At 67.4% G+C, this 57,183-nt stretch carries 54 protein-coding genes and 1 pseudogene (1 of these 55 only partly in view); 21 read left to right on the forward strand and 34 right to left on the reverse strand.

Annotated features, from left to right (window positions below):
• Window positions 1-48: 48 nt before the first annotated feature.
• From NV1_RS07980 to NV1_RS08015, 8 genes are read right to left on the reverse strand one after another with little or no spacing between them, the layout of a single operon-like run.
• Window positions 49-1,539, reverse strand: coding sequence for an aldehyde dehydrogenase family protein (locus tag NV1_RS07980; RefSeq protein ID WP_067887559.1), 1,491 nt, complete (start codon window positions 1,537-1,539; stop codon window positions 49-51).
• A gap of 27 nt (window positions 1,540-1,566) precedes the next feature.
• On the reverse strand, window positions 1,567-2,319 hold the full coding sequence (locus tag NV1_RS07985) for an SDR family NAD(P)-dependent oxidoreductase (protein ID WP_067887291.1): 753 nt from the start codon (window positions 2,317-2,319) through the stop codon (window positions 1,567-1,569).
• Entirely contained in the window at window positions 2,316-2,687 is a 372-nt protein-coding gene (locus NV1_RS46595; protein WP_067887294.1) for a TauD/TfdA dioxygenase family protein, read from the reverse strand. Before NV1_RS46595 ends, NV1_RS07985 begins: the two co-directional genes overlap by 4 nt.
• 8 nt (window positions 2,688-2,695) lie before the next feature.
• Entirely contained in the window at window positions 2,696-3,031 is a 336-nt protein-coding gene (locus tag NV1_RS07995) for a hypothetical protein (protein WP_067887296.1), read from the reverse strand.
• 13 nt (window positions 3,032-3,044) lie between these two features.
• Window positions 3,045-4,334: an aromatic ring-hydroxylating oxygenase subunit alpha gene (locus tag NV1_RS08000; protein ID WP_067887299.1), complete on the reverse strand. Its 1,290-nt coding sequence runs from the start codon at window positions 4,332-4,334 to the stop codon at window positions 3,045-3,047.
• 40 nt (window positions 4,335-4,374) lie between these two features.
• On the reverse strand, window positions 4,375-6,165 hold the full coding sequence (locus NV1_RS08005) for an LLM class flavin-dependent oxidoreductase (RefSeq protein ID WP_084525196.1): 1,791 nt from the start codon (window positions 6,163-6,165) through the stop codon (window positions 4,375-4,377).
• Between the two features lie 5 nt (window positions 6,166-6,170).
• Entirely contained in the window at window positions 6,171-6,929 is a 759-nt protein-coding gene (locus tag NV1_RS08010) for an SDR family NAD(P)-dependent oxidoreductase (protein ID WP_067887301.1), read from the reverse strand.
• Window positions 6,926-7,870, reverse strand: coding sequence for an HpcH/HpaI aldolase/citrate lyase family protein (locus NV1_RS08015; protein WP_067887304.1), 945 nt, complete (start codon window positions 7,868-7,870; stop codon window positions 6,926-6,928). The genes NV1_RS08010 and NV1_RS08015 overlap by 4 nt, the downstream gene beginning before the upstream one ends.
• 726 nt (window positions 7,871-8,596) lie before the next feature.
• Between NV1_RS08015 and NV1_RS08020 the strand changes: the two genes are divergently transcribed.
• Entirely contained in the window at window positions 8,597-9,229 is a 633-nt protein-coding gene (locus NV1_RS08020; protein WP_067887307.1) for a TetR/AcrR family transcriptional regulator, read from the forward strand.
• 46 nt (window positions 9,230-9,275) lie between these two features.
• Here NV1_RS08020 and NV1_RS08025 read toward each other — a convergent pair whose 3' ends face one another.
• Complete coding sequence (locus tag NV1_RS08025; RefSeq protein ID WP_067887310.1) at window positions 9,276-9,926, reverse strand: TetR/AcrR family transcriptional regulator; 651 nt, start codon at window positions 9,924-9,926, stop codon at window positions 9,276-9,278.
• Between the two features lie 207 nt (window positions 9,927-10,133).
• Between NV1_RS08025 and NV1_RS08030 the strand changes: the two genes are divergently transcribed.
• A complete protein-coding gene (locus NV1_RS08030) occupies window positions 10,134-10,517 on the forward strand; it encodes a carboxymuconolactone decarboxylase family protein (RefSeq protein ID WP_067887313.1) in 384 nt (127 codons plus the stop codon).
• 4 nt (window positions 10,518-10,521) lie between these two features.
• On the forward strand, window positions 10,522-11,427 hold the full coding sequence (locus NV1_RS08035) for an NAD(P)-dependent oxidoreductase (RefSeq protein ID WP_067887565.1): 906 nt from the start codon (window positions 10,522-10,524) through the stop codon (window positions 11,425-11,427).
• A 91-nt stretch (window positions 11,428-11,518) separates the two neighbouring features.
• Here NV1_RS08035 and NV1_RS08040 read toward each other — a convergent pair whose 3' ends face one another.
• Window positions 11,519-12,109 (reverse strand): TetR/AcrR family transcriptional regulator, encoded by a 591-nt coding sequence (locus tag NV1_RS08040; RefSeq protein WP_067887316.1) that lies wholly within the window; start codon window positions 12,107-12,109, stop codon window positions 11,519-11,521.
• Window positions 12,110-12,198: 89 nt separating this feature from the next.
• On the opposite strand from NV1_RS08040, the gene NV1_RS08045 reads away from it, so the two are divergent.
• Window positions 12,199-13,143, forward strand: coding sequence for an alpha/beta fold hydrolase (locus tag NV1_RS08045; protein ID WP_067887319.1), 945 nt, complete (start codon window positions 12,199-12,201; stop codon window positions 13,141-13,143).
• Between the two features lie 217 nt (window positions 13,144-13,360).
• Complete coding sequence (locus tag NV1_RS08050) at window positions 13,361-13,585, forward strand: hypothetical protein (RefSeq protein WP_157116694.1); 225 nt, start codon at window positions 13,361-13,363, stop codon at window positions 13,583-13,585.
• A gap of 569 nt (window positions 13,586-14,154) precedes the next feature.
• Here the strand turns inward: NV1_RS08050 and NV1_RS08055 are convergent.
• The 7 genes from NV1_RS08055 to NV1_RS08085 all read right to left on the reverse strand — a co-directional run bounded on the left by NV1_RS08055 (window position 14,155) and on the right by NV1_RS08085 (window position 22,698).
• Window positions 14,155-15,300, reverse strand: coding sequence for an acyl-CoA dehydrogenase family protein (locus NV1_RS08055; protein WP_067887325.1), 1,146 nt, complete (start codon window positions 15,298-15,300; stop codon window positions 14,155-14,157).
• 176 nt (window positions 15,301-15,476) lie between these two features.
• Window positions 15,477-16,346, reverse strand: a complete 870-nt coding sequence (locus tag NV1_RS08060) for a lysophospholipid acyltransferase family protein (RefSeq protein WP_245713609.1) — start codon at window positions 16,344-16,346, stop codon at window positions 15,477-15,479.
• Window positions 16,347-16,407: 61 nt separating this feature from the next.
• Window positions 16,408-18,063: a steroid-22-oyl-CoA synthetase gene (gene casI, locus NV1_RS08065; protein WP_067887327.1), complete on the reverse strand. Its 1,656-nt coding sequence runs from the start codon at window positions 18,061-18,063 to the stop codon at window positions 16,408-16,410.
• A gap of 88 nt (window positions 18,064-18,151) precedes the next feature.
• Window positions 18,152-19,672, reverse strand: a complete 1,521-nt coding sequence (gene hflX, locus NV1_RS08070) for a GTPase HflX (protein WP_067887329.1) — start codon at window positions 19,670-19,672, stop codon at window positions 18,152-18,154.
• Between the two features lie 102 nt (window positions 19,673-19,774).
• Window positions 19,775-20,668 carry a diaminopimelate epimerase gene (dapF, locus tag NV1_RS08075; protein ID WP_067887571.1) on the reverse strand — a complete coding sequence of 298 codons (894 nt, stop codon included), beginning with the start codon at window positions 20,666-20,668 and terminating at the stop codon, window positions 19,775-19,777.
• Window positions 20,669-20,902: 234 nt separating this feature from the next.
• Window positions 20,903-21,841 carry a tRNA (adenosine(37)-N6)-dimethylallyltransferase MiaA gene (gene miaA, locus NV1_RS08080; protein WP_157116696.1) on the reverse strand — a complete coding sequence of 313 codons (939 nt, stop codon included), beginning with the start codon at window positions 21,839-21,841 and terminating at the stop codon, window positions 20,903-20,905.
• The gene (locus tag NV1_RS08085) at window positions 21,838-22,698 is read right to left on the reverse strand and encodes a class III extradiol ring-cleavage dioxygenase family protein (protein ID WP_067887334.1); all 861 of its coding nucleotides are present in this window, start codon (window positions 22,696-22,698) and stop codon (window positions 21,838-21,840) included. Before NV1_RS08085 ends, miaA begins: the two co-directional genes overlap by 4 nt.
• 268 nt (window positions 22,699-22,966) lie before the next feature.
• On the opposite strand from NV1_RS08085, the gene NV1_RS08090 reads away from it, so the two are divergent.
• Window positions 22,967-24,478, forward strand: a complete 1,512-nt coding sequence (locus tag NV1_RS08090) for a DUF349 domain-containing protein (protein ID WP_084525190.1) — start codon at window positions 22,967-22,969, stop codon at window positions 24,476-24,478.
• 89 nt (window positions 24,479-24,567) lie between these two features.
• The gene (locus NV1_RS08095) at window positions 24,568-25,191 is read left to right on the forward strand and encodes a flavin reductase family protein (RefSeq protein WP_067887577.1); all 624 of its coding nucleotides are present in this window, start codon (window positions 24,568-24,570) and stop codon (window positions 25,189-25,191) included.
• Window positions 25,192-25,205: 14 nt separating this feature from the next.
• Here the strand turns inward: NV1_RS08095 and NV1_RS08100 are convergent, their stop codons facing one another.
• Window positions 25,206-25,799 carry an Rv2732c family membrane protein gene (locus NV1_RS08100; RefSeq protein ID WP_067887579.1) on the reverse strand — a complete coding sequence of 198 codons (594 nt, stop codon included), beginning with the start codon at window positions 25,797-25,799 and terminating at the stop codon, window positions 25,206-25,208.
• A gap of 360 nt (window positions 25,800-26,159) precedes the next feature.
• Complete coding sequence (gene miaB / locus NV1_RS08105) at window positions 26,160-27,710, reverse strand: tRNA (N6-isopentenyl adenosine(37)-C2)-methylthiotransferase MiaB (protein ID WP_067887581.1); 1,551 nt, start codon at window positions 27,708-27,710, stop codon at window positions 26,160-26,162.
• Between the two features lie 155 nt (window positions 27,711-27,865).
• Between miaB and NV1_RS08110 the strand changes: the two genes are divergently transcribed.
• From NV1_RS08110 to NV1_RS08120, 3 genes are all read left to right on the forward strand, one after another.
• Window positions 27,866-28,717 carry a glutamate ABC transporter substrate-binding protein gene (locus NV1_RS08110; protein WP_067887337.1) on the forward strand — a complete coding sequence of 284 codons (852 nt, stop codon included), beginning with the start codon at window positions 27,866-27,868 and terminating at the stop codon, window positions 28,715-28,717.
• A gap of 111 nt (window positions 28,718-28,828) precedes the next feature.
• Window positions 28,829-30,175, forward strand: coding sequence for a bifunctional o-acetylhomoserine/o-acetylserine sulfhydrylase (locus tag NV1_RS08115; RefSeq protein WP_067887340.1), 1,347 nt, complete (start codon window positions 28,829-28,831; stop codon window positions 30,173-30,175).
• Window positions 30,176-30,382: 207 nt separating this feature from the next.
• The gene (locus tag NV1_RS08120; RefSeq protein WP_067887343.1) at window positions 30,383-31,627 is read left to right on the forward strand and encodes a serine hydrolase; all 1,245 of its coding nucleotides are present in this window, start codon (window positions 30,383-30,385) and stop codon (window positions 31,625-31,627) included.
• A 14-nt stretch (window positions 31,628-31,641) separates the two neighbouring features.
• Here NV1_RS08120 and NV1_RS08125 read toward each other — a convergent pair whose 3' ends face one another.
• Window positions 31,642-32,547, reverse strand: a complete 906-nt coding sequence (locus tag NV1_RS08125; RefSeq protein ID WP_067887347.1) for a serine hydrolase — start codon at window positions 32,545-32,547, stop codon at window positions 31,642-31,644.
• Between the two features lie 301 nt (window positions 32,548-32,848).
• Window positions 32,849-33,757 carry a LysR family transcriptional regulator gene (locus NV1_RS08135; protein WP_218026939.1) on the reverse strand — a complete coding sequence of 303 codons (909 nt, stop codon included), beginning with the start codon at window positions 33,755-33,757 and terminating at the stop codon, window positions 32,849-32,851.
• A 136-nt stretch (window positions 33,758-33,893) separates the two neighbouring features.
• On the opposite strand from NV1_RS08135, the gene bla reads away from it, so the two are divergent.
• Entirely contained in the window at window positions 33,894-34,835 is a 942-nt protein-coding gene (gene bla / locus NV1_RS08140; RefSeq protein ID WP_084525191.1) for a class A beta-lactamase, read from the forward strand.
• Window positions 34,836-34,879: 44 nt separating this feature from the next.
• Window positions 34,880-35,851, forward strand: coding sequence for an MBL fold metallo-hydrolase (locus NV1_RS08145; protein WP_067887355.1), 972 nt, complete (start codon window positions 34,880-34,882; stop codon window positions 35,849-35,851).
• A 328-nt stretch (window positions 35,852-36,179) separates the two neighbouring features.
• Here the strand turns inward: NV1_RS08145 and NV1_RS08155 are convergent, their stop codons facing one another.
• The 10 genes and pseudogenes from NV1_RS08155 to NV1_RS08190 all read right to left on the reverse strand — a co-directional run bounded on the left by NV1_RS08155 (window position 36,180) and on the right by NV1_RS08190 (window position 45,611).
• A complete protein-coding gene (locus NV1_RS08155) occupies window positions 36,180-36,659 on the reverse strand; it encodes an OsmC family protein (RefSeq protein ID WP_084525192.1) in 480 nt (159 codons plus the stop codon).
• Window positions 36,660-36,816: 157 nt separating this feature from the next.
• The gene (locus NV1_RS43340; protein WP_157116698.1) at window positions 36,817-36,960 is read right to left on the reverse strand and encodes a hypothetical protein; all 144 of its coding nucleotides are present in this window, start codon (window positions 36,958-36,960) and stop codon (window positions 36,817-36,819) included.
• 34 nt (window positions 36,961-36,994) lie between these two features.
• Window positions 36,995-37,393, reverse strand: coding sequence for a regulatory protein RecX (locus NV1_RS46730; protein ID WP_373864598.1), 399 nt, complete (start codon window positions 37,391-37,393; stop codon window positions 36,995-36,997).
• Window positions 37,376-37,939 (reverse strand): annotated as a pseudogene (recX, locus tag NV1_RS46735) (recombination regulator RecX); the annotation flags it as partial. The pseudogene recX and the gene NV1_RS46730, both read right to left, overlap by 18 nt.
• A 627-nt stretch (window positions 37,940-38,566) precedes the next feature.
• Entirely contained in the window at window positions 38,567-39,610 is a 1,044-nt protein-coding gene (recA, locus tag NV1_RS08165; RefSeq protein WP_067668692.1) for a recombinase RecA, read from the reverse strand.
• A 160-nt stretch (window positions 39,611-39,770) separates the two neighbouring features.
• Window positions 39,771-40,829, reverse strand: a complete 1,059-nt coding sequence (locus NV1_RS08170) for an Lrp/AsnC family transcriptional regulator (protein ID WP_067887364.1) — start codon at window positions 40,827-40,829, stop codon at window positions 39,771-39,773.
• Complete coding sequence (locus NV1_RS08175; RefSeq protein ID WP_067887366.1) at window positions 40,826-41,737, reverse strand: SAM-dependent methyltransferase; 912 nt, start codon at window positions 41,735-41,737, stop codon at window positions 40,826-40,828. Before NV1_RS08175 ends, NV1_RS08170 begins: the two co-directional genes overlap by 4 nt.
• Window positions 41,738-42,049: 312 nt before the next feature.
• On the reverse strand, window positions 42,050-43,198 hold the full coding sequence (locus NV1_RS08180; protein ID WP_067887371.1) for an RNA-guided endonuclease InsQ/TnpB family protein: 1,149 nt from the start codon (window positions 43,196-43,198) through the stop codon (window positions 42,050-42,052).
• A gap of 221 nt (window positions 43,199-43,419) precedes the next feature.
• On the reverse strand, window positions 43,420-44,259 hold the full coding sequence (locus tag NV1_RS08185; RefSeq protein ID WP_067887374.1) for a mycofactocin-coupled SDR family oxidoreductase: 840 nt from the start codon (window positions 44,257-44,259) through the stop codon (window positions 43,420-43,422).
• Window positions 44,260-44,333: 74 nt separating this feature from the next.
• The gene (locus NV1_RS08190; protein WP_067887376.1) at window positions 44,334-45,611 is read right to left on the reverse strand and encodes a cytochrome P450; all 1,278 of its coding nucleotides are present in this window, start codon (window positions 45,609-45,611) and stop codon (window positions 44,334-44,336) included.
• Window positions 45,612-45,997: 386 nt separating this feature from the next.
• On the opposite strand from NV1_RS08190, the gene NV1_RS08195 reads away from it, so the two are divergent.
• Complete coding sequence (locus tag NV1_RS08195; RefSeq protein WP_067887379.1) at window positions 45,998-46,657, forward strand: TetR/AcrR family transcriptional regulator; 660 nt, start codon at window positions 45,998-46,000, stop codon at window positions 46,655-46,657.
• A 34-nt stretch (window positions 46,658-46,691) separates the two neighbouring features.
• On the opposite strand, the gene NV1_RS08200 is transcribed toward NV1_RS08195, so the two are convergent.
• On the reverse strand, window positions 46,692-47,768 hold the full coding sequence (locus NV1_RS08200; RefSeq protein ID WP_067887587.1) for an XdhC family protein: 1,077 nt from the start codon (window positions 47,766-47,768) through the stop codon (window positions 46,692-46,694).
• A 269-nt stretch (window positions 47,769-48,037) separates the two neighbouring features.
• Here NV1_RS08200 and NV1_RS08205 point away from each other — a divergent pair, with 269 nt between their 5' ends.
• Genes NV1_RS08205 through NV1_RS08225 form a run of 5 tightly spaced genes read left to right on the forward strand, consistent with a single transcriptional unit; the run spans window position 48,038 to window position 52,740 of the window.
• Complete coding sequence (locus NV1_RS08205; RefSeq protein ID WP_067887382.1) at window positions 48,038-50,380, forward strand: xanthine dehydrogenase family protein molybdopterin-binding subunit; 2,343 nt, start codon at window positions 48,038-48,040, stop codon at window positions 50,378-50,380.
• Window positions 50,377-51,252: an FAD binding domain-containing protein gene (locus NV1_RS08210; protein WP_067887386.1), complete on the forward strand. Its 876-nt coding sequence runs from the start codon at window positions 50,377-50,379 to the stop codon at window positions 51,250-51,252. Before NV1_RS08205 ends, NV1_RS08210 begins: the two co-directional genes overlap by 4 nt.
• Entirely contained in the window at window positions 51,245-51,748 is a 504-nt protein-coding gene (locus NV1_RS08215; RefSeq protein WP_067887389.1) for a (2Fe-2S)-binding protein, read from the forward strand. Before NV1_RS08210 ends, NV1_RS08215 begins: the two co-directional genes overlap by 8 nt.
• A gap of 19 nt (window positions 51,749-51,767) precedes the next feature.
• Window positions 51,768-52,466: an SRPBCC family protein gene (locus tag NV1_RS08220; protein ID WP_067887393.1), complete on the forward strand. Its 699-nt coding sequence runs from the start codon at window positions 51,768-51,770 to the stop codon at window positions 52,464-52,466.
• Between the two features lie 28 nt (window positions 52,467-52,494).
• Window positions 52,495-52,740 carry a hypothetical protein gene (locus tag NV1_RS08225; protein WP_157116700.1) on the forward strand — a complete coding sequence of 82 codons (246 nt, stop codon included), beginning with the start codon at window positions 52,495-52,497 and terminating at the stop codon, window positions 52,738-52,740.
• 63 nt (window positions 52,741-52,803) lie between these two features.
• On the opposite strand, the gene NV1_RS08230 is transcribed toward NV1_RS08225, so the two are convergent.
• Both NV1_RS08230 and NV1_RS08235 read right to left on the reverse strand, forming a co-directional pair.
• A complete protein-coding gene (locus NV1_RS08230) occupies window positions 52,804-53,310 on the reverse strand; it encodes a hypothetical protein (RefSeq protein WP_067887401.1) in 507 nt (168 codons plus the stop codon).
• Between the two features lie 35 nt (window positions 53,311-53,345).
• Window positions 53,346-53,954 (reverse strand): TetR/AcrR family transcriptional regulator, encoded by a 609-nt coding sequence (locus tag NV1_RS08235; RefSeq protein ID WP_067887403.1) that lies wholly within the window; start codon window positions 53,952-53,954, stop codon window positions 53,346-53,348.
• Between the two features lie 423 nt (window positions 53,955-54,377).
• On the opposite strand from NV1_RS08235, the gene NV1_RS08240 reads away from it, so the two are divergent.
• The 3 genes in view from NV1_RS08240 to NV1_RS08250 are tightly spaced (each overlapping or abutting the next) and all read left to right on the forward strand, a layout consistent with a single transcriptional unit that may run on beyond the window.
• Window positions 54,378-55,553, forward strand: a complete 1,176-nt coding sequence (locus NV1_RS08240; protein WP_067887406.1) for an amidohydrolase family protein — start codon at window positions 54,378-54,380, stop codon at window positions 55,551-55,553.
• Complete coding sequence (locus NV1_RS08245; RefSeq protein ID WP_067887409.1) at window positions 55,550-56,782, forward strand: M24 family metallopeptidase; 1,233 nt, start codon at window positions 55,550-55,552, stop codon at window positions 56,780-56,782. The genes NV1_RS08240 and NV1_RS08245 overlap by 4 nt, the downstream gene beginning before the upstream one ends.
• Window positions 56,772-57,183: the beginning of a M24 family metallopeptidase gene (locus tag NV1_RS08250; RefSeq protein WP_067887412.1), read on the forward strand. Its footprint extends 710 nt past the window's final position; the window shows 412 of its 1,122 coding nt (coding positions 1-412); the start codon lies at window positions 56,772-56,774; its stop codon lies off the right edge, out of view. Before NV1_RS08245 ends, NV1_RS08250 begins: the two co-directional genes overlap by 11 nt.

Genomic DNA, 57,183 nt, shown 5'->3' on the forward strand with positions numbered 1-57,183 from the left:
CACCACGATAGAACCACCGCCACCAGCGTGACAAGAGCGTTTCGGGCCTCAGCCGAGTACCGAGGCCAGGGTCTTGCGTTCGAGGAATTCCTCCAGACCGGCGACGCCCATCTCGCGGCCGATGCCGGACTGTTTGTATCCGCCGAAGGGTGCGTCGGGGAAGAAGTAGTTGCCGCCGTTGATGCTGAACGTGCCGGTGCGGACCCGGCGGGCCACCGCGAGGGCGCGATCGTGGTCTGCGCTGAATACCGCGCCGGACAGGCCGTAGGCGGAGTTGTTCGCGATCCGGACCGCGTCGTCGTCGCCGTCGTGCGCGATCACCGCCAGCACCGGGCCGAACACCTCCTCCTGGGCGATCTCGCTGTTCGGGTCGACGCCCGCAAGCAGCGTGGGCGTGTAGAAGTATCCCGGCCCGACCTTCTCACCGCCGGTCACCAGTTTCGCGCCCTCGGCCACCGCACGCTGGACCAGACCGTCGACCTTCTCACGCTGCGCCGCGCTGATCAACGGGCCCATATAGGTTTTGCGGTCGTTCGGGTCGCCGAAACGCACCCGGGCCATATTGGCCGCGACGAGCTCGACGATGGCATCGTGATCCGCACGCGGCACCAGCAGGCGCGTGGTGAGCGCGCAGGCCTGCCCGGCGTTGAGCGTCGCGGCGAACGCCGCGTACTGCCCGACGCCCTCGTAGTCGGCGTCGTCGAGTGCGATCGCGGCCGATTTACCGCCCAGCTCCAGGAATACCCGCTTGAGGCCGGTACCGGCCGCGGACATGATCGACCGACCCACCGAGGTCGACCCGGTGAAGGTGATCAGGTCCACATCGGGATGGATGGTCAGCGCCTCGCCGACCGAAACATCCTGTGCGGAAAGGATATTCACGACACCGGGTGGGATGTCGGTGTATTTCGCGATGATCTCGCCCAGGGCGAGGGTGATCAGCGGGGCGGCCGGGGCGGCCTTGAGCACCACCGTGCACCCGGCAGCCAGGGCGGGCGCCAGTTTCGCCAGCGCCAGCTGGTTCGGATAGTTGTACGCGACGATCGCCGACACCACGCCCGCGGCCTCTTTCTCCACCCACCGCCGGTGCTGCCGGCCGAGGTATTCGACCGGGCCCAGATCCTCGGTGAAGGAGTACGTCTTCAGCAGATCGGCGTAGTACCGCACGATCTTGATCGGATCCTCCAATTGCGCTGCGCGAGTAAGGGACAGCGTCGCACCGACCTCGGCGATGGTGAGTTCGCGGAGTTCCTCGACATGGTCGGTCAACGCCTGGTGCAGTTGTTCGAGGCACCGGATGCGCAGACCGGCATCGGTCGCCCAGACCCCGTGGTCGAATGCCTCGCGCGCCGCGGCGATCGCGAGGTGGGCGTCGTTCACCGTCGCGTCGGGGGCGTATCCCACCACGGCCTCGGTGGCCGGGTTGTACGACGGATAGGTCCGCACCGCGTCGACGAGCCGTCCGCCGATCAACAATCGCCGATCGGCCTTCGACTCGCTTCCGCTCGCGGCGGCTGCCGCTGATCGATCAGTGGTCATGATGATTGTCTCCAAAGATGTTGGTACTCAGGTATTTCGGCCACCGTTGACGCCCAGCACCTGTCCGGTGATGTATCCGGCGTCCTCCGAGACCAGGAATGCGCAGGCGGCGGCGATGTCCTCCGGCCTGCCGGCGCGGCGCACGGGTGTGAGTTCGGCGTGGTGATCCACCGTGCCGCCGAGCAGCCCGTGACTCTCCGAATCGCGCAGCATGGGAGTGTCCACGAAACCGGGCGGAATCGTGTTCACCGTGATTCCCGACGGCCCCAGTTCCAGCGCAAGGGATTTCGTGAATCCGATGACACCGGCCTTGGCCGCGACGTAATGGCTCATGAACTGCTGGCCGGAATGGGCGCTGGAGGAGGAGATGTTGATGATCCGCCCCCAACCGGCGGCCAGCATGTCCGGCACGACGGCCCGGCAGCAGTAGAACGTGCCGTCCAGATTCACCGCCAGGGTCCGATGCCAGATCTCGTCGGTGATGTGCAGGAATTTCTTGAAACCGGTCAGGCCCGCGTTGTTCACCAGGACCAGGACCGGTCCGAGTTCCGAACGCACCCGCTCGATCGCCGCGTCGACCTGATTGCGCGAGGAGATGTCGACCTCACCGAAGGCCGCGGCTCGATGCCCCGCCGCGTGAATCTCCTCGGCGACCCGCTTCGCGGCCGCACCGTTCAGATCCAGGATCGCGACCTGAAATCCGTTCTCGGCCAGCCGATGTGAGATGGCCCGACCGATTCCGGAACCGCCGCCGGTCACCACGGCCACCCGCCCGCTCATGCCACGGCCTCCCGTCCCGCCAGAGATGCGCGATGCATCAGGCGAGCCGACTCGGGCCCGTAGGGCAGCGCCCGATGCAGCATCCCGGTGTTGTCCCAGATGACCAGATCACCGACCCGCCAGGTGTGCCGCACCACGTACCGCGGCTGGGTCGACCACTCCAGCAGCCGATCCAGCAACGCACGTCCCTCGGCGGGCGAGCGACCCAGGTCGTCGGTCGCGTGTGCCTCCCGGAATACCGCGACGCCACGGCGTTCCAGGGCATCCAGCGTCTGCGCGGCGATCTCCTCGTCGAGCAGATCGCCGCCCGGCACGCCGGTGAATTCCACGCCGGTCGTGGGCGTGAGCTCGGAAACGGTGTGTCCCATGACCGGCCTCACACCGCGGGTTCGGAAACGGTGTCGAAGAACGAAGCGCCGGAATCGGGGATACGCGGCTGCTTGAACACGTTCACCGGATAGGAGACCATCACCAGCGAATACATCAGCCACAGCAGCCGGGTCTCGGCCTCGGGCAGTTCGTTCAGATCGAACGCGTCGAGATGCTCGATGGCCGCCTCGGCGTGTGGGGCGATGGCATCGTAGAACGCGTCGAGTTGTTCGATGGTGCTCGCGAGCCGGGTGTCGTACCGCTCCTGGCGAGTGGCCTTGGCCCAGGTCTGGACCCAGGGTTCGAGTTCACTGAATGCTTCGGGGAGAACCGCGGTCGTCATCGGATGCTCCTGCCTATTTCTTGTCGAGGGTCTGGTGAGCGGTCACGGTGTCCCGGATGACCTTGTGGAAGTTGCGGATCATCAATTCCTGATCCGACAGGTGGAATTGCCGGTTGGCGCCGGTCGCCAGCGCCGAATGCGTGGCCTCGACGGTGTTCGAGTCCTGCATCGCGAATTCGATGGTGGTCTGCGCGGTCATCTCCTGCGCCAGCCGTTCGGCGGCGTTGCGCGGCGGCGTGAAGTAGATGTCGAGCTCGTAGGTGTGCGAGTCGACCGCTTCGGGCCAGTACTGGTAGGTGATGTAGAAATTGCGGGCCCAGATCTGCACCGAGAAGTTCGGGAACAACCAGTAGGCGTCGTTACCCCAGGACTTGATCCGGCCGGGGTTCAGCACGTCCGGCAGCGGCCCGAGGTCGGCGATGTCGTCGGGGCCGAACAGCCCGGCCCGCAACAGCTTGTAGATCCAGCGCTGATCCCGCTTCGCCGGGCCGAGCTCGCCGGGGGCGCGCGGCGGCAGCGGCGGCGGGCCGGGCACCGAGTTCAGCATGTGCGAGGTGAACAGGTCGTAGTAGTACGCGTCCGGCGGCGGAACCAGCTTCTCCGCCTTCGACACGTCCGGATTGATGAACCGGCCGTGCACGTACGGCGGGTGGTACCACTCCAGAATCGTGTCGATCGACAACTTCCAGTTGCCCTTGACCCGGGTCTTGTAGGCGTAGCGCTGGGTCAGCTGGTCGAACGGGTAGCTCTCCACCTCGGTGAACTTCGGGCCGAGGAAGGTACGCAGCGGCTGGGCGTGCGGATCGAAATTCACGAAGATGAACCCGGCCCAGGTGTCGCAGTGCAACTCGGGCATGCCCAGGGCGCCCTTGTCCAGGTCGAAGAACTGGTCCTCGTTGGTGACGTGCGCGACCTTGCCGTCCAGGCCGTAGCGCCAGCCGTGGTATTTGCAGGTGAACACGCGGCACGAGCCCGCGGACTCCTGCGCCGGATGCTCCTGCCACACCACCTTGTTGCCGCGGTGCGCGCACACGTTGTGCAGCGCCTTGACGGTGCCGTCGGCCTGCCGCACGATCACGATCGAGCCGAGACCGGGCAATTCCCGGGTGAAGTAGCTACCGGTGCGTGGAAGTTGTTCCATCCGGCCGACTTTCAGCCACGACCGCTTGAACACCGCCTCCCGTTCGGCCCGGAAGAACTCCTCGGACACCGCGTCGTCGTAGTCGACCGGGCCGGTGCCCAGCTCCGGATATTCGGGCGTGAACTTGCCCCGCCCGGTGCTGAGTTTTTCCTGAATTGCCATGCCACACAACCTTTCTTAATTGTCGTGGTTCGGAAAAGGTTCAGATGACACCCGCATCGCGCAGGTGGGCGATCTCCTCGGCGGTGCGGTGTAGCAGGGCGCCGAGTACCTCGTCGGTGTCCGCGCCCAATTCGGGTCCGAGCCAACGGATCTCGCCCGGGGTCTCGGACAGTGTCGGCAAGACGTCCGGCACCGCCAGCGGTCCGATGCGCGATTCGCTCCGGGTGATCGTGCCGCGGTGGGCGAACTGCGGATCATCGAAGATGTCGGCGATCGAATTCAACGGCCCCGCGGGGACTTCGGAATTGCGGCAGCGTGCGAGCGCCTCGTCGCGGGACAGTGTGGCGACCCAGTTCGCCACCAGCGCGTTCACCTCGTCGCGGGCCACCAGACGAGCAGCCTTGCGGCCGAAGCGGTCCGGGTAGGCGAGGTCGGGGCGTCCCATCGCCGTGCACAACCGGGCGAACATCTCGTCGTTGGAACACGCGATGGCGATCCAGCGGTCGTCCGCGGTGCGATAGTGACTGTGCGGCACCACGTTCACGGTGTCCGCACCCATCCGCTCGCGGACGAAGCCGAATTGCTGATAGGCGGGCGCGATCTCGTCCAGCACCCGGAAGATCGACTCGTACAGCGCGAGATCGACGCACTGCCCCCGGCCGGTGGCTTCCCGAGCCCGCAGCGCCAGCAGCACGCCGATGACGCCGTAGAGGCCGGTCAGATAGTCGCCCAGAGAGGTCGAACCGGGTGTTACCGGTGTGCCGTCCGGCTCGCCGGCCAGCAGCGACAGTCCGGCAAAGGCGTGTGCGACCCGCGCGAATCCGGGTTGGCCGGCCAGCGGGCCGGATTGTCCGTAGGCCGACACCCGCAGCATGATCGCCCGGGGATTGAGCCGCCGGATGTCCTCGTAGCCCAGATTCCACCGCTCCATCACTCCGGGCCGGAAATTCTCGATCACCACATCCGCACCGATGATCAACTCCCGCAACAGTTCTCGCCCACGCGGATCGCCGAGATCCAGCGTCACCGACCGCTTGTTCCGGGCCTCGCTGAGCCACACCAGGGTGTCACCGCAGTTGGTCTCGGTGCCGAAGCGACGCAGATGGTCGCCCGTGCCGGGCCGTTCGACCTTGATGATCTCGGCCCCGAATTCACCCAGCACCGTGGCGCAGTACGGTCCGGCGATATAGGTGCCCAGATCCAGGACCCGGATCCCGTCGAGCGCGTGCATGATGCTGACGATGTCGGCTTCCCGCCCGGCCAGGGACAACACCCGTTTACGACCGCCGCCGATCATGATCGGCGGATGCGGTTTCTGCACGGGCAGCGGCAACCCCGCGTAGTCCCGCGCGGTGACGTACTCGCCCGTGATGTCCAGCGGTTCGCCCGCGCAGTGCGCCTTGAACAACGCGACGACCTCTTCGAGTTTCGAGACCCGTTGCGGGCCCGGCGCGAACGGCACGCCCATGGCCCGGTACTCGTACTCGCTCCAGCCGCCGCCGATACCGAATTCCAGCCGGCCGTCGGACAGCAGGTCCAGCGTGGTCGCCTCCTTCATGAGCACGCCGGGGACGTGATAGTCGGCGCAGAACACCCGGCACCCGACCCGCAGCGAGCTGGTCACCGCGGCCGCGACGGACATCGCCGCGATCGGAGCCAGATGTTGCGGAGGCCATTTCGCCGCCTTCGCCGCAGGGCCCTTGCCCAGATAGTGATCGGCCAGGAACAGGGTGGAATATCCGGCGGCCTCGATACGCGTTGCCGCATCGCACCATTGCGCCGCGCTCGTCGCCCGGGTGGCCTGCACGGCGAATCGGAAGGGTCGCGCCATCGTGCTCACCTGGCCACATATCCGCCGTCGACCGGAATCGCGGTCCCGGTGACGAAGGAGGACTCGTCGCTGGCGAGAAATAGTGCGGCCGCGGCCAATTCGCCGGGCCTGCCCCATCGCTTCATCGGCTGCGGCGGCACCACGTCGGTCGGCGGATCGCCGTCCTCGGGAGCACCGGCGAGTCCGGTCCACGTCATCCCCGGACAGATCGCGTTCACCCGGATGTTCTGCGTCGCATAGTCCAACGCGACGGATTTGGTGAGTTGTACGATTCCGCCCTTCGCGGCGGCATAGGCCGCGATGCCCTTCCAGCCGACCAGCGCCGAGGCCGAGGCGGTGTTGATCACCGACCCGCCGCCCGAGGCCAGCATCTCCGGGATCGCGTACTTCATACCGAGAAACGCGCCCTTGAGATTGACCGCCACGACGGTGTCGAACGAGTCCTCGTCCAGTTCCGCGAGCGGGCCGCGCTCGCCACTCATTCCGGCGTTGTTGAACAGAATGTCCAAGCGCCCGAACGAATGCACCGCGGTGGTGATCATTCGTTGCACCTCAACAGATTTCGCGACATCGACCGATACCGGCACCGCGTCCTCGCCGATATCGGCGGCAGTCTTGTCCTGTCTGCCGCTGATATCCGCGCAGACCACCTTCGCCCCCTCGCGGGCGAACAGCAGCGCACTGGCCCGGCCGATGCCCGACCCCGCTCCCGTGATCACCGCGACCTTTCCGGCGAGGCGTCCGGCATACCTCGGATCACTCATCGGGTGGCACCGCTTTCGATCTGCGCGAGTGCGGCCTTGGCCAGGACGTTCTCGGCGAGGCGGAGATGACCGGCGTCCACGAGCTGACCGGACTGCCCGATCGCTCCGACGCCGCCCCGCTGCGCCGCGCGGTAACCGTCGACAAGTGTTCGCGCACGGTCGATCTCATCGGCGGTCGGAGTGAACACCGTGTTGGCGATGGGCACCTGACTCGGGTGGATCGCCCATTTGCCGTCGAATCCCAGGGCCGCGGCATGTGCGGCGTCGGCGCGATAACCGGCGGCATCGGCGTAGTCCGGATACGGCGAGTCGATCACGTCGATTCCGGCCGCGCGCCCCGCCGCGAGCACCTGCACCCGTTCGGCATGCCAGAAATCGCCCGGATACGCGCCCGGTTCCGGACGGAAATTGCCGCCCACCCGGGCGTGCAGGGACGCGGACAGATCGCCCACACCGAAGATGATCGCCTCCAGACGAGGGCTCGCGGCGGCGATCTCGGCGGCGTTGAGCAGTCCCGCCGCCTCCTCGATCAGCACCTCGAGCCCGATCCGGTGGGACAGCCCGAGTTTGGTCTCCAGCTGGGTGAGCAGCACGTCCACCCACCACACGTCGCGGGCGGACCGCGCCTTCGGGATGATCACCACGTCCAGCCGATCGCGTGCGCCGGTGACCACCTCGATCAGGTCGTCGTGACACCACGGCGTATCCAGCCCGTTGATGCGGATCGCGCGGGTTGTCCGGCCCCAATCCAATTCGGTGAACGCGCGCACCGCGATCGACCGCGCCGATTCCTTCGCCGACGGGGCACAGGCATCCTCGAGATCCAGGAACACCAGATCCGCATCGGACCGTGCCGCGGCGGCGCACATGGCCTCGTTGCTCGCCGGAGTCGCCAGCTCGGAACGCCGACATCGGGCGACTTTCGTGGTCGTGCAGGTCATTTCGCGATTCCTTCGAGTGCGGTCGATACGCCTGCGGCGGGTCGCCCCGGATTCCCGGACGCTCGCGGACCATTGGGTATCACGTTTGTTAATCGGTCGATCAGTATCTGCATCCCCACACAACCTTCGAGACATTCGACGAGAATCATCGGATCAGCCTCCACGAGCTCGAATATCCAGCACTCCAGCAGTTTTGGAGTAACCACAAGCCGATCCCGGCCGGGCGCCGGAGGGCTGCCGCCCGGATCGTTCAGAGTTCCGCTTGTTCGACAACTGTTTAACACCTATCGTCGAATCATGTCAATCGTCGCCCGTCGCCCCCGTGCTACCAAGTGGCCTCTACCGGCACATCTACCGATCGACTCGGCACGAGCCAGCCCCCTCGACATCGCGTCACTAAGCGATCGATTAACACTGATATGTGCCCGACGTCCGACAGCGCGCATCCGGCGAAGTGCCGTCACCGCACCGGCCTCCCGGTAATGTGCCGCGGCCGCTCACCGTCGCATCGGCCGAGATCGACCCCGTCGCGTACCGCGCGCACTGCCGCCGCCGGGCCGGCCACCGAACACCTGTTGATAGGTTCGGTCACGTGAGCGAGCTTGCGAGCGAACCATCGGCTCTGCGCGCAGCGCACACGACGGAGCCGAGCACGGACGAGATGGCAGCCGTGAGCGGAGTCGAAACAGGCATGGCGGCGACAGACGACCGTTGTGAGGCAGCCCTATGAGCGCACCGCGCAAACGTCGCCGCGGCGACGACACGGACACCCGCGATCAACTGATCGAGGCCACCGCCGAACTCATGCTGGAGGAGGGCTACGCGGGAGCCACCACCCGACGCGTCGCGGCCAAGGTCGGCGTGAATCCCGCCCTCGTGTACTACTACTTCCCCTCCCTGGACGACCTGTTCCTGGCGGTCTTCCGCAAAGGCGCCGAAGCCAATCTGGAACGCCAGCGCAAAGCACTGGCCTCGGAGAATCCGATGCGCGCGCTCTGGGAGACGGCCACCGATGCCCGCGGCACCGCGCTGCTGATGGAATTCATGGCGCTGGCCAACCACCGCAAGGAGATTCGCACCGAGATCGCCGCCTACGCCGAGCGCTACCGGGAAAGCCAGCTCACCGCGCTGACCGTCATCCTGCGCGGCCGCGGTTTCGACGTCGAGGATCTGTCGCCCGCGATGATGTCGGTGGTGATCAGCAGCCTCGGCGCGACTCTGGTCAACGAATCGAGCCTGGGCATCACCCTGGGCCATCGCGAATTGGCCGAATTCGCCGAGGATTTCGTGCGGCTGTTCGAGGGAAAGCCCTGGGCCCGCACGATCACCCCGCACCAGCCCGGTGCCGCGGAAACCTGACGCGGCTCTTGTCGCGCGGGCCGAGCACACGCCACCGCGCCCCGACTCAGCGCCGCCTGGATCGATGCGGCACGGCCCCGCGCATGAACAGCGAAACAGCTTGCCGCAGATGACGTTCGGAGTCCTTCTCGGTCCGGAAGAAACCGAAATCCGCCAGGCGGCCCGGCACGAGTTCCACCATCGCCAGAAAGTGTTCCGCGGCGATCTGGATATCGTCCACCTGCACATACCCGCGCTCCTGGTGACGTCGAAGCAACCGCACCACCGCGCGCTGGCGTCCGGACCACATCATGGAATGCATGGCCACGTCGAATTCCGAGAATCGTGCCGCCTCGTTCATCGCGATCCGCATCAATCCCACGTGTTCCGGATCGACCGCTCGGGACAGCGCCACCCGGCCGATCCGGAGCAGTGCGGTTTCGAGGTCCTCCTCCTCGTCGTCGCCGGGCATCTCGTCGCGGTCACTGTCGGCGTAGCGGGACAACGCCCACGGGATGACGTCTACGAAGATCGCGCGCTTGTCGGCATACCGGGCGTAGACCGAGCGTTTGGTGGTGCCTGCCGCCCGCGCGATTGTCTCGACGGTCGCACCCGGGTAACCGAATTCGAGAAATGTCGCGACAGCCGCCTTGCGGATCGCGAGGTCGAGCTCTTCCGCCTCTGCCCGCGTGGGGCGTCCGCGCCGCGTGGCTACCATCAATCAACTATACCGATTCGGATATTTGATGCCGCGGGGTACGAAATCACGGCAGCATACGCAGCTGCCTACATCTCCTGATGCCAACGGCCACAGTGACTTTCGTGCTGTCACGCAATCACTGCCCACCGTTGACAAAATATACCAGTACGTGTACTTCTGGATGAGCGGACTCCGTCCCGCATCTCGAAAACGAACGGAGCAGGGATGGATGAACAGACCTACGACAAGGGCCGGGAGATCAGGACCGCGGTCCTGGGCGAGGCCTACGTGCAAGCAGCATCGGCGAAGGCCGACGACTTCTCCGAGCCCTTCCAGGACCTCGTCACCGAGTACTGCTGGGGCGCGGTATGGGGTCGTGAGGGGCTTTCGCTGAAAACCCGCAGCATGCTCAATCTCGCGATGATCGCGACGCTCAACCGTCCGAACGAGTTGCGAACCCACGTCAAAGGTGCGCTGACCAACGGCGTGACCCGCGAGGAGATCCGCGAGATCTTCATGCAGGTGGCGATCTATGCGGGTGTTCCGGCGGCCGTGGACAGCTTCCGGATCGCCCGCGAGGCGTTCGCCGAGTACGACCAGGATGCGTGAGGGCATGGATGTCGGATTCGTCGGCCTGGGCAACATGGGCTTGCCGATGGCCCGCCGGCTGGCCGCCGCGGGCCACGACCTCGTGGTCTACGACACCCGCGAGAAAGCCACCGACGAGGCAGTGAGCTTCGGCGCGATCGCCGCGTCCTCACCGCGGGACGTTGCCGACCGCGCGCAGACGGTGCTGGCGAGCCTGCCGTCGCTGCGAGCGTCCGCGGAAGTCGCGCTGGGCGCCGACGGGGTGATCGAAGGTTCCCGGATCAAGCGATTCATCGATCTTTCCACGGTCGGAAGCCAAGTGGCGCAACATAATCAGAAGCTTCTGGCCACACGCGGCATGGCCGCGCTCGACGCCCCGGTCAGCGGCGGGGTCAAGGGTGCGAACGAGGGGACGCTCGCTATCATGGTGTCCGGCCCGCGCGATGAGTTCGACACCGTCGCAACGATTCTGGAGGCCATCGGCCGACCGATCTTCGTCAGCGAGAACCCCGGCGCGGCGCAGACCATGAAACTGGTCAACAATCTCATGGCAGCCACCACCCTTGCCGCGACCGCCGAGGCCATGGTGATGGGCGTCAAAGCGGGTTTGGATCCGCAGGTCATGCTCGACGTGCTCAACGCCGGGTCGGGCGCGACCCACGCCAGCCGCGACAAGTTCCCCCAGTCCGTGCTGCCCCGCACCTTCGATTTCGGCTTCGCGACCGGCCTGATGGTCAAGGACGTCCGGCTGTACCTGCGAGAGGCCGAGGCCATCGGCTCGCCGACGGAACTCGCCGAGGCCGCCGCACGATTGTGGGAAACCACGCTCGAACGGGAGGGCCCCGAATCCGATTTCACCTCGGTGGTGAAACCGCTCGAGGACGCGGCCGGCGTCCGCGTGGGCGGCCAGGCGCAGGATCCACCGGCTTGATGGCGAATTCCCCATGCTGCGTGGCGATTTCACCCGCACGAACGATGTCGAGCGGGTGGCCGAAGAGGTCCGTCCCGCTGAATTCGGCCGGTCAGCTCCGGAAACGCAGGGCCTGCGCGAGCGCGTTCAGGCTGACGTCGGTTATCGTGCGCAGTTGCTGCCGACTCGCCCCGGCCCGGCTCATCACGGCCAGTGACTGGTTGACCGCCGCGAGGTGAACGGCGAAGTTGCCCGCGTCGTTGCCGGTCAGTGTCGTGACGGTCAGGGCGTTCCGCAACCGCGCCTCCTGTGCGGCGAGAGCTTCGATCGCTCGCGCGGCTATGACCGGGCTCAGGGCCGGTATCGCCATCGCGGTCTGAGCGATCATGCATCCGTCCGGTAGGTCGGGGTCGGCGATGCGCCGGAGAGTGACGTCGAAGAATTCCCGCACCGCCCGCAGCGGCTCCTCGGGCGCACCCGAGAGGGCCTGGTCGTACCGGGCGCCGTACCGCGTGGCATAGCGGTCCAGGCAGCGCAGATACAGCGCGTCCTTGTCGCCGAGCGAGGAGTAGATGGAACTGCGGTTCAGTCCGGTCGCCCGGGACAGGTCGTCCAGCGAGGTGTCGGCGTACCCGGCTCGCCAGAACTGGACCATCGCCGCATCGAGCGCGGTGTCCACATCGAACTGCTTCTTTCCGACCATCTCACATGCACCTCGTTCTCGAGCCGGTTCGTTGCGGCCCACCCATCCTATCTTGAACTGAATAGTTCAAGATGAGTTAGGCTCGAAGCATGGATGACACCGCGACCACAACGAAAAGCTCTCGCGATCGGCTCCCGATCTCCGGACTGCCGCTGCCCGACCTCCCGGGCTTCACGCACCGCTTCGTCGATGTGGCGGGCATCCGACTGCATGCCGTGCGAGGCGGTCAGCCGACCGGCCCCGCCGTCGTCCTGCTCGCCGGATTTCCGCAGACGTGGTGGGCCTGGCGCAAAGTGATGCCGGGGCTGGCCCGGCAATTCCACGTGATCGCGATCGACCTGCCTGGACAAGGCCACTCCGACCGACCGCACGGCAGTTACGACACGCACACCGTCGCGTCGCTCGTCCAGGCCGCGGTGACCCAGCTCGGCGTGCGGAAATACTGGCTCGTCGGCCACGACGTCGGCGCCTGGGTCGCCTTCTCGCTGGCCCTGAACCACGAACAGCAGCTGCACGGGGTCGCGCTGCTGGACGCCGGCATTCCCGGAATCACCCTCCCGGACTCCGTCCCCGTGGATCCCGACCGGGCCTGGAAGGCTTGGCATTTCGCGTTCCATATGGTGCCCGAACTTCCCGAGACGCTGCTCACCGGTCGCGAACGCGACTATGTGGCCTGGTTCTTGACGGTCAAAGCGCTGTCCCCCGACACGTTCGACAGCGCCGAGATCGACCACTACGCCGCGGCCGTCGCGGCCGAGGACGGCCTGCGAGCTCTTCTCGCCTACTACCGCGATGCCGCGGAATCCGCGCGTAAGAATCATGACGCGCTGGACCGAGGACCCGTGACCGTCCCGGTCCTGGGCATCTCCGGTTCCCATGGCTCGATCCCGGACATGGCCGCCTCCCTGAGCCCCTGGGCCGACGACACGAATGGCGTCGTCATCCCCCGTGCCGGGCATTTCATTCCCGACGAACAGCCCGAGGCGGTTGTCGACGCGTTGACCGCGTTCATCGATCACCAGCGCGTCGAGTAGGCGAAGGGCCGAACGATTCGTTGACATCGGGTCGCCCACATCGTCAGGATGGATGAGCCGCGATTGTCGTCTCGGCAGTTGCCGGCGGGTAAGTGGTTGTCGACCGTTCTCGCTGAGAAGCCGAGACCGTTCGACAGCGCTCGGAGATTCGGCGGACGCTACGCATTCCGCGTTCGATATCGCAGTTCGGACAGGACCTACCGATATGGAGGTTGAGATGTCTGATCGCAATCGGGGCAGGAAACCCGGCCAGATGGCCGGGAAGGCCAAAAAGGGCGCGAAAAACCAGGGCCGGCGTATGGAGCGCGATTCGGATCGCATGATCGACGACCAGCAGCGGGATATGGACGGGCTGGGCGGCGGAATGAAGCGTGAGGCACAGCAGGCGCGGCCCGATATGAAGGACAAGGACTTCACCAAGAAGAGGCTGCAACACCACTAGCCGACTTCTGGTGACCCGCGGACCTGGTCATCGTGTCCGCGGGTCACCGCTCTCTAGCCGCGAAAACGCCTCCTGTCAGGCAAGTTCGACGAACGCCCGATGCTCTCCGGCATGATCTCGGTGGCGTCGCGGACCGTCTGTCAGGGGCCGGGGACCGCCGGCTCGAGGGCCTCGAGCGGAGCCGGATACAGCGGCTCGTAAGAGTCATCGATGCGATCAGGATGCTCGTGCGCCGTATGCCCGAGCACGGGCCGCGAGCTGATCGATACGTTGGCCCGGCGTCAGGCGGGGTAAATGGGGGATGTCCGCAAGTTCCGCGTACTCGACGACCCGGAAGCCGCGGACGAACCCATCGCCGTTCGGCTCGCCTACCCGATGTCACGCCGAGGGTCTACACGCACCTGTGGCCGGACCAGGCCGCACATACACGGGGCGCGATCGAGGACGTCTTCACCCGCCACGAGGGCGGCACCCCCGCTGGGGTACCGCCCTCGAGACGAAGCAATTTCGGACCTGAAACGGGACGAAGACGGGATCTCAGCCGCATCCCGACCCCGGAACCGCCCCTATCAGGCAAGTTTCAGCGAACGCCCGATGATCTCCTTCATGATCTCGGTCGTGCCGCCGTAGATGGTCTGGACGCGGGCGTCCATGTATGCCTTGGCGATGGGGTATTCGCGCATGTAGCCGTAGCCGCCGTGGAGCTGCAGGCATTTGGTGATGAGGTCGAGTTCCTCCTCGGTGCTCCACCACTTGGCCATGGCGGCCTCCTCGACGGTGAGTTTGCCGTCGTTGAGGGCCTCGATGCACTTGTCGACCAGGACGCGCACCGCGGTCGTCTTGGTAGCCAGCTCGGCCAGCACGAACCGGGTGTTCTGCTGGGCGCCGATCGGCTTGCCGAAGGCCTTGCGATCACGGACGTACTGGATCGTCATGTCCAGGCAGCCCTCCATGGCCGCGGCGGCCATCACCGCGATGGACAGCCGCTCCTGCGGGAGGTTCTGCATCAGGTGGATGAAGCCCATGCCTTCGGTGCCCAGCAGGTTCTTACCCGGCACGCGGACGTCGGTGAAGCTGAGCTCGGCGGTGTCCTGCGCCTTGAGGCCGATCTTGTCCAGGTTGCGGCCACGTTCGAAACCGGGCATGCCGCGCTCGACGACCAGCAGCGAGAAGCCCATCGACCCCTTCTCCGGATCGGTCTGGGCGACCACGATCACGATATCGGAGTTGATGCCGTTGGTGATGAATGTCTTGGCGCCGTTGAGGATCCAGTCGTCGCCGTCCTTGACCGCACGGGTCTTGATGCCCTGCAGGTCCGAACCTGTGCCGGGCTCGGTCATCGCGATGGCGGTGATGAGCTCACCGGAACAGAAGCCGGGCAGCCAGCGCTGCTTCTGCTCCTCGTTCGCCAACTCCAGCAGGTAGGGGGCGATCACGTCGTTGTGCAGCGTGAACCCCAAGCCCGAGTACTGACCCCGGGTGGTCTCCTCGGTGAGGATCGCGTTGTAGCGGAAATCCTTCACACCGCCGCCGCCGAACTCCTCGGGCACGGCCATGCCCAGGAATCCCTGCTTACCGGCCTCGAGCCAGACCTGCCGGTCGACGACGCCCTGCTCTTCCCACTCCGCATGATTCGGTGCGACGTACTGCTCGAGAAATTTGCCGTACGACTCCCGGAACAGGTCGTGCTCCGGTTCGAAAAGGGTGCGCTCCACGCCAACCTCCTAGTGACCACATGGGCTACCTCGCCTCTGCCCATACCGTACATGGAAGTCGAATCGCCGTTTACTTCGATCCTCGGAAAATAGGTCCCAACTGCGTGACACTCTGATCAGGCGAGGGCGACGGTGCTCCGAACCGCGGTAAACCTGCAGAAATATGGTCCGCGGTTCTACAGGCCGACCGCCCCGCGCACCCGACCCCACAGAGTCCGGCCGCGGTCGCGGTCGCGCTCGGCGAAAAGGAACCGCAACTCCTCCTCGAGCGCCTTGCGCACCACGGCCTGCAGATCCTCGGCGGCCTTGTCCAGATCCGGCGCGTCGGCCCACGGGGTGGTCTCGATGGGGGTGCCCGCCGAGTAGTAGAACCGCTCCGGTTTGGGCAGCAGCGTCGGGCCGAGGCCACGGACCAGCGGCGGTGTCAGATTGCCGCGCATGCCCAGCGCCTGCACGAGCATCCGCAGCGGGCGCATGGCCAGGTCGTCGCCGTCGAAGATGATGTCGTAGACGTCGTCCGCGCCGATCATCGCCAGCGGCACGATCGGCGCACCGGTCTCGATCGCCATCCGAGCGAAACCGGTGCGTCCCTCCCATTTGAGGACGTACTTCTCCCCCTTGCGGCGCACGGCCTCGCGACCGCCGCCCGGGAAGACCAGCACCATCTCCCCCTCTTCGAGCAGGGTGCGGCAGTTCGCGCGGTTGCCGCGCACGCACCCGATACCGTGCAGCAGGTGCCGCACGCCCGGCACGGTGATCAGCACGTTCTCGGCGAGTCCGCGCAGCAACCGCCCGCGCGTGCGCGCGAGTTCGGGCCACAGCACGGGGGTATCGATGCCCAGGAAATTGTGGTTGCCCACCAGCAGCACGGGGCCGTCGGCAGAAATGTTCGTCAGTCCGTGGAATACCGGGCTGGTCCATGCCCGCAACGGCGCGGCGAATGCCTCGAGTCTTCGAATATCGTTCTCGGTCAACGACATTCGTAGCGGCGCGCCATCCGTCAAGGTGCTGGCGGTAGCCGTCGCTACCGGCTCGATACCGGACAAGAATCCTCCCTGTGGGCCGTGTCGAATGCCGCCATGCTAGCGACATCGGCTGAGAGGAATCTCAGAGCAGACGCTGCCGGCCGTGCGCGGCGAATTCGGCCTCGAGGGCGGCTCGCCCCTGCTCGGTCAGCGCGTCGTATTCGGGTCCGCCGCGCCCGGCCCAGCGGTACACCGCCTCGTCGGTGCGCCAGGCCTGTTCCTGCAACTGCCGTTTGAGCACCTTGTTCGAACCGGTCACCGGCAGATTCGCCGAAACCCGCAGCAGCCGGGGCGTCCCCTTCGCGCCGAGATCGCTCTGAGCGCAGAGGAATTCGGCGAATTCGCGCGGATCGAACGCGGCCGGATCGGCGACCTCGACCGCCGCCATCACCTGATCGCCCGAGCGCGGATCGGGCACGCCGTAGACCGCCGCCGCGATCACCGCGGGGTGACGGCGCAGCACCCGTTCGATCATGAGCGCCGAGGTGTTCTCCCCGTCCACCCGGATCCAGTCGCCCTTGCGACCGGCGAAGTACAGAAATCCGCCGGCATCGATGTAACCGAGATCACCGGTCCAGTACCAACCGTTCCGGATGCGTTCGGCGTCCGCGGCGTCGTTCTTGTAGTAGCCCTCGAAGGACAGGGCGCCCGCCTTGTCCACCATCTCGCCGATGGCCTCGTCCGGATTGCACACCCGGCCGTATTCGTCCAGTTCGGCGGGGAGGCATTCGGTCAGTGTGTCCGGATGGACGACCGCGACCCCGGCATGTGCGGGGCGGCCGAGCGCGCCCGGCGGCGAGTGCGGATCCAGGGCGACCATGCCGGACCCTTCGCTCGACCCGTAGCCCTCGAACAGTTCCGCGCCGAAGCGGCGGCGGAATTCGGCCTGATCAGCCGTAGCCGCCTCGGTGCCGAAACCCCGGGTCAGGCGGTTGTCGGAATCCTCCGGCGTCTCGGGCGTGGCCATCAGGTAGCCCAGCGCCTTGCCTACGTAGGTGAAGAAGGTCGCGCCGTAGTAGCGGATGTCCGGAAGGAATTGGGACGCGGAGAATTTCGGCGTCAGACAGATCGTCGCCCCGACAGCCAGCGCCGGGGACCACAGCGCCATGATGGCGTTGCCGTGGAACAGCGGCATACAGCAGTACTCCACGTCCTCGCGGATGTGCCCGAACTTCTCGACCGCCGCGTACGCCACCCGCGTCAGGCGGCCCTGGGAACATTTGACCGCCTTGGACGTCCCGGTGGTTCCGGAGGTGAACAGCAACAGCAGCAGCGAGTCCGGCCCCCCGACAGCCTCCGGTGCGCATCGATACTGCCGCACCGCGTGGATATATCCCGGATCGTCTACCAGCAGAAAGCGATCCCGGGTCAATCCCGTATCCAGATCACGCAGACGTTCCAGCCCCGCACTATCGGTGACGATGAGCTGGCAGTCGGTGAACCGGATATCCGCACCGAGTTGTTCGGCCCCGCGCGTGGGATTGATCCCGACCACGGTCGCGCCCGCCAAAGCCGCCGCGCCGAGCCAGAACACGAAATCCGGCACGTTCTCCAGCAGCACGCCGATGTGGAACGGGCCGTCGCGGCGTAGATCCCGGGCCAGCGCCGCGCGCGCCGCCGACTCCCGCACCACCTCGTCCCAGGTCCAGGTGGCGGTGCGGGACATCAGGCCGGGCCGGTCGTCGCCCGACCGGTCGAGCAGCATCGTCGCGATATCGGTGCGCAGGTGGTCGGTCATATCCCACCAGGATGACCGGAGCGATGCGCCCCGCGCCAGAGTTCGCCGACTGAGCGGGACTCGGCCTTGCGAATTCGACCTCGCCGGATCAGCCCTGCGCGACCAGGTCCTCCGGTTCGGTTCCGGCGTGGGCGAATTCGGCCAGCGACGCGGCCAGCGCACGCGGGACACGCGCGCAGACCCGGGTTCCGGACTCCTGATGGTCGGAGCTGATGATGCTGCCATCCGCGTGGATCCGGGACAGCAGATCGCCTCGGCTGTACGGCAGCAGCACGCTGACCTCGACATCCAGGCCGCCGAGAATATCGGCCAGGCGGTCGCGGAGTTCCTCGATGCCCTGTCCGGACCGAGCGGAGACGAATACGGCGTCGGGCAGCAGCCCGCGCAATTGCGTCAGCTCCATCGGGTCCAGGGCGTCGATCTTGTTGACCACCAACAACTCCGGCGGCGCCGGGGTGCCGGTCTCGCGCAGCACGTCGGTGACCACCGCGCGCACCGCCTTGATCTGCTCGTCGGGCAACGGATCGGAACCGTCCACGACGTGCAGCAGCAGATCCGCGCCGGTGACCTCCTCGAGCGTCGAACGGAACGCCTCCACCAGCTGCGTCGGCAGATGCCGCACGAATCCGACGGTGTCGGTGAACACGACCTCGCGCCCGTCCTCCAGGGCGGCGCGGCGCGTGGTCGGATCCAGGGTGGCGAACAGTGCGTCCTGCACCAGAATGCCCGCGCCGGTCAACGCGTTCATCAGGCTCGATTTACCCGCGTTGGTGTAGCCGACGATCGCCACCGACGGAATGCCGCTGGAGGTGCGCCGCGACCGCTTGGTGTCGCGGGCGGTCTTCATCTCCCGGATCTCGCGGCGCAACTTCGCCATGCGCTCGCGGATCCGGCGGCGATCGGTCTCGATCTTGGTCTCACCGGGACCACGCGTACCCACACCGCCGCTCGCGCCACCCGCGCGACCACCGGCCTGCCGGGACATCGACTCACCCCAACCGCGCAACCGCGGCAGCATGTACTCCATCTGCGCCAGCGAAACCTGCGCCTTACCTTCGCGCGAGGTCGCGTGCTGGGCGAAGATGTCCAGGATCAGCGCGGTCCGGTCGATCACCTTGACCTTGACGACCTTCTCCAGTGCGGTCAGCTGCGCGGGCGTCAGCTCACCGTCGCAGACCACGGTGTCCGCACCGGTGTCGAGTACCACCGCGCGCAACTCGTCGGCCTTACCGGAGCCGATGTAGGTGGCCGGGTCCGGCTTGTCGCGGCGCTGAATCAGCGCGTCGAGCACCTGCGAGCCCGCGGTCTCGGCGAGCGCGGCCAGTTCGGCCATGCTCGCGTCGGCCTGTGTCGCGGTGCCCTCGGTCCATACGCCGACCAGCACGACCCGCTCCAGGCGCAGCTGCCGGTATTCGACCTCGGTGACGTCGGTGAGCTCGGTGGACAGCCCCGCGACGCGTCGCAGCGAGCTGCGCTCCTCGAGCTGCAGTTCGCCCACGGTCGGTTCCGGAGCCCACCCGCCGCCGGCGCGATCCTCGTCCGGAGCGGTCGTATCCTCCGGGACGAATTCGTCGACCGGAGTGAACTCATACGTTTCGGATTTCCTCATATACCTCCATGCTCCCATGAGATAACCCGAAGACGCACTCGAGTTATTTCCCGGCCGGGCAGGCCGGCCCTGGTACGGCCGGTCGTGACCGGTTCGGGGAATTCAGATGCCGTCCCACCACTGCCGGGCGATCCGCCCCGAGGCGACCAGTTCGGACGGCCCGCGCAACCGCGCGTCACCGCGGTCGATGCTCACGGTGACCGCTCCCCCGGGCACCCGCACGACCACCTCGCCGGAATCCTTCTCGATCACGAAGCCCTCGCGAACCAGTGCTGCGGCGGCCGCGGCCACGGTTCCCGTTCCGCAGGAACGGGTTTCACCGACGCCGCGCTCGTACACACGCATATCGGCCCCGCGCGGACCGTCGCCGGAGTGATCCAGTGCGGTGAGGATCTCGACGTTCACACCGTGCGGGAACATCTCCGGTTCGTAGCCGGGGGCCACGGTCAGATCGAGTTTCGCCAGAGCCTGAGCGGTCAGTTCCGGATCCACGCAGGCCAGATGCGGATTTCCGACGTCGATGCCGATACCCGACAGCGTCCGGCCGCCGAGCGTCGCGAAGGATTTGCCCAGCTCACGCACCGATCCCATCGCCACGGTGACCTCGCCGTGCACGCGGTCCGCGGCGTGCACGACCACCGGCCGCGCCCCCGCCCGCGTCCCGACCACGAACGATCCGCTGGCCTGGGCACCGATCACCGCGAGGTGGTGTGCGAACACCCGCACTCCGTTACCGCACATCTCCGCGATCGAACCGTCGGCATTGCGGTAGTCCATGAACCAGTCGTCCGGGCCGACCCCCTCGGGCAGCGCGTCCAGCACACCGGCTTCGACCAGGGGTTCGGCCCACGCCACCCGCAACACACCGTCCGCTCCGAGGCCACGCCGCCGATCGCACAGCGCCGCCACCCGGCTCGCCGTGAGATCCAACCCGGCCTCCGGGTCGAACAGGATCACGAAATCGTTCTGCGTGCCGTGGCCTTTGGTGAATTCGATATCGGACACTCCCGTATTCTCCCTGTTCCGCACCATACCGCTCGTCACCGGGGTCTCACCGAACCGCCGCGCTCGGTCCAACACCCGGCTCGCCGCGCGGATTCCACGCCCGGCCGACCCATTCTCGGAGAACGCCAGTAGCTCGGAACATCGATCGCGTCCGTTCCGGCCGAACGCGGCCCCGTGCAGCTCTCCCGCTGCCGGTCCGACCGCGGCACAGACGCGGACCGCACCTCAGCCCCCCGGACGTTCGCGAACATCCCGGGGTAGGCCGGACAGCACGTCTTCGAGGGCGGTTTCGACGAGATGAGGGTCGGCGCCATCGAGCCAATGGACGCGCGGGTCGCGACGGAACCAGGAGCGCTGGCGGCGGACGTAGCGGCGGGTGCCGATGAGGGTGCGTTCGCGGGCGTGGGCGAGATCGTACTCGCCGTCGAGATATGCGAGCACCTGAGCGTATCCGATTGCGCGACAAGCGGTTTGCCCCTCACGAAGACCTTGTTCGACAAGGGTGCGCACCTCGTCCACGAGACCTTCGTCGAACATCGCCGCGGTGCGGAGCTCGATGCGGGCGTCGAGCTGTGCGGTCTCGCGGTCCACACCGAGAATCGCCGTACCCCAGTGGGGTTCGCCGATCCGTGGCTGTGCGGCGGCGAACGGGCGGCCGGTCAATTCGACCACCTCCAGCGCGCGCACCATCCGACGGCCATCGGTGGGCAGAATCGCCTGCGCCGCAACGGGATCGGCGTCCCGAAGCGCGGTGTGCACCGCACCCACGCCGCCTTCGGCCAGCAGCGCCTCCCATTTCGCGCGGACCCGCGGATCGGTGGCCGGAAATTCCCACCGGTCCAGCAGCGCCTGGACGTACATCATCGATCCGCCCACGATGACCGGCGTGCGCCCGCGCGCCATGATGGCCTCGACATCGGCCGAGGCGCCGCTCTGATACGCGGCGACGGTGGCGGTTTCGGTGACGTCGAGCACGTCGAGCTGATGATGGGCGATGCCGCGGCGATGTGCCACAGGAAGTTTCGCGGTGCCGATATCCATGCCGCGATACAGCTGCATGGCATCGATGTTGACGATCTCCCCGTTCAGGCGCTGCGCCAATTCCAGTGCGAGATCGGACTTTCCGGTGGCGGTGGGACCCACGACGGCAATCGGGGTGATCACGAACCGGCCCCCGGCCGCCAGGTGCTCACCTGATAGCCGACACCGAAAGGCGCTGCCCGGTAGCGGGTTTCGACCTTCGGGACGTCACCGGAGAACAGTCCGGCCAATACCTGGTAGGCCGGGCGGCCCGAGATCCGGAGCTCCGCGCACAGCTCGGTGTCCAGCGTCGTCAGGACGACCGGGTCGCCCGCGGACAGGGCGTCATCGATCTCGTCCTGCACCGCCCGCGCGCGCGGGTCCAGATAGCCGGGCGCACCGGTCGACAGGGTGGCCGCCCCGTCGGCGACCACCAGCACACCGTAGGTCTCGGATTCCGCATCCAGCTCGCGACGCAGCCGCTCGCCCAGCTCGACACAGTGCGCGCCCGGAGCGTCGTGATCCACCAGCCGGGCCGTGGCCGTCACGCCCTCGCCCGCACATCCGCGCACCCACCCGCCGATCAGCACCGGCAGCGGCAGGCCGGGGTCGGCCGGCGCGGTCCCTTCCAGTGCGGCATCCGACAACGCGACGCGGACGTCGGCTCCGTACCCCCGGAAGGTGCCGACCGTCCCGGCATCGAACATCGCGACGTCACGTCGGCCCGCGCCGGGCCCCGGCACCTCGCGCAACGCGCCGGCCACCATCCCAGCCGCGAACTCCTCCACTTCGCCCGGACCGGTTCCGTCGGCCTCGGCGCCGACCCCGACGACCAGCCACCGCGACGCAAGCCCCGCCAGCTCGCGCGCCGCGGCCAGCACCGCCTCCCGCAGCGGCGGCACCTGGGCCGCGAGGTGCGTGTCGTCGACCTCGGGCCGTCCGCCGCACAATTCGGGGACCAGCACGGGCGGTGATGGGATCAACACGGCGAGACCGAACACGCCGTCAACGGTAGCGGCCGGCCCCGGCGGCGCGCCCGGGCCGGTCCGGACGGGCTGCGCAGCGAGACGTTCGGGCCGGTCACAGGGCAGGTCGACGGTGCTCGCGGCCCCCGCGCGCGCGGAGCTTTACCACGTATTCGCGGTCCCTGCCACCGCTCTCGTCGCGCCACCCTCGATAAGAGGCGGCGTATCTGTGGTTCGGCTGGTTGAATGGGATGAAGCTAGGGCGTAACCAGGCAGCCGTGACGCGCGGCAGGGACGAGGAGTGATGACCGAGAACAGCGGAACCGAGAAGGCTACCCATCCGGACACCGGCACGGCGCAGCAGTCCAGCACCCCCGACGCACCGGAACCCACGCCCGCCGATGCCGCGGCCCGCCCCGGTCCGGTGCCCAAGCCCGGCGCACCGCGGCCGGGGGCACCCAAACCGGGTACCCCCACGCCGGGCGTCCGCAAACCCCAGGCACCCACCTCGCACGAGGTGCCCAAACCGCATGCGGTCAAGCCCGCCCCGGGCGCGGGGCAGGAGCATCCGCATCCGGTAGTGGTGCCGACGGTCAGCGATCCGAGCCGCTGGGGCCGCGTCGACGACGACGGCACCGCCTGGGTGAAGACCGCGGAGGGCGAACGCCGGATCGGTTCCTGGCAGGCCGGTGACGCCACCGAGGGCCTGGCGCACTTCGGCCGCCGCTTCGACGATCTGGCCACCGAGGTCGCCCTGCTCGAGGCTCGTCTGGCGGCCGGAACCGACGCCCGCAAGACCAAGACGGCAGCCCTCGCGCTTGCCGAATCGTTGCCGACGGCGGCGGTGATCGGCGATATCGACGGCCTCGCCCGTCGCCTGCAAGCGATCGCCGAACACTCCGAGGAAGCGGCCGCGCAGGCCAAGGAGGAGAAGGAGCGCTCTCGGCACGAGCAGACCGAGCGCAAGGAGAATCTGTGCGCCGAGGCCGAGCAGATCGCCGCCGACTCCACCCAGTGGAAGGCCGCGGGCGATCGGCTGCGGGAGATCCTGGACGAGTGGAAGACCATCCGCGGGGTGGACCGCAAGGTCGACGACGCCCTGTGGCGGCGGTTCTCCAAGGCGCGCGAGGCGTTCAACCGCCGCCGCGGCGCGCACTTCGCCGAACTCGACCGCGAGCGTGCCGCGGCCAAAGCGCGCAAGGAGGAGTTGTGCGTGCGCGCGGAGGAGTTGTCCTCCTCGACCGATTGGGCGGGCACCGCCTCGGTCTTCCGCGATCTGCTGTCCGAGTGGAAGGCCGCGGGCCGCGCGCCGCGTGAGGCCGACGACCAGCTGTGGCGGCGTTTCAAGAATGCCCAGGACGTCTTCTTCGGCGCGCGCAATGCCGCGGCATCGGAGCGGGACGCCGAATTCGAGCAGAACGCGTCCGCCAAGCTGGAACTGCTGTCCGACTTCGAGCACCGGATCGCGACCCATCTGGAATCCGATCTGGACGCGGCACGCACCGAACTGCGGCATCTGCAGGACCGGTGGGACGAGATCGGCAAGGTCCCGCGCGAGCGCATGCAGGAACTCGAGGTCAGGTTGCGCGCGATCGAGAAGCAGGTCCGCGACGCGGTCGACACGCAGTGGCGACGCACCGATCCCGAGGCCGTGGCGCGCGCCGCGCAGTTCCGCGAACGCGTCGCACAGTTCGAGGAACAGGCGGCCAAGGCACAGGCGGCCGGTCGCAACCGCGATGCGGACAAGGCTCTCGAACAGGCACAGCAGTGGCGCGAATGGGCCGAGGCCGCCGAGGGCGCGGTCACCCGGCGCTGAATCACATTGCGCGGTAATCGGACTCGGCCTCAACGCCGAGTCCGATTACCGCCAGCACCGCCCCGGACGCATCGCGCATCGTGGGCGGTATGCATCGAGTCGTTGATCTGAAAGTTCTCTACTTCGGGACGCCGGTGGTGCTGATCGGCACCCGCAATCCCGACCACACCCCCAATCTGGCGCCGATGTCCTCGGCATGGTGGCTCGGTGATCAGTGCATGCTCGGGATGAACACCGGGTCGCAGACGACGATCAATCTCCTGCGCGAACGCGAATGCGTGCTGAATCTGCCCGGCCCCGACCTGGCCGAGGCGGTGGATCGGCTGGCGCTGCTGACCGGAGCGCGGGAGCTGACGCCGCACAAGATCGAGAAGGGCTACCGCTACGAGCCGGACAAGTTCGGCGCGGCCGGGCTCACCCCGCTCCCGGCCGACCTCGTCGCGGCCCCGAGGGTGGCGCAGTGCCCGATTCAGCTCGAATGCGAACTGATCTCCGCCGAGCCATTCGGCGGGCGGGCCACCGCACACACCGTGCGGGTGGTGCGCGCCCACGTCGAGAACGATCTGGTCGTACCGGACACCGAACACGTCGACCCGGACCGCTGGGATCCGCTGATCATGAAGTTCTGCGAGTTCTTCGGCGGCGGCGCCCGGCTTCGGCCGTCACGGCTGGCCGAGGCCTGGGAGATACCGCAGCCCGCACCCACCCGCTGACATCGAGGCCCGGCTTACTTCTCGGTCGGGTCGTCCTCGCCCAGCAGCCAACGGCGACTGCGCTCCTCTTCCGCCGCGGCGGCGAGGCGGCGCTGTTCCTCGGCCTCCAACTGGACCGCGGTGCGGCTCCAGACCACTTTGAGCCAGTGGAAGGTGAGCACGATCATCGCGATCGCGCCGAGGATCAGCCCGATCGACGGTCCGGCGCCATGGTAGTTGCCCAGTTCCGGAGTCTGGCGGTGCCAGATGGACAGCACGCCGAAGACGCTGCCCACGGCCGAACCGGCGACCGCGATCCAGGCCAGGGCCCAACGGCGGGTCAGCAGGGCCAGCGAGGAGAAGCCGATGCCGAAGACCAGCACGAACCATTGGAACACCCGCGAGGGCAGCCCGACGTGGTCGGCGACGGCCGTGTGGTCGAACAGCAGGATGTCCATTCCGCGGGTGTGCCCGGTATGCGGCAGCACCAGGGTCAGCAGCAACACGAAGACCGCGCCCGCGACCACCATCGCGCGATAGCCGGGATCGATCTCACCGGCGATCTTGCGCTCGACCGCCTCCAGATCGTCGTGGTAGGACTCGAAGACCTGAGTCTGCTCGGGATTCATCTGCTCCTCGTTCGACTGGGAATCGCCGCTCGCGGCCCCGGACGCGGCAGCAGTATCCGACGCGGCGTCGTTCCGGGCCGAATCATCGTGCGGCACAATGGCTTCGCTGCCCGATTCGACTGTCTCGGCAGGCTCGGACCTTCGATCGCCGGACGCCCCGGGACCGCCGCGCGCACCAGCCGAGGCGGCCCGGCCCGGCCGGGATTCGTCTTCGGAACGTTCGGGCATCAGTTCTCCACCACTGGTCGCGGTTCTGGGCGCTGGCGTCGGTCCGGCCTCGCCGCCGGATCATGCTCCCACCCTACGACTCGGCGTCAGGGCACTACGACCCGACGTCGTATCCGCACCGGCGTGGAACGATCACACCTCGCATCCGGACGCGCAGCCCGCGGTGGCCGGCAGCGGTTCCGGTGCGCCGATGCGCGGCAGACCGAGCCCGACGCCGATCGGAGCGGTCTTGGGCGTGATGCCGCGCTCGTGCGAATCGCCCGCGCGAGTGCGGCGGTGCCCGCGAATCTCGCCGTCGGCGATCAGGTGGTGCGGCGCGGCCTCGGTCAGCACGACGTCGACGATGTCACCGGGGCGGATGGTGTTGTGCTCCGGCGGCCGGAAGTGCACCAGCCGACCGTCACGAGCCCGCCCGCTCATCCGGGCGGTGGCGGCGTTCTTCTTGCCCGCCCCCTCGGCGACCAGCAGTTCGACCTCGGTCCCGAGCAATGCCCGGTTCGCCTCCAGCGAGATCTCCTCCTGCAGCGCGATGAGCCGGTCGTACCGCTCCTGCACCACCGCCTTGGGCACCTGGTCGGCCATGGTGGCCGCGGGCGTGCCCGGACGGATCGAGTACTGGAAGGTGAACGCGCTGGTGAAACGCGCTCGGCGCACCACGTCCAGGGTCTGCTGGAAATCCTCCTCGGTCTCCCCGGGGAATCCCACGATGATGTCGGTGGTGATCGCGGCGTGCGGCATCGCGGCGCGCACCTTCTCGATGATGCCCAGATAACGCGCCGAACGATAGGACCGGCGCATGGCCTTGAGCACCCGGTCCGAACCCGATTGCAGCGGCATGTGCAGCTGCGGGCACGCGTTCGGGGTCTGCGCCATCGCCTCGATCACGTCGTCGGTGAATTCGGCCGGATGCGGTGAGGTGAACCGGACCCGCTCGAGCCCCTCGATATTCCCGCAGGCGCGCAACAGCTGGGCGAACGCGCCGCGATCTCGCGCCTGGCCGGGGTCGGCGAAGTTCACCCCGTAGGAATTGACGTTCTGACCGAGCAGGGTCACCTCCAGCACGCCCTGATCGACCAGCGCCTGCACCTCGGCGAGCACATCGCCGGGACGGCGGTCGACCTCCTTGCCGCGCAGCGACGGCACGATGCAGAAGGTGCAGGTGTTGTTGCAGCCCACCGAGATGGACACCCACCCGGCATAGGCCGACTCGCGCTTGGCGGGCAGCGTCGAGGGGAACGCCTCGAGCGATTCGAGGATCTCGACCTGGGCCTGCTCGTTGTGCCGGGCCCGCTCGAGCAGAACCGGCAGCGAGCCGATGTTGTGCGTGCCGAACACCACGTCCACCCACGGCGCCCGGCGCAGCACGGTGTCGCGATCCTTCTGAGCCAGGCAGCCACCGACCGCGATCTGCATACCGGGCCGACCGGCCTTGATCGGGGCAAGATGCCCGAGCGTTCCGTAGAGCTTGTTGTCCGCGTTCTCACGGACCGCGCAGGTGTTGAACACCACCAGATCCGCGGTCGCACCGGGTGCGGCCCGGTGATATCCGGCATCCTCCAGCAGGCCCGAGAGCCGCTCGGAGTCGTGCACGTTCATCTGGCACCCGTACGTGCGCACCTCGTAGGTACGGGTCGTGTCCGCGGCGGCCACCGCTCCTTCCGCGGCGCCTGCTGCCACCTGCATCGACGAATTCACCCGTCCAGGGTATCGGTAGCGCGTTCCCGGCGCGCCGGGGGCTTTGCGGGCAAGTTCCTGAATCATCGACCGGCGTTGCCGCACACTGGGAATGCCGGCGATCGGCACTCACCACGTCCGTCGTTCAGCAGAGAGGGCATTCGATGAGGTTCACCCGGGCATTGCGCCTCGGCATCGGCGTTCTGGCGCTCACGGTCGTGGCGAGCGGATGCGGCACCGCCGGCTCCAGAACCGCCGTCCGGGATGCCGCCGCCGGAAAGCTCACCGTCGGCATCAAATTCGATCAGCCCGGGATGGGTCTGCAAAACCGGGACGGCTCGTTCTCCGGATTCGACGTGGCCGTCGCGACCTACGTCGCGGGCAAACTGGGGGTGGCGCCGCGCGACATCACGTTCAAGGAGGCGCCCTCGGCCCAGCGCGAGCGGCTGATCCAGAGCGGACAGGTCGACATGGTCGTGGCCTCCTACTCGATCACCGAGCAACGCAAGCAGAAGGTCGATTTCGCCGGACCCTACTTCGTCGCGCACCAGGGCCTGCTGGTCCGCGCGGACAACGCCGCCATCCACGATCCGAATTCGCTGCCCGCGGGCAGCAGACTGTGCACGGTGGCCGGGTCCACGTCCGCCGAACAGGTGCGGCGGGAGTTCCCGCAGGGCGTGAAACTGACCGAGTACGACACCTATTCGCTGTGCGTGGAGGCGCTGCAGAGCAGGATGGTCGACGCGGTCACCACCGACGACGTCATCCTGGCGGGCTATCAGGCGCGCTCGCCCCGGCTGCTGAAACTGCTCGGTCCGGTCACCCTGGACGGCAATCCGGTGCGGGAGTTCTACGGAATCGGCTTGCGCAAGGGCGACAAGGAATCTCGCGACAAGATCACCGACGCGATCACCGCGATGCTCACCGATCCGGCCAAGTCGTGGCAGACCGCGCTGACCCAGAACCTCGGCGCGGACTTCCCGATCCCCGCACCGCCCACCGTCGACCGGTACTGAAGCGCCGGTCCGCGACCGGCTCGGAGCGGACGCCCGAAGTTCGCGGCGGACGTTGAACTCAGGCCGCGTGAAAATCTTCCCTGGCGGGAGCATCATTTCTACCGTTGCCGAATGACCGCCAACGAGTCCCCTCAGCCCGATTCGACGACACCCGAGGACCCAAGCGCCGCTTGGAGTTTCGAGACCAAGCAGATCCACGTGGGACAGGTGCCCGACGACACCACCAACGCCCGCGCGCTGCCGATCTACCAGACCACCTCCTACACCTTCCGCGACACCGCGCACGCGGCGGCGTTGTTCGGTCTGGCCGAGCCGGGCAACATCTACACCCGCATCGCCAACCCCACCCAGGACGCGGTGGAGCAGCGGATCGCCGCGCTCGAGGGCGGCGTCGCCGCACTGCTGCTGTCCTCCGGACAGGCCGCGGAGACCTTCGCGGTGCTCAACATCGCCGGGGCCGGTGACCACATCGTGTCCAGCCCGCGGCTGTACGGCGGCACCTACAACCTGTTCCACTACACGCTGCCCAAGCTCGGCATCACCGTCGAATTCGTCGAGGACCCGGACGATCTGGAGCAGTGGCGCGCGGCGATCCGCCCGAACACCAAGGCGCTCTACGGCGAAACGGTGTCCAACCCGCAGAACCACGTCCTGGACATCCCCGGCATCGCGCAGGTCGCGCATGCGGCCGGTGTGCCGCTGATCGTCGACAACACCGTTCCCACACCGTATTTGATCCAGCCGTTGCAGCACGGCGCCGATATCGTGGTGCATTCGGCGACGAAGTACCTGGGCGGCCACGGTGCGGCCATCGCCGGTGTGATCGTCGACGGCGGCGCCTTCGACTGGACCGTCCGGGACGTCGACGGCAAGCCGCGCTTCCCCGGCTTCGTCGAGCCCGATGCCAGCTATCACGGCGTGGTGTACGCAGATCTGGGCGCTCCGGCGTATGCGCTCAAGGCCCGCGTGCAGTTGCTGCGTGACCTGGGCTCGGCCATCGCGCCGTTCAACGCGTTCCTGATCAGCCAGGGCCTCGAGACGCTGAGCCTGCGGGTCGAGCGGCACGTGCGCAACGCCCAGGCGGTCGCCGAATTCCTCTCCGAGCGTGCGGAAGTCACCTCCGTCGCCTATGCCGGTCTGCCATCCTCGCCGTGGTATGAGCGCGGAAAGCAGTTGGCGCCCAGGGGAACCAGCGCCATCATCGGATTCGAGCTGGCCGGTGGCGTGGACGCCGGAAAGCGTTTCGTGGAGGCGCTGACCCTGCACAGCCACGTGGCCAATATCGGTGACGTCCGTTCGCTGGTCATCCACCCGGCCTCGACCACTCACTCGCAATTGACCCCGCAGGAGCAGCTCGCCGCGGGCGTCACGCCGGGCCTGGTGCGCCTGGCGGTCGGCATCGAGGGGATCGAGGACATCCTCGCCGATCTGCGGACCGGATTCGCCGCGGTCCGATGACGGTACGGCGTCGGGTTCCGCGAAGGAGCCCGACGCGTACCTCGCCGGTCGTCGCGACCCCGCACATGGCGGAATTCTCCATCGACGGCCAAACCCAGGCGACCTCGCGCCATCCGGGCGGCGCACGGTTCAGATCCCGGCACCGCGTCCGCGGTCCGGCACGGTGCGCGAGGTGAGGGGCCGCGCCGGCCGACCTATGCTGGCCGGATGAGCACACCCGCAACGCTGGTGACCATCGCCGAGGACGTAGACGCGGTGACCACGATCGGTGACGAGGACGATCCGGCCGCCGCCGGCCTGAGCAGGGCGCAGATCGAGGCGGTGTGGGGTTCGGTCCGGCAGTGGTACCGGCTGGGCACCACCCCCGCGATCCAGGTCTGTCTGCGGCGCAACGGCCGCGTCGTGCTCAACCGTGCGATCGGGCACGGCTGGGGTAACGCCCCCGGCGAGGGTCCCGCCGCCGAAAAAATCCTGCTGACCCCGGATATGCCGTTCTGCGGATTCTCCACCGCGAAAGGTGTCGCCGCGGCGGTCATGGCGATGCTCATCGAGCAGGGCTACTTCACGTACGAAGACCCGGTCGCCCGGCACATTCCCGAATTCGCGGCGCACGGCAAGGAGTCGATCACCATCGGCGACGTGCTGTCCCACGCGGCGGGCGTGCCGTTCGTGACGGGGCCGTACCGCGGTTTCGAGCTGGTGGTGGACGACGAGCTGGCCGAGCGGGCGCTTGCCGACCTGACCCCGGCCTGGCCCAGGGGGCGCTTCCGGGTCTATCACGCGATGACCGGCGGACTGATCCAGCGGCTGCTGGTGCAGCGGGTCACGGGCAAGCGGATGCGCGATCACCTGGCGGAGCAGATTCTGGACCCGCTGGGTTTCCGGTGGACCAGTTTCGGCGTGCGGGCGCGGGATGTCGACCGGGTCGTACCCAGCGTAAAAACGGGCCCCAAACCTTCCCCGGTGATGAAATTCCTCGCGCACAAGGCGCTCGGCGGCGCGTTGAGCGGGCCGATGTCCGAGCAGAAGAATCGCGATTTCCTCACCGCCGAACTGCCCTCGGGCAATCTGGTCACCACCGCCGCGGAGCTGTCGCGCTTCTACGAGATCCTCACGCGCGGGGGCGAATTGGATGGGGTGCGGATCATGAAGCCGGACACCGTCCGGGCCGCGGCCGCCCCGGCGAAGTGGATTCCCGGTGCGGCGGGACGGGTCAGCCGGGCCGGATTCGAACTCGGCGGCAGGCGGTCCAAATTCGGGCGGCACACCGAATCCCATTTCGGCCGTAGCGGTCTGACCACGCAGTACGGCTGGGCCGATCCGGCTCGCGGACTGTCCGGCGCGATTCTGACCAGCGGTAAGGCCTCGACCGACGTGCAGCGCCCGGTCCAGCTGTGTGCCCGGATCGCCCGGGTCATCGGACCTTCCGACGCGGGCGGTTTCGACCTCTGAACCCCGGGCCCGGCTCAGGGGCGAATACGCAACTCGTTGTGGATGATTCGGGCGGCCTTGGCCATGATCGCCTCCGCGCCCGGCTGGACCACCGCCGGAACCCTGGACTGGGTCAGCACCGCCACGGCGAGGGTCTGCCCGTCAGCGTGTTCGACGACGCCGACCTCGTGCCGGAAGTTCAGCAGTGAACCGGTTTTGGAGGACCAGCGTGAGGCATCGGAGCTGAAGTCCGGTGCGAGCCGATGCCGGAGCACGTTGTCCGCCATTAGTTCCCGGGTTCGGGCGGCGGCCGGCTCGGTGATCGTCGTTGGTCGCCACAGACCCTGCAGCAGATCGGCGAAGGCGCGGGCCGAGCCGGTGTTGGCACTGCCGACATCCAGCTGCGGCACCGGGTGACCGTGTCCGGCGGTGGCCGCCTCGATGGCGAGGGTATGCGCCAGATACGCCTGGGCCTGCTCGAACGCCTCGGCCGGGGTGTGAGTCAGATCGTCCATGAGATGCCGCACGGCGATCCCGTCGTATCCGAGCCGCCGCAGCTCGGTGGCCACCTCGGCGGGCGGCGTCAGGGCGAACAGCGCGTCCGCGGCGGCGCTGTCGCTGATGGCGATGCTCAGATACAGCAGATCGTCCAGCGCGATCGTGGCGGAATACCGGAATTTCGCCACCCCGAGGGGCCCCGGCGTGGTGATCGCCCCCGGCCGCACCGTGATCGCGGTGGCCGGATTCAGCTCCCCCCGCCCGATCCGTTCCAGCGTGGCCACCACGAGCGGCACCTTCACCAGCGATGCGATCGGCCACTCCAATTCCGCATCGATTCCGAGCTCGTCCCCGCTGTCCAGATCCCGCACCAGAATCGACCCCCGCAACCCGGCGTCGTCCAACTCCCGCCGCGCCACCCGCACCGCCGTGGTCATCCCCATTGCCGCACAACCTTTCTCATGTGCGCACTACCGATCTCACGACGGCTGCGCACGTCCCGTGGCCGGACACCATCAGCTCCGCGACGATCGAAGCGCAGCCTTCGCGAATCCGCCGCGAGGCAAGCGGTTTCGTGAGTACAGCGACATCCGGTTCGGGCGGCGACGCCACGTGACCGCTCGACCACACCCGGCCGGGCCTCCGGTGTCCGCACCGCCGGCGACCGGCCGCGGCTCGGTCCCGCACAGCGCGCTCCCGATCGGCTGATCGCATCCGGCGAATCCTGGTGCCGCCTGCTCGGCATCACGACCGCGCACCGCCATTACTCGCCGTTTGCGCGCCGGTGTCCGGCAGGCCCAGACAGCGAGCGATCGCGCGGTGGGACAGGGTGGCGATGCGCTCGGCGTCCTCGGGGTGCGCGGCGGTGATGTCGTAGCCGCGGGCAGGTTCCAGTTCGCCGATGGGTCGCCAGTTCAGGCCGAATTCGGCGGCCTGGGCCGGTGCGCAGAGCAGCAGGTCGTGCGAGGCCAGGACCGCGGCCGCGGCGGTGACCAGAGCCGGACCCACGACAACCTGAATCGGTTGCAGCCCCAGCGAATCGCGCAGACGGATGACGCGATCGCGGATATGCGGGACGTCGTCCTCGGGTTGGATCCAGACTCGGCGGCGACGGCTGTCGCGGTCGGCGCGTCCGGCGCGCAGGGTCTCCAGGTAGATCGGAGTACTGTGTGGGCCCCCGATTTCGGCCAGTCCCAACGGGATTCGCCAGATCGCGCGATCGGCGGGCACAGCGACGAGGGCCGCGCGCACCTCCTGGGTGCGGACCAGTTCGGCGCGTTCGCGCGGGTCGGCCGGATGCAGATCGAGTGTGAGGCCGTTGGCCGCGCCGTCGGCGACCAGACGGGCCAGCGGGAGCGGTCCGCAGACGGCGGGTATCGCCATTCCGAAGGGGCGGGCGCGGGCGCGTTCGGCCTCGTCCTGCATCGCCTCGGCGAGTTCGACCAGGCGGCGCGCCGAGGGCAACATGTCGCGACCGAACGCGGTGAGCGTCGCGGTGCGCGAGGTGCGGTCGAGCAGCCGGGCGCCGAAATGCTGTTCGAGCGCGGCGATCCGGCGGCTGGCCACCGATTGCGGGATTCGCGCGGCGGCGGCACCCGCGGTGAAACTGCCGTGACTGCTGACCGAGACGAAGGCTCGGCAGGCGGCGACCATATCCACGATGCGGCAGTCTATGCCGATCCGGCATGGTTTCGCCGATTTCTGTCTTGGACGGCATCGTCGATCGGTGCCAGGCTCGTCGTCACCACGCCGCCCATACCGTGCGGCGGTCGATCGGAAGGTGCCCTCGATGTTCCATTCCGCGTTCCATTCCGCGCGGGTTCGCCGCGTCGCTGCCACCGTCGCGGTCGGCGCGACCCTGCTGGGGTTGTGCGCATGCGGCTCGAAACGTTCCGATTCCGTCGCGAGCACCACCTCCGCAGTCCCGGCGACGACATCGGTCGGCGGCGGCACGCTGTCGGGCCGATTCGGTGCGCTGGAGCGCCGTTTCGGCGCGCGGCTGGGGGTTTTCGCATTGGACACCGGGTCCGGACGCACCGTGGAGTACCGCGCCGACGAGCGGTTCGCGTTCTGCTCCACATTCAAGGCGCTGGAGGCGGGCGCGATCCTGGCCACCGCGGGTCCCGCCGAACTGGAACGCCGGATCAGCTATACCGCAACGGATTTCACGGCCTATGCGCCGATCGCTCGCCAGCACGTGGCCGATGGGATGACGGTGCGGGAACTGTTGGACGCCGCGGTGCGCTACAGCGACAACACCGCGGCCAATCTGCTGTTCGGCCTGTTGGACGGCCCACCCGGCCTACAGCGCGACCTTCGGAATCTCGGCGATCAGGTGACCAGGAGCGACCGTGTCGAACCGGCGCTCAGCCAGGCCGTACCGGGCGATCCACGCGACACCAGCACACCTCGTGCCATTGCCGCCGATCTGCGAGCCTACGTCCTGGGCAACACCCTGCCCACGGACGGGCGCGCTCTGCTGACCACGATGCTGCGCACCAATACGACCGGCGCGGGGCTCATCCGCGCCGGCGTTCCGGCCGATTGGGTGGTCGGCGACAAGACCGGCAACGGCGATTACGGCACCCGCAACGACATCGCCGTGCTCTGGCCGCCGCATCGCGCGCCGCTCGTTCTCGCGGTGATGTCCACTCGCGGCGGTCGCGACGACAGCTTCGACAACGCCCTCATCGCCCAGTCCGCGAATGTCGCGGTCACGGCATTGAGTTGATATCCGATCCCACACGGGCACAACAGAATCGAAGCAGGGACAAGATGAACGGGAAATTTTCGCCACTGACGCGCCGCGGACTGTTCGGCGTGGGCGCGGGTGTCGCGGCGGCAGTGGGCGGCGTGGCCTGCGGAACCGCGCGGGAGAACGCCCATCCCGCACGACAGCTGACCGGAATCCGGCTGCGCTGGTGGGGCAACAACGGCTGGGAGATCCGGATCTCCGCTCCCGGCGGCGACCGGACGGTGCTGATCGATCCGTGGCTCACGAGATTCCGGACCGGCACCTACACGCCCGCGGGCGCCGATCCGGCGACACCTCTCTCGGTGGACACCGCCCTGATCGACCACTACGTGGACAGTGGCGAACTGCGCGCGGACCACATTCTGGTCACGCACGGGCACTACGACCATCTCACCGATGTCCCGTATCTCGCCCACCGCACCGGCGCCACCGTGATCGGCACCGAATCCCACCTGAATCTCCTGATCGCTCTCGGTGCTCCGCAGGATCAGCTGTCGACGGCATCCGGCGGTGAGTACATCGATTGCGGCACTTATCAGATCCGGATTCTGCGCTCCCTGCATTCGCAGCTCGGCCCCCGCGCCCGCATACCGTTCCCCGGCACGCGTCCGGCGGCCCCGCCGCCGCGCCCGCGAACCATCGCCGACCTCGTCGAAGGCGGCACGCTCGCCTACCAGATCGACACTCCCGGAGGTTCGGTTCTGAATTTCGGCGGCTCGAACTACATCGAATCCGAGCTTGCCGCCCTGCGCCCCGACGTACTGCTGCTACCGGTCGGCGGCTCGAATGTGCACGACTACGTCCCGCGCCTGCTGCGCACCCTGGGAAACCCGCCCCACATCCTCCCGACGCACTGGGACGATTTCGACCTCCCGCTGAGCCGGCCCGCGAAAGACACCGGCGGACTCGCCCCGCTCCGCAAAGCTGTCACAACGGCCAGCCCGTCCAGCAGCTTCGTCGTATTGGACCATCTCCAGACCTACCCCGCCTGATCGGCATCGCGACTTCGATGTCACTCGGGTCTACATGGTCCGTATCCGCGGTCGGCCGTATCCGAACTGCCGACCACCTCTCACGGGTCGAGACGCCGACACCCGGGGTGGTCGACGCGTTGATCGGTGTATGACGATGACGAGTGCGCTGGCGGCGAGCGGAGGCAAGGCCCGCTGTGCCGCGGTGATGTAACCGCTTCGGGTGGGGAGCATCGCGCCGTTCGGAGTGGTGGCGGCGAGCAGGAAGCCCGCCAATGCACTGCCGATACTCATTCCGATACTGCGGGCGATCTGGTTGATCGAGAGCACGCCGGCCGTCTCCGCCCGGCTATTCGCCTGCGGCAGATACGATCGGCTCGCAACGGACTTCGAAATTGACGGAGTTTGCGATGTAGCAGAGTTCGTGCGCGCGCTCGTGGAGGGTCCGGGTGCGGTCGGCGTGTTCGGCGTCGGCTATGCGGACCCGCGGGCGCAACACCACTTCCGAGAAGTGGCCGCCGCCATCGGCTGTTTCGACCATCGTCCCGGATGGATGATCGGTGTAATCCGTGACGACTATCCGCTCCTGCGCACATAGTGCGAGAAACCACAGCATGTGACACTGCGACAGGCTGACAACCAGCAGCTCCTCCGGATTCCACCGCTCCGGCACACCCCGGAACGCGGGATCGGCGGTACCGGGAATCACCGGCTTACCCGGCGCCGTAATATCGTGCGAGCGTTCGTATTCCCGATAGCCGCTGGTGCCCGTCCCGGTATTACCGGTCCAGATCACATCCACTTCATAGTGATGAGTCTTCGACGCCACGGGCCCTCTTTCTCGAGATGTATTCAGAACTGGTCACCACACCTGCCGACAGATGTTTGTCGATCGTCTCGCACAGGTACCGACTCCGGCCATCGAATTTATCCCGCACATCCGCCACGAGCAGACAACACAGCAGACCGACCTGCCTTGTATCCCACTACACCAATCGGTCGACGCCCATGATCAGCGCGAGAAGTGTTGCGGCGCAATCATTCCGGTAGTCCTCACACACGGCGGTCAGCCGGAAGCGATCGCCGCCGATCGCGGCGAACAGCACCTCGGCCACGGCGGGATCCTGCACATCCGCGCGGATGATTCGGGCCGGGAGCAGCGGATCATCCGATGTCCGCGGCGGCCAATTCGGTTTTGACGAGTGCATAGGCTCGGGACTGGTGGTAGCCGCGGCGAGCGAGCATGCCTACCAGGCGGCGGATCAGCTTGTCGCGGTCCAGGTTTCGGGGAATGGTGCGAAGTTTGCGTTGGATCAGGGTCCTGGCGGCATCGTCGGAGAGAGCGTCGCGATCGGCAGGCAGATCAGCAATGGCGACATGGTGATCAGCGACATCACCATCGCCGAGGTCATCGTGTCGGTGACCGATCGGTGCGGCATGGTCGGGTGCGGCGAGGTCCTCCGATGTCGTGCTCCCGGGTGGTTCGGTGCGACGCAGGGTCGATCCGGGACGTTCGGGGCGGGGCGGGGCCGGGAGGTCGGCCTCGGCCACCGCTGCCTTCACGACCGCATAGGCCGTGGAGGGATCGTAGCCTTTGCGGGCCAGCATTCCCACGAGGCGGCGAGTTGCCTTGTCACGGTCCAGGTCCGCGGGCAGAGTGCGCAGCTTACGGTGGACCAGCTCGCCGGCGCGGGTGCGTTCGTCGTCGACGCTGATGGATTCCAGGGCCGGAGCCGCGACCTCGGGGGCGACGCCTTTGCGACGCAATTCCCCGGCGAGAACCTTCTTCCCCTTGCCGGAGTACGTGTGCCGGGAATGCACCCACTGCTCGGCGAATGCCGCATCGTCGATCAGCCCGACAGCGGCGAGCCGATCCAGCGCCCGCTCGGCGACATCGGACGCAAAACCCTTGTCCGCCAACTTATCCGCCAATTCGGCCCGGCTACGGGCCCGATCGGTCAGCAATCGCAGACAGAGATCCTTCGCCTGCGCCTCGGTTCCCGCCGCAGTCTCCCTCTGGACCTCCTCCTCTCGCCGCTGCGCCCCTCGCCGAGAACGACGCCCGGATTCATTCGGCGCACCATCCGGACCAGCCCCCTTCTCCGGCAGGCCATCCCCGAAGCGCCGCCCGGCATAGGAGTCTCCGGCGCTACCACCTGGCCAGATCGCCTCTTCGGACGAATCAGCGCCCGGCCGCCGCGTCCGAGTGCATTCATCCGAACCTGTTCGGCCGGAAGGGAATTCACGATCGTCAGGGTGCCCACCGCCGTCGGGATGCCCGATCGGCGACGTGCTACCCTCCCCTCGGCCCGAAGACCGGTCGCGACCCGAATTGCGTTCCTGCCGAGCGGATCTGATGAAGTCATCCGCCCGCGCACTCCGACCCGGCTCGGGGTCGACACTCCGGGATCCCAGGCCGGTACGGGACGGACCGCCGTGATCGGCCGGGTCGGCGGGACGAGCGTCGCCCGGATGATGTTCCGCGGCATCCGGATGATCTATCGGACCTCCATCGGAACGCCACAGACCGCTGGCGTTCTCCTCCCCCGCTCCGGACGGCTTTCTGCGGACCGGGCGGCGATGCGGGCGAACGGAATCGGCGGACTCGTCCGCGCGTGCACGCCCACCGGACTCGAGTTTTTCGAGTTGGCGGCGCAGGCGTTCCACCGCTTCGAGCCGAGTCGCGCCGGGGTCGCGGGCGGGCCCGGACCCCGGCGGTTCCCGGTGCGGCATCGGCTAGAAGTCGACGGGTGCCTCGGCACCCGCGTCTGCGGTGACATCGGCGCCGATGCCGAGCTTCTCCTTGATCTTCTTCTCGATCTCGTTGCGCACGTCGACGTTCTCCAGCAGGAACTTGCGCGCATTCTCCTTGCCCTGGCCGAGCTGATCGCCCTCGTAGGTGTACCAGGACCCGGACTTGCGGATGAATCCGTGTTCGACACCCATATCGATGATCGAGCCCTCCTTGGAGATGCCGACACCGTAGAGAATGTCGAACTCGGCCTGCTTGAACGGCGGAGCCACCTTGTTCTTGACGACCTTGACCCGGGTGCGGTTACCGACCGCGTCGGTGCCGTCCTTCAGGGTCTCGATCCGACGGATGTCCAGGCGCACCGAGGCGTAGAACTTCAGCGCTTTACCACCGGTGGTGGTCTCGGGCGAGCCGAACATGACGCCGATCTTCTCGCGCAACTGGTTGATGAAGATGGCGGTGGTGCCGGAGTTGTTGAGCGCGCTGGTCATCTTGCGCAGCGCCTGGCTCATCAGGCGGGCCTGCAGACCGACGTGGCTGTCGCCCATCTCGCCCTCGATCTCGGCACGGGGCACCAGTGCGGCCACCGAGTCGATGACGATGATGTCCAGCGCGCCGGAACGCACGAGCATATCGGCGATTTCGAGCGCCTGCTCACCGGTGTCGGGCTGGGAGACCAGCAGGGCGTCGGTGTCCACGCCCAACTTGCGGGCATAGTCCGGATCCATGGCGTGCTCGGCGTCGATCATGGCCGCGACGCCGCCGTTGGCCTGGGCGTTGGCGATCGCGTGCATGGCGAGCGTGGTCTTACCGGAGGATTCCGGACCGTAGATCTCGATGATGCGACCCCGCGGCAGACCACCCAGGCCCAGGGCGACATCCAGCGCGATGGACCCCGTCGGAATGACCGAGATGGGCTGGCGCGCCTCTTCCCCGAGGCGCATCACCGCTCCCTTGCCGAAACTCTTCTCCACCTGAGCCAGAGCGAGTTCGAGAGCCTTGTCGCGGTCGTAGGCCTGTGGTGCCATCGTCTGTTCCCCTTCTCACGGGTGATCGTTGTGTGGTTGGCGCCCACAGTAGAGGGCGGCACCGACAAGTTCCGCCGACAAGCTTAGACGAACACGTGTTCGAGGCAAGCGACACGCCTGGCCTCCCCGGCCACACTTCCCCCGAACATCGTCCATGCCCCTACACACGCCGGCCGGCTCGGGACCTCCGCTTCGGCGGCACCACCGCGATGCGGTCCGCGCCCATCAGCGCCTGCGCCTGCTTGAACACCCGCAGCGACGGGGTCACCTCGACGTCGGTGATGCCGTCGAGCGAACCCAGCCGCTCGGTGACGTACCGGTACAGGTGTGCGGTGTCGCGACAGACGATCGAGGCGATCAGGTTGGTCGCGCCGGTGGTGGCGGCGACGAACGCCGTCTCGGGAAAGGCGGCGACGGCGGTGCCCACCGCGTGCAGATCGGCCGGACGGGTCCGCATCCACAGCGAGGCGCGCACCGCGTATCCCATTCGCTCGATCGCGAAGTCCAGATCGAAATAGAGCACACCGGCCTCCACCAGTTCGGCCATCCGCCGCGCGGCCCGGGTCGCACTCCACCCGGTCTCGGCGGCGATCCGGGCGTACGACGCGCGCCCGTCCCGGCTCAGTAGCGCCAGCATCGCCTCGTCCGCGGCCGACAGGTCCATCGGCTCGTCCGGGCCCGCGGGATCGGCGATCGAGCGGGTCGAGGAGCCCAGCGCCGCGCGCTGTTCGGCGGTGAGCAGGCCACCGAAGCGCGGCCACTCCTCCTCGAGCGGGAACCGGTGGATGATCTCGTACGCGTTCAACCGCGTCACCTGACTCGCCCGCGGAAGGACGTTGAGCAGCAACGTGTCTCGCTGCTCGGCCGTGCGCGGCCGGCTCACGCACGTCACCTCGGAACCGGTCGACAGCAGCGCCACCCAACCGACATCGGGCAGCCGTGCCAGCGATTCGGCCAGCCGCAGCGCCTTGTCGGGGGTCGAACCCAGCCGCAGCATCCACCGGGTGCTGCCCAGCGGCACCGCGTTCACCAGACCGGAGATGTGCAGGATGCCGCGCTCGCGCAGGGAGCGATAGCGCCGCGCCACGGTCTGCTCGGAAACGCCCAGCACCGCACCGAGTTTCGCGAACGGGATGCGCGGATCGGTGACCAGGCCGTGCACGACCTGGCGGTCCAGCGGATCGAGCACGGAGGATTCGTGTACTCCGCCGACAGTCACCGGCGGATGGCGGTCACCAGATTGACCAGCGTTGCGCCGACGTGCCCGGCACCCGCCTCGACCACCGGCAACGGGCGACCCGCCGCACGCAGCCAGTCCGCCAGGCCGGTTCGCTCGGCATCCCAGCCGCGCTCGGAGAACCACTGGGCCGCATCGGATCTCGGATCGTTGTAGATCAGCCGGGCCCAATCGCTCTTGGCCTCGTCATCGGCCTGCTCGGACTCGACCATCTCGGTGTACTCCTCCCGGGGCAGCGGCGTCATCTGCTCGATGGCGGCGCGACTGCCCACCGCACTGGCCGAATCGAGCGTCGCGAACAGCTGGTCCTGCGCCTCGGGGGTGATGTAGATCAGCAGCCCCTCCACCAGCCAGGCGGTCGGCGCCGCCGGGTCGAATCCGTTGTCCCGCAAGGCGTCGAGCCATTCCTCGCGCAGATCCACCGCGACCTCGCGACGCTCGGCGACCGGTTGGATTCCGGCCTCGGCCAGCGTCTTGTGTTTGAACTCCAGCACCTGTGGCCGATCGAGTTCGAAGACCACCGCACCCGCGAGATACGGCAGCCGGTAGGCGCGGGCGTCGAGGCCCGCCGCCAGTATCACCACCTGCGCGACGCCCGCCTCCCGGGCATCCCGCAGATAGTCGTCGAAATATCTTGTCCGCCCGGCGATATGGGCACGGAAGGCGGTCCCGAAATCCTCCGACCGCAGGATGTGGTCGCGGGTGAGTTCGGGGTCCGGATCGGCCAGCTGGGCCCACTCCCCTCCCGCGGCCCGCAGGAACACTTCAGCCAGCGGATCGACCGCGAGCGGGTCGTCGTCCCGCCCGGCCAGGGTCCGCGCGGCCGCCACGAACAGCGCTGTCGACCCCACACTCGTAGTGATGTCCCAGTCGTCACTATCGCTTCGCATGCGGTCACGCTATCGGCGAGGCCGCCGAATCAGCAGCCACCACGGACAGCTCGGCGAGTTTCCTCCACGTCGAGCGGCCTGCCCGACGAATTCCGCCAGAGACAGTCGACACACAATCGGATCAGACAGCGCCGCCCGTATCGGCAGAAGATCGATCTACTGCGCCCGAGCGCGCACCCGCGATCTCGAATTCGATATCCAGCTCGCGCAATCGCACAACAGGAAAGCTGACTCGTGTCGACAGCTTCGCTGAATTGCGCAGCGACTCCTCCTTAACGGCTCTCCCGCCCGTAGGGGTGGGAGATTTCCAGCTCAGACCGCAACCGAACCACCCACCCGAAGGGAGTGATCCAATTGTCTTACATCCTCGACACTGACGTGGCCCCGTTCTGCCACGGCCAGAATCACTCTGGCAGCGTTCCGATCCCGACTGTCGGCGTAACCGCAGTCCTGGCACCGGAAGTCTCTCTCGTGCAGTTCGAGTCGCTTGGTTCTCGCGAAACACCGGCTGCACGTCATGGTCGTGTAAGCGGGCCGGACCATCACCACCTTCCGCCCGGCCCGCACGGCACGCTCGACAAGTTCACGCTTGGCCGCACCGACCGCAGCATCAGCGGCCTTACGCGCCATGGTCGACTTGGCCAGAAACCTCGGCGCGAAGTCCTCGATGGCGATCAGATCGTGCGTGTCCACAACTCGCGCGGCCCACACCCGGGAATCATGGAGAGTCTGCCGGGCTGCCTTCTTCGCCAGCCGGGCAGCCCGCCGCTTGGCATCGCTATAGCCCCTGGACTGCGGTCGCCCCTTCCGGCGACGTCGCGCCATCGCGCGTTGTGCCTTCGCCAATTCGGCGGCGCACCGCTTCCGGTACCCCAAGTACGGCAGATCGAAGAACGGATCGGTGGTGGTCGCCGTGGTGGACACACCCCAGTCGATACCGATACCACCTTCACCATGGGGATGGACCGGGATGTCTCGGCACACCACGAACGAGGCATACCAGTGCTCCAGGCTGTCTCGATAGACGCGAACCGATGTAGGCGCCGAGGGGAGCACTCGTGACCACACCACCGGGACCGTGACACCCTTCGGCAACACCAAACGGCCCTCACGGATCGAGAACCCACGCGTCGTATATTCCAGCGACGGCGAGGAAGTCTTGCGGGACTTGAACTTCGGGCGACCCCGCCCAGCCACCGTGAACGAGTGATCCAGCGATCGCATGTAATCACGCAGCATCTGTTGCTGGGCAACCTGCGAACCTTGATGCAGCCACGGCATCGCCGCTCGTGCCCGAGTGAGCAGCTTCCCGAGCCGCGCGAACGTCGGCTTCTGCCCTGATCTCTGCTGGTGAACCGCTTCGTTCCACAACCAACGACAACGCCCCCACTCGGCCAGCAGCGCCTTCTCAGCGGCACCTCCTGGCCGAAGCCGATAGGTGTACCGGACTACCTCACCCACTCGAACATACTATCGAAAGAAGTTGGCATACGACTAACGCGCGCTTCTGCCTTTTCCTCTCCGCCGTAGCCGGGCCAATTATCCAAGGCAATGCTCGACGACGCCATCGAGCTTGGTTGTAGATGCCAATTTCCCCAGCCCGCGAACGGCCCATGAAACGAACTCGTCGTCCGCATGGGGCGACTAACTATGCCCACGCGGACAACGGGTTTCACGATAAGTTACTTCAGCGTGCTGCCCGCGTCGACCGTCATCGGCAAACCGGTGATGTACCGCGACTCGTCGGAGGCCAGGAACAGCACCGCATTGCTGATGTCCACCGGTTCTACCCAGCCGACCGGAAGTACGTGCATGAACTGCGCGACGGGAGCGAAATCCTCCTTGGTCGGGTTCTCCAGGTCCGGGCGGAACAGCTTCATGGTGGCGTCGTTCATGAACATCGGAGTGTTGACGTTCGTCGGATGTACCGAGTTCACGCGGATCGAATGCTGGCCCAGCTCCACCGCGAAGGCCCGCATCAGGCCGACCACGCCGTGTTTGGCGGCGATGTAGTGCCCCGTATTCGGGTACGCCTTGAGCCCGCCCACCGAGCTGGTCAGAATGATCGAGCCGCCGCGACCACCCGAAAGGACGTGCGGTATACCGGCTTTCGCCGTCTTCCAGACACCCGAGAGATTGATCCCGATCATGGTGTCCCAGTCCTGCTCGCTGGTCTTGTCCAGCGTTTCGCCGCCGTTGCCGATACCGGCGTTGGCCACGATGACATCCAACCGGCCCAGTTGCTCGACGCCGCTGTCGACCGCGGCCTTCAGCGCGTCGAAGTCGCGCACGTCGACCTCGGCGGTGACGACCCGGCGCCCCAAACCCTTGACCAGGTCGGCGGTCTCGGCCAGATCCGCGGGCGTGGACGCCGCGATGGCATCACTGCCGCTGACCGGTTTGCAGACATCCACCGCGATGATGTCCGCGCCTTCCTGCGCCAGCCGCACCGCGTGACTGCGGCCCTGACCGCGTGCCGCACCCGTGATGAAGGCGACCTTGCCTTCGACCCGTCCGGTCATTTCTTCCTCGATTCGTTGTGCTGTCGAAGTGGCCCGTCTCATGGAAGGGCCTGATGTGCAAGGGAATCCGCGCTTCAGGGATTCGGGGTGAAGGTGATGTGCAGATTGGACAGGCCGCGCAGGATGTAGGTCGGCTCGTAGTCGAAGCGCCGATCTGCCTCGGGACCGTGGTGTTCGGCGTCGATGCGGATGTCGAGCATCCGATCCAGGATCCGCTCGAGGGAGATCCGGCCCTCGGCCCGCGCCAGCGGCGATCCGGGACAGGTGTGGTTACCGCGCCCGAATGCCATGTGCTCGCGGAAGTTCTTGCGGTCCAACCGGAATTCGTGCGGGTTGTCGAACCGCCGCGGGTCCCGGTTCGCCGCACCGGGGCAGACCATGACTGTGGACCCGACCGGCAACTCGACGCCGCCGACCGTGGTGGCCCGCTTCGCCAGCCGGAATCCGCTCTTGACCGGCGCGTCCATCCGCAGCGATTCCTCGATGAAGACCGGGATCTTGCTGCGATCCGCGCGCAGTGCGTCCTGGATCTCGGGCCGCTCACCCAGAATCCGCAGCGCGGAGCCGAGCATCTTGGCGGTGGTCTCCTGTCCGGCGCCGAACAGGAAGGTCGCCGACCGGACGACGTCGATCACCTCGGGGGTGGACCCGTCCGGATACTTCGCCTGCGCCAGCTGTGTCAGCACGTCGTCCCGCGGATTCTCGCGGCGGTCGCTGATGTAGGCGCTGAACTTCTCGTCCAGCCATTCGAGCGGGTTGCCGACGACGATGTCGTCGTCCAGCGCACCGACCCGGGTGCCCGGACGCTCGGCGCCGAGCACGATGCGGAACTGCTGATGATCCTCCTCCGGAACACCCAACACATCGGCAACCACAAGCAGCGCAAAAGGTTTGGAGTACTCGGCGAGGAACTCGCAACTGCCGTTGCGCACGAACTCGTCCAGCTGGCGGTCCGCCAGCCGCCACATGAAGTCCTCGTTCTCCTTCAACCGCGCCGGGGTGAGCAGGCGGTTCAGCAGGGAACGCGCGTAGGTGTGCTGCGGCGGGTCCATCGTGACCATGTGCTCGGACATGGGCATCTGGGCGCGGTGCTGTTCGATCAGCGCGCCGATGTCGTCGCCCTCGATCTCGAACGGCAACGGCGGGAACGGGCCGCCCACCGAGATCACCGAGGAGAACAGGTCGGGATCCTTGAACACCTCGGCCGCTTCCTCGTATCCGGTGACCGCGTACACGCCGTGCTGCGACTCCTGCGCCACCGGGCACTTGGCACGCATGTGATCGAAGTACGGGTGCGGGTCGGGTACTAGCGACGGGTCGGTGAAGTAATCGACCGAATCGAAATCAACCATCCGGAGAACTCCTGAGTGAGCTGGGCAACATACGGATGGTAACACAGTTACTCGTATGCGCGAATGCCGTTCTCCTCCGGGTTCAGCCAAACCGGTCCAGCTGTGCAGACCAGCGGAATCACCAGAAAACGGGAGTTTCGCCCGCCACTGAGTGCACGGCGCGCCGCCGCCGGATGCACCGGGCACAGCCACCCGCGAACGCTCACATCGGCCCGTCGCACACCTGTCCGAGCCGGCGCATGACAAACTTGAGAATGACATTCTCACTATCTGCGAGACGGCTGGTTGTCGGATGATAGGAGAATGTTGTCATCGTCAGAATAATATCCCATTCTCCTATATAGTTCATCCATGTTCTCATCAGATGACCGGGGAACGAGGCGCCGGTGACCAGCCCGAGCGAGAAACCAGCCTGGAAGCAGCGCGCCGTCGAACGGTCGCTGCACACCGCCAAACTGCGTGCCGAGCAGCGGGTACAGCGGTTCCTGGACGCCGCCCAAGTGATCATCACCGAGAAGGGTTCGACGGACTTCACCGTTCAGGAGGTCGTCGACCGCTCCCGCCAGTCACTGCGCAGCTTCTACATGCAGTTCGACGGTAAGCACGAACTTCTGCTCGCTCTGTTCGAGGATGCGCTGAGCCGCACCGCCGATCAGTTGCGCGCCGCGGCCGACGGCCGCACCGAGCCACTGGACAAGTTGCGCACCACCGCGGTGCTGCTGTTCGAGCTGTGCCGGCCCGATCCGGATACCGCGCGACCGCTGTTCACCGATTTCGCACCGCAGCTGCTGATCTCGCATCCCGGTCACGTCAAGACCGCGCACGAGCCGATGCTCACGCTGTTCGCCGAACTGATGGATCTGGCCGGCGAGGCCGGGCAGCTGCGTTCGGAAATCGCGTCGCGGCGGACCGCGGCCATGCTCATGCAGACCCTGATGTTCATCGCGCAGGCCGCCGGAACGTCCGGAGACGAGGGCCAGCAGCCGATCACCGCCGAGGAGGCGTGGGACTTCTGCGCCTGCGGATTCGTCCGACGGGCCGAATAACGTTCCGCGGCAGAGTTGTTCGCGGCTGCGGCGGTCACCCTGCGGCGCGCCGGCCGGTCATTGCGGGGTGGATCGGCCGGTCGGTCGCCGAGAGTGCGAGCGCGGAGCCGCCGCGCCGGACGGCGACGATCTCCGCACCGATGGCCACGGCCGTCTCCGCGGGCGTCTGCCCGCCCAGTTCCAGGCCGATCGGTGAACGCAGACAACGCATTTCGCCCTCGGTGAGCCCGGCCTCCCGCAACCGGCGACGCCGATCGCGGTCCGCGCGCCGCGAACCCATAGCGCCGACATAGGCCACCGGCAGCCGCAACGCCGTCACGAGCACCGGGATGTCGAACTTCGGATCGTGCGTCAGCACGCAGATCACCGTGCGCGCGTCCACCGGAGTCGAGCGCAGATAGCGATCCGGCCACTCCCGCACCACCTCGTGCGCATCGGGTATCCGAGCCGGGTCCGCGAAGGCCGGGCGAGCCTCACAGACAGTCACCCGATAGCCGAGCAACCGCCCGACCCGCGCCAGCGCGACGGTGAAATCCGTTGCACCACAGATGATCATGCGCGGCAGCGTGGCGAAGGATGTCACGAACACCGTCCGCTCGCGATCGGCGCAGCCGACCACGTGCACACCGCTGGTCCCGGTATCGAGCATCGCCCGCGCCAGGCGCACGATCGACGGATCGAATTCCTGGCCGGTCATCTCACCCGAACCGAACGTCGCCATCGCACCCGACTCCAGGTCCCGCACCACCGCGACCGCCGCACGCGAGTCCAGCGCGGCCTCGACCGCCGGGCGCTCGGCCGCGGTGATCCGGTGCACGAAGATGTCCAGTTCGCCACCGCAGGTCAGGCCGACGGCGAAGGCCTCGGAATCGCTGAAGCCGAATCGGCGGCGCACCGGCGTGCCCGTCGCGATCACCTCCCGGCACAGGTCGTGGACCGCGCCCTCGACGCAGCCGCCCGAGACGCTCCCCCACACGATTCCCGACTCGTCCACCGCCATGGTGGTACCCACCGGGAGTGGTGCGCTGCCTTGCACGCCGACCACGGCCGCGAGGGCGTAGACGGTGTCCGCGGCATGCCATCGCAGCAGCTGCGTGCCGAGTTCGCGCACGATGACCTCCGGCGATCGTCGACCGCGGGCCGGGTGGACCCGCCGCGCCACCACCGAATCGGCGGCGCTTCACAAGTGGACGAGACTGTCATTCTCGTAGCACTATAATGTCATACTCATTATTGGCATATCCGACATCGGAGAGGCGCGAACCGTCATGGCAGACACCTGTTCGATACCCGACGTCCCCGCCGTGGGCGAAGGAGCGGCCCGATGATCTCGTCCAGCATGTTCCGCCGCACTACGCGGCCCCCGGATCGAGCCCGGCGATGACCGGCGCGCGGACCACCACCGGGACCGTCGGCGCCCGGGTACCGCGCATCGAGGACGCACGGCTGGTCACCGGCGCGGGCACCTTCGTCGACGACGTCACCCGCCCCGGCCTGGTGCACGCCTGCTTCGTACGCAGTCCACTCGCCCGCGCCCGCATCGGCGAGATCGATATCTCCGAGGCGCGGCGACTCGACGGCGTCCTGGCCGTCTATACCGCCGCGGATCTCAACCCCACCGCACGCGAGATCTCCTATGACCTGGACATGGTCGGCATGCCACCGGTGCCGCGCCCGCCGCTGGCCGAAGAGGAGGTGCGGTTCGTCGGTGATCCGGTCGCCCTGGTGATCGCGGCGGACCGGTACATCGCCGAGGACGCCGCCGAACTGGTGATCATCGACTACGAACCGCTGGACCCGGTGGTCGACTACGTCACCGCCGACGCGTCCCCGAATCTGGTGCACGCCGGATTCGCGGGCAATTCCGCCGGGGAGATGGGCGGGCGGCCCGCCGCCGACCTGGAGCCGATCTTCGACGCGGCCGCGCATGTGGTGCGCCAGAACATCTTTCAGCAGGCGTACCTGCCGGTGCCGATGGAGACCCGAGGGTTGGTCGCGGAGTGGTCCGCACCGATGGCGGAGATGACGGTGTGGATCTCCACGCAGTCCCCGCACGAGGTCCGCGCCTTCTGCGCGCGACTGGTCGGCGCGGACGAACACCAGGTCCGGGTGATCGCCCGCGACACCGGCGGCGGTTTCGGACTCAAGCAGCTGCCGCTGCGCGAGGAGACCTGTGTACTGCTCGCCGCGCGGGATCTGGGCCGCGCGGTGAAATGGATCGAGGACCGTCAGGAGAATCTGATGGCCTCGGGCATGTCCCGGCACGAACATGCCGAGGCCGCAATGGCTTTCGATGCCGATGGCCGGATCCTGGCGGCGTCCATCGCGCACGTGCAGAACGTCGGGGCGTATCCGACGCCGTCGCCGATCACCGGCGGCATCCCGGTCGGCATACTGTTCCCCGGACCGTATCGGATCACCGACACCTCCTTCAGTGCGAAGTTCCGGTACTCCAATACCGTCGGTCGGGTGGCCTATCGCGGGCCCTGGCAGTTCGAATCGGTCGCGCGCGAGGTGCTGCTCGATCACGCGGCGCGGCGGATCGGCATCGATCCGATCGAACTGCGCCGTCGAAATATGCTGCGCCGCGACGAATTACCGTGGGCGAACCCGAACGGCATGACCTACGACAACATCTCCCCGCTCGAAACGCTGGAGCAGGCCGTCGAGATGCTGGACTACGAGCGCTTCCGCCGCGACCAGCGCGATGCTCGCGCCCGGGGCCGCTATCTCGGCGTGGGCACCTGCACTTACGTGGAGCCGACCACCGGCGCCACCCCGTTCCTGGCTACCGAGGGAGCGACCATCCGGATCGAACCCACCGGGAAGGTCAACGTCTACGTCGCGGGCGGATCAGCGGGCAACAGCCTGGAGACGACCGTGGTCCAGCTCACCGCCGACGCCCTGGGCGCGACGCTGGCCGATGTGCGAACTATTCAGGGCGACACCGCGATCACACCGTTCGGCGGCGGCACCGGCGGCAGCCGCTCGGGTTCGATGACCGCGGGCGCGATCGAACAGACGGCCGCTGTGCTGCGCGAGAAGATCCGGGCGATCGCGGCGCATCGGCTGAACACCACGCCCGAGGAGATCGACCTCGCCGCCAGCCGCGCCACCGTGCGGGGAAATCCCGACGCCGGCCTGAGCCTGCGCGATATCGCCGATATCGCCTACTTCCAGCCGGACACTCTGCCGCCGGGCACGACGCCGGGACTCGAGGCCAGCGGGCGGCACAAGACGCCGCAGATCGCGATCTGGGCCAATGCGACGCACGTGTGCACCTGCGAGGTCGATATCGAGACCGGCGAGGTCACGCTGCTGCGCTACATCGTCAGTGAGGACTGTGGCCCGATGATCAATCCCAATGTGGTGGAGGGGCAGATCTACGGCGGAACCGTGCAGGGCATCGGCGGCGCGCTGTACGAACATCTGCCCTACGACGAGGACGGCAATCCCATCGCCACGACCTTCCTGGACTATCTGCTGCCGACCGCGACCGAGGTGCCCACGATCGAGGTCGGGCACGTGCAGACGCCAAGTCCGGGGCCAGGCAGTTTCAAGGGCGTCGGCGAAGGCGGCGCCATCGGTTCGGCCCCAGCGGTGCTCAATGCGGTCGCCGATGCACTCTCGCCGTTCGGCGTGGAGATCCGTGATCTGCCGCTCTCTCCCAGCCGGATCGCCGACATGCTCGATCGGGCGCGGGCCGAGGAGTCGAACCGATGAAACCCGCTGCCTTCGAATATCATTCGCCCGCGACTGCCGCCGAAGCCGTCACGCTGCTGGCCGAACTCGGCGAGGACGCCAAGATCATCGCGGGCGGGCAGAGCCTGGTGCCGATGCTCGCGCTGCGTCTGGCGGTATTCGACCATCTCGTCGATCTGCGTCGTCCGGGTGAACTCCGCGGGATCGAGGTCGGCCCGGATTCGGTGCGGATCGGCGCGGGCACGACGCATGCGGCCGTCGGCGCATCCGCCGAAATCCGCCGGACGGTGCCGCTGTTGTCGCGGGCCACCCCGCTGATCGGGCACTTCCAGATCCGCAATCGCGGCACGATCGGCGGCGCGATCGCCCATGCCGACGCGGCGGGCGAATATCCCGCTGTCGCGGCGACTCTCGACGCCGATGTCGAGACCCTGTCCCCGCGCGGGCGGCGCACGATCGCGGCCGCCGAGTTCTTCACCGGTATGTGGAGTACCGCGCTGGAACCGGATGAGATCGTCACCGCGATCCGATTCCCGGTGCGGCACGGGAGATCCGGCTTCGCCATCGAGGAGTTCGCCCGTCGCACCGGTGATTTCGCGATGGCGGGCGCGACCCTGGCGGTCCAGCTCGACGCGGACTCGCGAATCTCCCACTGCGCCATCGGATTGTTCGGCCTGGCGCCGACTCCGGTCCGGGCGCGCGAGACCGAGGCCGAGCTGCTCGGCCGTCCGGTCGCCGAGGTCACGGCCCCGGAGGTCGGCGCGAGCGCGACAGCGGGACTGAAGGCGATTCCGGCCGATGTGCACGGTTCGGCCGAGTACCGCCGTCGGCTCGGAACGGCCATGGTGGCGCGGGCATGGCGCCGCGCCGTACAGGAGGCAAGTGATGACTGATTCGGATATCGAGGTTCGCGTCAACGGTGCGCGACACCGGGATCGGGTGCCGCCGCGGCTGACCCTGGCCGACTACCTGCGCGAGCGGTGTGGCCTGACCGGCACCCATCTGGGGTGTGAACACGGCGTCTGCGGTGCGTGCACGGTACTGGTGGACGGCGCGGCCGTGCGCTCGTGCTTGATGTTCGCCGTGCAGGCCGACGGTTCGGAAGTCACCACGGTCGAGGGAATCGGTGAACCGGGCGGTGAACTGTCCGCAGTACAAGCGGCCTTCCGGGACGAGCACGGTCTGCAATGCGGTTTCTGCACGCCCGGCTTCATCGTCACCGCCACCGCCTTCCTGGTCGAGAATCCGAACCCCACCGACGCCGAGATCCGCGAGGCGATATCCGGAAACCTGTGCCGCTGCACGGGATATCAGGGCATCGTCCGCGCGGTCCGCGCCGCCGCCGACTCGAACCACACCGCCGCCGCGCCCACCGCGCAGCAGGCGTGAGCACACAAAGGATCTGGCGATGAAACTCGACAACACCTTCAGCATCCCGGTTCCGGTGGCGCAGGCATGGCCCGTCCTGCTGGATCTGGAACGAATCGCGCCCTGCGTTCCGGGCGCGACCATCACCTCGCGCGACGGCGACGATTTCCACGGACGGATCAAGGTCAAATTGGGTCCCGTGGGGCTGAGCTACAGCGGCATCATCACCGTGGTCTCGCAGGACGAATCCGCCGGCATCGCCGTGCTCGAGGGCCGCGGCCGGGAAGTTCGCGGCAACGGCACGGCCAAGGCGACCATCACCTGCCGCCTGGTCGAATCTGACGGCGCGACAGACGTTTTCGTCGACACCGAACTGTCGATCACCGGGAAGCCCGCCCAGTTCGGGCGCGGCGCGCTCGCCGATGTGGCGGGCACCCTGATCGGCCAGTTCGCCACCAATCTCGCCGCGGAGATCACCGCGGCGGCGCAGCATTCGGCGGCGGACTCCCTCTCCCCGTCCGCCGCGGGCATCTCACCGGACGCATCGGAGCACACTCCCGCGCCCACACCCGGCGCGGCGGCGACCCCGTCGCCCCGCACACCCGCCGAGCCGATCGATCTACTCGCCACCGCGGGCGCGACTTCGACGGCGCGATATGTCGGGATCGCACTACTGGTGGTCGCCGGTCTGCTATTCGCGCTGCTCAGGCGCAGGCGATCTACTCACGCGGCCGATTGAGACCGCATCATCCGGGAGGAAGAAAGTGTTGTCACGTGACGATGGCGTCACGCTCCGAGGGCCTCTCGGCGGTACGGCGGTGCAGACGCCGCCCCGTCGCATCAGGCACATCCGGATCGAAGCCGGTGCGGTCTCGGCGGACTACCAGGCATGCGCCGAACAGATCGCGGACATCGTCGCGGAATTACGCACGAACGCCGGCATCATCGTCACGGTCGACGACGACGTCCGGCCGGATCTTCCCTCCCTGCCCTGCGCGGGCCTGTGGGACTGACCTCGTTCATGCCGAGTCGCCGCGTCCTGTCCGGGCGCGGCACGACTTCCGGCGAGTTCTCGCTCAGCCGACCGGACTGAGATCCGCACCCACCGGCGGGAAGGACGACAGCCCGCTGCGGAAAACCTCGGTGGTCCCGACCGAGGTCACCGGCCGCGCGGCCGCGGTCAAAGCCTGAGCCTTGAACGCCTGCGCGGCGACACTCAACCGGTGCAGTACCGGATCGACCCGATGCTCGGGCGGTGTCGGCCAACCCTCGCCCCAGACCACGACCTCGATTCCGCCGTCGCCCAGCGCCTTGAGCAGACCGCGCCGCGCACGCGGATCCCCTTGGCACACATCGCAAGCCACTGCCAGCGCATGCGGCCTGCGGCCCTGCCCGTGTGAGGCGAGCACCTCCTCGAGCGCGATCGCGTCCGCGCCGAGTATGCGCAGCGGCCGCGGGTCCGAGGGATCGGCAACCAGAACGGTGACCTCCCAGCCCGCGATCGAGCGGTCGAACAGCCAGCCCCCGGCGTGTTCGACGACATCGGCCACGCTGGTAGCCACGACGTCGAGCCGGTACCGCATGGTTCCCCGCTGGTCGCCGGATTGATCGGCGTCGGTCAGTTCACCGGATCGTCCGGAGCCAGATCGCGAGCCAGTGACTTCGTGTACTCGGCGAACACCTCGGGCAGCGGGATCGAGTGATCGAGCAGCCATGACATCTCCATTCCATTGATGAAAGCGACGATTTCCATAGCTCGGATGTCGGGATCGACGTCGGCCCGATACCGTCCGGTCTCCTGATTGCGACGGATGATGTCGGCGACGATGCCGACCGCCACTTTCCATCGGTCGAGCATGCGGTCGTGCAGTGGAGCCTCGGGCACCAAGTTCTCCACGAGCAGCACCACGAAGGTGCCCACCAGATCGGGCGAGCGTTCCATGCGGTCGGCGACCTTGCGAATCTCCACGACAAGATCACCGCTCAGGTCGGTATCGGCGGCGTCGTCGGCGTCACGGGCGTCCAGCACCGCGTGCAGCAGTTGGTCCTTGGACTGGAAGTGATGCAGCAGTCCGGCCGGACTCACTCCGGCTTCGCCCGCGATCTGCGCCAGAGTCGTACTGCGCCAACCATTCCGGGTCAGCAGCCGCTGGGCGACCTCCAGGATGCGCTGTCGGCGGTCTTCGCCCTTGGCGCGTAGCGAGGCATAGGGACGAGGATCGGTCACGAGAAGCTCTCTTCCATAAAACCTAGTGAACACACAGTAGGTTGGTTGGCGCGATGTGACAAGGGTCTCGAGCGAACAAGTCCGGCGCACCCGTCGCGACCAGCCCACTTACCGCCGCGACGCCGTCAATCCTCCCCGAGCTGACCGAGCCGCGACAGTTGACGATAACCTCATTCTCGCAGGTTGATCAGCATAAATAGGGCCAACTTCGGCCAAGTTTGCTGCATCTGCCTCTCCATATGTGATAACTTCATTCCCACCGGGATTCACGGTCTCCGGGCACAGCACTCGCGGCCTCCGGGCACAGGGCTGGGGAGCCGCGCGAGCACCACAGGGCCGCGCCGGGCCACCGCCCGAACCAGCCCGGCCGACCGTCGACCAGACACCGATCCCGCGAAACCAGAACTCCCTTGGAGGGTCAAGATGTCGGTTCCCACCAGCAGCGCTTCGTTGTACCCGCCCGGCGGATTCGGGCCACCGAAGGATCGTCGCGGCCACGCGGAGGGCTCGGTGGGTCTGCCCGAGGGCACCGAGGTCTTCTCGGCCGACAACCACATCTCCCTGGCCGACGACATCTTCTACGAGCGGTTCCCGGAGAACATGAAGGACCGCGCGCCGCGCGTCTGGTACGAGGACGGCGCGTTCCAGATCGGCCGCAAGGGACGCTCGTTCCTGCCCGGCGACTTCAGCAGCGTGCTCATGCAGTACGACCCGCTGGACGGTTCCGGCAGCGCGAATTTCTCGGCACGCGCCGCCGATCTGCGCGCGGACGGCATCGCCAAGGAGCTCGCTTTCCCGAATGCGTTGCTGGCCTTGCTGTTCTACCCGGACAAGGAGGTCCGCGAGCTGGCGTTCCGGGTGTACAACGAGTACATCGCCGATCTCCAGGAACGTTCCGGCGGCAGCTTCTACGGCGTCGGATTGATCAACTGGTGGGACCCGGCCGGTACCCGCCGCACCCTGGACGAGCTGAAATCGTTGGGGCTCAAGACATTCCTGCTGCCGCTGTCGGCCGGCAAGGACGACGACGGCAACGTCATCGACTACGGCAGCACCGCGATGATCCCGATGTGGGACGCGATCGAGGAGTCCGGCGTGCCGGTCTCCCACCACATCGGCGAATCCCCGCTGTCCGCACCGTGCGAGGTCAACAGCGTGGTGGTCGGCATGATGCACAATGTCGCGCCGTTCCGGGAGTTGTTCTCCAAGTACGTGTTCAGTGGCATCATCGATCGGCATCCGGGCCTGAGCATCGGCTGGTTCGAAGGCGGCATCAACTGGGTGCCCTCGGCCATTCAGGACGCCGAGCACATGAACGCCTCCTACAAGCACATGTACAACCGGCCGATCGACCACGAGGTGCGCTACTACTGGGACAACCACATGCGTGCGTCGTTCATGGTGGATCCGCTGGGGCTGTCGCTGATCGACCACATCGGGCGCGATCGGGTCATGTGGTCCTCGGACTATCCGCACAACGAGAGCACCTGGGGTTACTCGGAGAAGTCGCTGGCCAGTGTGGTCGAGGCGGTCGGGCCGCAGGACGCGGCCAAGATCGTCAGCGGTAACATCACCGATTTCCTGGGCCTGCGGTCATGACATCGTCCACCACCGGCACACCGGCGCTCGTGATCCCCGACGTGCCCGATCGGGCGCGCATGCGTCGCGAGACCGGCGCGCGGCTGCGCTCGGCCATGGCCGCTCAGGGAATCGACGCGCTGGTCCTGCTGAACAACAGCAATGTCGTCTACGCCACCGGGGCCAACTGGCCGCTCGGCGACGCGGGTCTGTCCCATGTCGAGCGACCGGTCGCGGTCGTGGTCGCGGGTGATCCGTGGCCGCATCTGTTCCTGCCGTTCCGGGAGGGGACCTCGGCCGAGGCCGATCTGCCCGCGGACCATCTACACGGGCCGGTCTATCTCGAATTCGACGAGGGTGTAGCGGAATTCGCGAAGATCCTCGCGGACCTGATCCCGTCCGGATCGGCCGTCGCGGTCGACGAGTCCACCGGGGCGATGCTGCGGGCGCACAAGGAACTGTTCCCGGGCGGCGCGCCGACCGACGCCATGCTGGTCGTCGGACCGGCCAAGCTGATCAAGACCCCCGACGAGATCGCCTGCATCCGCACGGCGGCCCGCATCACCGATCAGGCCATGGTCGACGTGCAGGCGGCCCTTGCCCCCGGACGCCGCCAGATCGATCTGTCCGCGCGCTTCGTGCGCCGGGCATTCGAACTCGGCGCAACCGCCACCATGCTCGATGCGATCTGGCAGGTCATGCCGGACACCAAGGCCGAGGGCGTGTGGACCACACACGGCGATCTGGCGCTGCCGCTGATCACCACCGAACGCGAACTCGCCGCCGGTGACGTGCTGTGGACCGACGTCAGCATCACCTACGGCGGCTACTGCTCCGATTTCGGCCGCACCTGGACCGTCGGCGCGGAGCCGAATGCGCGCCAGCACAAGCAGTTCGAGCGCTGGCACGAGATTCTGACCGCGGTCCTGGAGGTCACCCGCGCCGGGGCCACCGCCGCGGATCTGGCCCGCGCGGCCACGGCCGCCAACGGCGGGGTGAAACCCTGGCTGCCGCATTTCTACCTCGGTCACGGGATCGGGGTCAGCGCGGCCGAAACACCCATGATCGGAACGGATCTCGGCGCGGAGTTCGACGAGAACTTCGTCTTCGAACCGAACATGGTGCTGGTCCTGGAGCCGGTCGTCTGGGAGGACGGCACCGGCGGCTATCGAAGCGAGGAAATCATCGTGATCACCGAAGAGGGCTCGATCGCCCTGACCGACTACCCGTACGCGCCCTATGGGCACTGAGGTGATGCCGGACGATCGCGCCCTGCGGCATGGGCGGCGCGATCGCGCACTGGCACAGATGAAAGCCCATGACCTGGACGTCCTCGTGCTCGGCCGGCAGGCCAACGCCCGATACGTCGCCGGCGCGCCGCAGCTGTGGGTCGCCGGAACCCGGCCGTTCGGCCCGGTGGCCACCGTGGTGCGCGAGACCGGCGCGGTCCATCTGCTCAGCACCTGGGACGAGGGCATGCCCGAGGACATTCCGCACGATCATCTGTACGGGATGATGTGGAATCCGATGAATACCATGGCGGCACTTCGGGATATCCCGGGCGCGTCGACGGCGGTGCGGGTCGGGACCGATGCGATCTCGCCGAATTTCGCCAAGCTGCTGCCGCTGGCATTCCCGAACGCCGAGTTCG

This window comes from Nocardia vaccinii NBRC 15922 (assembly GCF_001613305.1).
GTDB lineage: Bacteria > Actinomycetota > Actinomycetes > Mycobacteriales > Mycobacteriaceae > Nocardia > Nocardia vaccinii.

Excerpts from the sequence above, each read along its gene's own strand:
- NV1_RS07980 (WP_067887559.1), bottom strand. The coding sequence starts at position 1,539 with ATGACCACTGATCGATCAGCGGCAGCCGCCGCGAGCGGAAGCGAGTCG.
- NV1_RS07985 (WP_067887291.1), bottom strand. The coding sequence starts at position 2,319 with ATGAGCGGGCGGGTGGCCGTGGTGACCGGCGGCGGTTCCGGAATCGGT.
- NV1_RS46595 (WP_067887294.1), bottom strand. The coding sequence starts at position 2,687 with ATGGGACACACCGTTTCCGAGCTCACGCCCACGACCGGCGTGGAATTC.
- NV1_RS07995 (WP_067887296.1), bottom strand. The coding sequence starts at position 3,031 with ATGACGACCGCGGTTCTCCCCGAAGCATTCAGTGAACTCGAACCCTGG.
- NV1_RS08000 (WP_067887299.1), bottom strand. The coding sequence starts at position 4,334 with ATGGCAATTCAGGAAAAACTCAGCACCGGGCGGGGCAAGTTCACGCCC.
- NV1_RS08005 (WP_084525196.1), bottom strand. The coding sequence starts at position 6,165 with ATGGCGCGACCCTTCCGATTCGCCGTGCAGGCCACCCGGGCGACGAGC.
- NV1_RS08010 (WP_067887301.1), bottom strand. The coding sequence starts at position 6,929 with ATGAGTGATCCGAGGTATGCCGGACGCCTCGCCGGAAAGGTCGCGGTG.
- NV1_RS08015 (WP_067887304.1), bottom strand. The coding sequence starts at position 7,870 with ATGACCTGCACGACCACGAAAGTCGCCCGATGTCGGCGTTCCGAGCTG.
- NV1_RS08020 (WP_067887307.1), top strand. The coding sequence starts at position 8,597 with ATGAGCGCACCGCGCAAACGTCGCCGCGGCGACGACACGGACACCCGC.
- NV1_RS08025 (WP_067887310.1), bottom strand. The coding sequence starts at position 9,926 with ATGGTAGCCACGCGGCGCGGACGCCCCACGCGGGCAGAGGCGGAAGAG.
- NV1_RS08030 (WP_067887313.1), top strand. The coding sequence starts at position 10,134 with ATGGATGAACAGACCTACGACAAGGGCCGGGAGATCAGGACCGCGGTC.
- NV1_RS08035 (WP_067887565.1), top strand. The coding sequence starts at position 10,522 with ATGGATGTCGGATTCGTCGGCCTGGGCAACATGGGCTTGCCGATGGCC.
- NV1_RS08040 (WP_067887316.1), bottom strand. The coding sequence starts at position 12,109 with ATGGTCGGAAAGAAGCAGTTCGATGTGGACACCGCGCTCGATGCGGCG.
- NV1_RS08045 (WP_067887319.1), top strand. The coding sequence starts at position 12,199 with ATGGATGACACCGCGACCACAACGAAAAGCTCTCGCGATCGGCTCCCG.
- NV1_RS08050 (WP_157116694.1), top strand. The coding sequence starts at position 13,361 with ATGTCTGATCGCAATCGGGGCAGGAAACCCGGCCAGATGGCCGGGAAG.
- casI (WP_067887327.1), bottom strand. The coding sequence starts at position 18,063 with ATGACCGACCACCTGCGCACCGATATCGCGACGATGCTGCTCGACCGG.
- hflX (WP_067887329.1), bottom strand. The coding sequence starts at position 19,672 with ATGAGGAAATCCGAAACGTATGAGTTCACTCCGGTCGACGAATTCGTC.
- NV1_RS08090 (WP_084525190.1), top strand. The coding sequence starts at position 22,967 with ATGACCGAGAACAGCGGAACCGAGAAGGCTACCCATCCGGACACCGGC.
- NV1_RS08095 (WP_067887577.1), top strand. The coding sequence starts at position 24,568 with ATGCATCGAGTCGTTGATCTGAAAGTTCTCTACTTCGGGACGCCGGTG.
- NV1_RS08100 (WP_067887579.1), bottom strand. The coding sequence starts at position 25,799 with ATGAATCCCGAGCAGACTCAGGTCTTCGAGTCCTACCACGACGATCTG.
- miaB (WP_067887581.1), bottom strand. The coding sequence starts at position 27,710 with ATGCAGGTGGCAGCAGGCGCCGCGGAAGGAGCGGTGGCCGCCGCGGAC.
- NV1_RS08110 (WP_067887337.1), top strand. The coding sequence starts at position 27,866 with ATGAGGTTCACCCGGGCATTGCGCCTCGGCATCGGCGTTCTGGCGCTC.
- NV1_RS08115 (WP_067887340.1), top strand. The coding sequence starts at position 28,829 with ATGACCGCCAACGAGTCCCCTCAGCCCGATTCGACGACACCCGAGGAC.
- NV1_RS08120 (WP_067887343.1), top strand. The coding sequence starts at position 30,383 with ATGAGCACACCCGCAACGCTGGTGACCATCGCCGAGGACGTAGACGCG.
- NV1_RS08125 (WP_067887347.1), bottom strand. The coding sequence starts at position 32,547 with ATGGGGATGACCACGGCGGTGCGGGTGGCGCGGCGGGAGTTGGACGAC.
- NV1_RS08135 (WP_218026939.1), bottom strand. The coding sequence starts at position 33,757 with ATGGTCGCCGCCTGCCGAGCCTTCGTCTCGGTCAGCAGTCACGGCAGT.
- bla (WP_084525191.1), top strand. The coding sequence starts at position 33,894 with ATGTTCCATTCCGCGTTCCATTCCGCGCGGGTTCGCCGCGTCGCTGCC.
- NV1_RS08145 (WP_067887355.1), top strand. The coding sequence starts at position 34,880 with ATGAACGGGAAATTTTCGCCACTGACGCGCCGCGGACTGTTCGGCGTG.
- recA (WP_067668692.1), bottom strand. The coding sequence starts at position 39,610 with ATGGCACCACAGGCCTACGACCGCGACAAGGCTCTCGAACTCGCTCTG.
- NV1_RS08175 (WP_067887366.1), bottom strand. The coding sequence starts at position 41,737 with ATGCGAAGCGATAGTGACGACTGGGACATCACTACGAGTGTGGGGTCG.
- NV1_RS08185 (WP_067887374.1), bottom strand. The coding sequence starts at position 44,259 with ATGACCGGACGGGTCGAAGGCAAGGTCGCCTTCATCACGGGTGCGGCA.
- NV1_RS08190 (WP_067887376.1), bottom strand. The coding sequence starts at position 45,611 with ATGGTTGATTTCGATTCGGTCGATTACTTCACCGACCCGTCGCTAGTA.
- NV1_RS08205 (WP_067887382.1), top strand. The coding sequence starts at position 48,038 with ATGACCGGCGCGCGGACCACCACCGGGACCGTCGGCGCCCGGGTACCG.
- NV1_RS08210 (WP_067887386.1), top strand. The coding sequence starts at position 50,377 with ATGAAACCCGCTGCCTTCGAATATCATTCGCCCGCGACTGCCGCCGAA.
- NV1_RS08215 (WP_067887389.1), top strand. The coding sequence starts at position 51,245 with ATGACTGATTCGGATATCGAGGTTCGCGTCAACGGTGCGCGACACCGG.
- NV1_RS08220 (WP_067887393.1), top strand. The coding sequence starts at position 51,768 with ATGAAACTCGACAACACCTTCAGCATCCCGGTTCCGGTGGCGCAGGCA.
- NV1_RS08230 (WP_067887401.1), bottom strand. The coding sequence starts at position 53,310 with ATGCGGTACCGGCTCGACGTCGTGGCTACCAGCGTGGCCGATGTCGTC.
- NV1_RS08240 (WP_067887406.1), top strand. The coding sequence starts at position 54,378 with ATGTCGGTTCCCACCAGCAGCGCTTCGTTGTACCCGCCCGGCGGATTC.
- NV1_RS08245 (WP_067887409.1), top strand. The coding sequence starts at position 55,550 with ATGACATCGTCCACCACCGGCACACCGGCGCTCGTGATCCCCGACGTG.